Genomic DNA, 43,949 nt, shown 5'->3' with positions numbered 1-43,949 from the left:
ATTCAAAGGTGGAAAATTCCAGTTCGCAATGGCCCGAAAATCGGGGGGAAGGTCAAACAGGAACTAAAGAAGTCTCCAATGGGGTTATTCTTTGCCCACAAATAAAGCGAGCTTGCAGATCAGGCTCCTACGGTCCAAAATAGCACACAGAGAAAGTCTCTGTGTGCCTTTGAGATTACGCATTGTTGCTCAATTGTTGCTCTCAAGTGGGCGTGCATGGTAACCGATTGATCTTTCTATGAAAGAAAGAGAGCCCCCGGGGCACCATTAAATCATTGAAAATAAGAGTAATATTGCGGCGCCCTTGATCCAATCCATTTTTTGCTGAGACGTTGTGGGTGTCGCTTGGGTGCCAAAGAGTACTGCTTGGCTACTCATCTTCGCGATTGCGTGCTTCTCGCTTCACACAGTTTGCCAAGTGTGAACTTTCATCGCGTAAGAAAGCTAGCTTCGACGACCTACGTTCAGAGAACTCGAGGGGCAACTCGCTCATGCCAGTCGAGTTCATGAATTAGATGAAATCCACGGAGTCCGAATTGATGTCAGTGTCACTAAATGATTGGAACTCAGCGAGGAACCACTCTTCAAATTCGTCGCCCTCAAACTCGTACCACTCATCCTTGAACCAAAAACGCGTCATTCCAAACTGCAAGTACTTCTCTGTATCCCTGTGATTCCAGAACGGTTTGACACCGATAACTTCACATTCCGGCAGCCACGTTCTGGCTTGCCGGAGGCGCGCTTCCTTGCTCTTCGACCTTCCAATCTTTAATCGATTGCCAGCACTCAGAACGTAAATATAGCCAGGGTCTACAGGAGCGATCCCAAAAAATGAAAGTGCCCGGCTTGGAACAAACTCGTGCGACACGCTGTGCCCTTTCTTCGAGATGATCGCCTGTCGCCGTTGCACAAGGGAGTTGCGCGTTTGGCTGTCTCGGACTAGCGTCCACAACCATAGCGATTATGGAGTTATAGTTGACCACACTTTCACCTAACATCGAAAATCGAGTTCGAAAGCTGCCAAAGCCGTCCACCCCGGCTCAAGGTTGCTGCCACTATTTGAAGCGGTGAGCAACGCGTTCTTCGCCATTGACGATAGGTCCAAGAAAGAAACTAGACATCGTGGGCAAGTTCGAGTGACGGTTAGTGACCTTTCCAACATGGATAAGATCCAGATCATTGTCAAAGACGATGGGATAGGCCTCGACAAGGCGGCGGGATCGATACGAATTTAGCCGATTATTCCGCCGGCAGCAGAACCGGGCCTACTTTGTCCAATCCAACGGTAACCTCTGTTCCTGCTTCCAGTGGCGCATCGACGTTTTCGCTGATGGCGAAGATCTGCCCGAATGTGGCTTCCAGAGTGTATTCCATCCGGCTGCCGACATAGGTGGCTTTGGCGATTGACATCCCCATTCCCGACGGCGCGCCAATCTTTAGCCGGGTTGGGCGCACCGCCAATAGGGCCGCGCCCGCCCCTAACCCGCGTGCGGGCAGAGTGTGGGTGAAGTCCCCTACACTGATCGACGCGATGTCTTGGCTAACAGAGGTGATTTCACAGGGGATGATGTTCGCCTCGCCGATGAAATCCGCGACGAAACGATCGGCGGGGGCGTCGTACAACTGGCGCGGAGTGCCGATCTGGGCGATGCCCGCGTTCCGCATCACAACGATCTCGTCAGAGACGGCCAGTGCCTCTTCCTGATCGTGGGTCACGTAAACGACTGTAAGGCCAAGGTTTTGCTGGATTTCCCGTATCTCTTCACGGACCTGCCGCCGCAGCTTTGCATCCAGGTTAGAGAGCGGCTCGTCAAACAGCAGCACCTGCGGTTCCAGAACCAGCGCACGCGCGACGGCGACGCGCTGTTGCTGTCCGCCTGACAACTCGGATGGCAGCCGGTCACCAAATCCGCGCAGCCCGACGAGATCCAGCCCCTGCATCGCACGATCCTTGGTCTCGGCCTTGTCGAAGCCCGAGAAACCGAGCCCGTAGGACACGTTCTCCATCACCGTCATGTGCGGAAACAAGGCGTAAGATTGAAACACCATCGACACGTCGCGGTCAGTCGCGGGCAGCAGCGTGACATCCCTGTCGCCGATATGGATCGTCCCCTTGCTGGCCATTTCCAGCCCGGCGATCATGCGTAAAGTCGTGGTCTTGCCGCACCCGGAAGGACCCAGCAGGGTCACAAGCTTTCCTGCGTCGATCTCAAGATTGATATCGTCGACCGCCACCACGTCCTTGCCATAGACCTTGGTGACATTTCGAAAACTGACGGGCGCGGCTTTGGAGTTCAGGCTCATTTTCCGGGCGTCCTCATACGTTGGTGCGCGATTGGGTCATGCGGCGGCCAATCTCGGTCCGACCAACGATAACCTGCATCAGCGCCACTACGCTGAGCATCACGAAGATCAGCGTGGTGGAATAAGCAATGGCAAGACCATAGTCGTTGTTCTCGACCCGCCCGATGATGTAGCTGGTGGCCATGTCATACTCGGCCGAAACCAGGAAGATTACGGCGGAAATCGCGGTCATTGCCCGCACAAAACTATAGACCAACGCGGCCAGGATCGCGGGCCTGAGCAAAGGCAGGATGACACGGCGAAAGGTCTGCCAGGAATTCGCCCCGAGAGTCAGAGAGGATTCGTCCAGCGATTTGTCGAGCTGCGACATCGAGGCGATGCCGGCCCTCACGCCAACGGGCATGTTGCGGAAGATAAAGCTGACAACAAGGATGATGCCGGTACCGGTGATTTCAATCGGCGGAACATTGAAGGCCAGGATATAGCTGACCCCGATCACGGTTCCAGGAATGGCGAAGCTGAGCATCGTGCCGAACTCGAACGCATTCTTGCCCGCAAAGGACTGCCGGGTCAGCAGGTAGGCCGTGATCAGCCCCACGATTGCGGTCAGAGGTGCAGCAATTCCCGCGATCTTGAGCGTTGTCCAGAAGCTGTCCCAGGCGGCGCCGGACCAGCGAATGCCCCCCTCTTCCAGCCGGAAGGAGAAGGCCGTGACATAGTGTTTGAGCGTCAACGTGTTGTTGACGCCCCAAAGCTCGACCACCGATCCGTAGAAGATCATAGCGTAGACGATGGCTGTGAACCCGGCCCAGATCATCGCCAGTGCCAAAACCGGCATGGAAAGCGCGCGCGGCATATGTGGGTGCACCCCGCTGTCCCCTTTTCCGGACACGGTGGTATAGCTCTTTTTTCCCAACCAGAAACGCTGCGCGTAAAAGGCGCCAAGGGTAAAGCAAAGCAGCACCATGGCCAGCACCGCAGCTTTGCCCTGATCGTATTGAGCGCCGACAATGGCAAAGAAAATCTCGGTCGACAGCACATCGAAATTGCCGCCCAGAACAAGCGGGTTGCCGAAATCGGCCATGCTTTCGATGAACCCCAACAGGAACGCGTTTGCCAGGCCCGGGCGCATCAATGGCAAAGATACGGTCTTGAATACCTGCCACTTGCTGGCGCGCAGGGTTTGCGCGGCTTCTTCCATCGAGGGAGAGACCCCCTCGACCACGCCGATCAGCACCAGAAACGCGATGGGGGTAAACGCCAGGGTCTGGGCGATGAGAATACCGGGCAGACCGTAGAGCCATCTGGTGGGCTGCACGCCAAAGACATCCGCAAAGAACACGGTGACCGTGCCTGACAGGCCAAAAAGCAGGATCAGCGCAAGCCCGATCACAAAAGGTGGCGTGATGATCGGAAGAACGGTCAGCGCCCGCAGCGCGCGCTTGTACCGAAAGCCGGATCGCGTGACGACCAATGCAAAGATCAGACCCAGTACGGTGGTGACGACGCCGACAAGAACCGCCAGGAAAAGCGAATTCCAGGCAGCCCCGCAGCGGCTGCCCGACAGGCATCCAAGCCCCCATAACCGGTCATCGAAGAATTTCGAAAGAAAGACGCTGCCAGAATAACCGCCATCATCTGTGATGAACGCGGCGGTGAGCATCTTTGCGATGGGAAAGAACACAAAGGCCGTGACAATGACGATCACGCCTCCAATCGCGCTGACGACAAACACGTCCCCGTTGATGGCCCCACGGGCCGCAATGCCTTGTGTGAACAGGAACAGGAACGCCGAGGCGCAGATCAGCGCGCCGTATCCCATTCCAAACTGGCGGTCGCCGAGGTCGCCGAACAGGGCCTCTGCCCACTCGAAATTCCAGCCGCGGATACCAATCCCAAACCCCTGGAGGATGAGCCACCCAAATCCCCATGCCCCCGCGAGGATCAGCACTTTGGCGTAGATCGGGTCAATCTTGCGTTTGCCCAGCGCCAGCAGCGGCACGAGCAAGGCCAGGACCATCGGTGCCAGCCAGAGCTTTTCGCCTTGCGCAATCAGAAAGCCGGCCGGCGCGTAGTCCTCATCGAACGGGTAGCCGTCAATCAGCCACTCGAACGAAAAAAACTCCTCCACCCCGTACCAGGGGAGGAGGAAGAACCCGACCCATCCGGCAGCAATCCAGAAGATCAGAACCGGATGGGACGTTTTTTCAGATGTCAGTTGACGCATGGGTTATTGAGGCAGGGTGGATACCTCGTCGTCCCATTTCTTCAACAGGCGCTTGCGTTCATCTGACGATCCGTACTTTTTGAAGTCGTAGTCGATCAGCGTGATCTGCGACATATCGGGGGCCGATGGCGAGGTTTCAGCACCCTTGTTTGACGGCACCTGGAACGCATTCACCTGCAGAGCAAGGTTCTGCGCCTCGGCGCTCAACGCCCAATCATAGAACTTCTGAGCTTCTTCCAGATTACGCGCGCCTTCGATAATCGACATCGAGCCGATTTCATACCCGGTGCCCTCGCAGGGCGCGACAACCTTCACCGGAAAACCCGATACGGCCTGTTTGACGGCGTCGTGCATGAAGACAATGCCAACCGTGTTTTCACCGCGCCCCGCCGCTTTGATGGGTGCCGAACCGGACTTGGTGTATTGGTTGATGTTCTTGTGAAGGCCTTTCATGAATTCAAAGCCCTCATCCTCACCGAACAACTGCATCATCGTTGCCAGCGTTGTGTAGGCAGTGCCCGACGAGTTGGGGTTCGCCATCTGCACGTGGCCTTTGTATTCCGGCTTGAGCAGGTCTTTCCAACACGCCGGTTCCGGCAGGTTGTTGGCGGCCAAAAGGTCGGAGTTGTAGCCATATCCAAGCGCGCCGGAGTAAATCCCGATGGTCCTGTTGCCGGCACTCTCGGCCTGCGCAATTGCCCAAGGATGAAGCTGGTCCCGCATGGGCGAGATGTATTCCGCCGTCAGCCCTTCTTCGGCCGCCTGCAGATGCGGATCACCCGTTCCACCCCACCAGACGTCCCCCTTTGGGTTTGAGCTTTCGGCCTTGACCTGCGCAAAGGTCTCCCCCGAAGACTTCCTCGTCATCGCGACGTCAATTCCGGTGGCATCCTGAAAACTGTTCGCCATCAGCTGGCACCAGTCTTCCTGCGCCGAACAGTAAAATGTCAGCTTGTCGGCCTGCGCTGTACCCGCTGCCGCGACGAAGGCCAGTGCTGACGCACCAGCCAGTTTCTTCAACGAAGTCATGTTAATCCTCCCAGAGCAATCTGTTTTGTAACAGTTTTATGACATCAGCCTAGGAAGGGTTCTCGGTTCTGGCAAACAAAATCGGTTTGCGCCGCGAGCGGACTTTTCAAACCGGATACGAAGAACCGCAGAAAAAAGGCTCGGATCTGTCCCAAAATGACTCGATTTAAACGCACGGGTGCAGCGAGATTAACGCGGGAACCCGGCGCGTTCGCGGGATCCCGCAGCATGGGCGCTGGTGGTGGGCGATTAGGACGGCCCGATCATAAAGCAGGTGACATTGCGCGCCGTCAGACGGCGGCAGGCCAGATCAGCCTGCTCGCGGGTCATGCCCTGGAAGGTGGCATCGAACCCGCGCGAGCTTTGGTTGACCTTGCGCAGCGTGCCATCCAGCGTGGTCATCTCGGCCAAGGCGGTTCTCAACAGCACCTTCTCAGCCTGATACCGGGTGGTGAAACGGCCCACATTGATGCCCCAGAGATGCCCGCCCGAAGTGGACAGACGGGTGACCACCTCCTGCTCGGGTTCAGGTTGCTCTGCCGGTGTCGCAGAAGCCAGGACTAGGTTTTCCGGACGCAGCGCCGGGCGTGTGTCGCCGGATGCAACCGGCGCCTGCGGAGTGATCACATCAGCGGCCGCGATGGCCGCGCTGATCCCGGCCTGGATCTTGTCGCCATTCTTCGCTGCAGTTTCTGCCACAGTGCCGGCGATCTGAACGGTGCCAAGCGCTGCCGGTCGCATGACCGGACGCAAGCTGCGCGTGGAAACGCTGGCCACCTTGATAACCTTGCCAGCGCCGGTGCCTTTGTTGCCAGCATAAGCCGGACGGCCCGGCTTGCGGATCGGCGCGCGCGACGGCGCCCGGCGGAACCCAATATCCAGCAACTCGGCCACCCTGGCATTGCGCGATGCGCTCGACTTGCCGCCAAAGACGGTTGCGATGATGCGCTCGTCACCGCGCTTGGCCGACGCCACGAGGTTGAAGCCCGCCGCGCGGGTATAGCCGGTCTTGATCCCGTCCGCGCCCTTGTAGGCGGCCAGCAGGCGGCGGTTGGTGTTGGGCACGGTCTTGATTCCCGCATGGGTCTCGCGCCGCGAGAACAGGTTGTAATATTGCGGATAATCGTAGAGCAGGTGCCGCCCGAGCGTGGTCATGTCGCGCGCCGTAGACAGGTGCCCCGACTCGGTCAGGCCATGGGCGTTCTTGAATGTCGTGCGCGTCATCCCCATCGCCTTGGCGGTCCGGGTCATCCGGCGTGCAAACGCGGCCTCGGATCCGCTGATGGCGATGCCGATGGCCGTTGCGGCGTCATTGGCCGATTTCACCGCAGCCGCCCGGATCAAATAGCGAAAAGCGATTCTTTGCCCGCTGCGCAGGCCCAGCTTGGAGGGCGGCTCGCTTGCCGCGTGCTTGGTGATCTTCACCTTGGTATCCAGGCTGATCTCGCCGTTCCGCACCGCCTCGAACGCGATGTAGAGCGTCATCATCTTGGTCAGAGAGGCCGGATGCAGCCGTGTGTCCGCATTGCGGGAATGCAGCACCTCGCCCGTACGGGCGTCAATCACCATCGCCGCATATGGAGCTGCCGCCAAACTGAGCGGCAACAGCACAAATAGCCACAGAAAAGTAAGGATAATCAGGCCCAAACGGGCCGGCCCTGTCCGCCGTACCTGCACGATACTCGCCTCTGTCTGCCTCAACGCCGCCGGGTTTTCCCGGTCAGCAACACTGCTTGTTATTGACGCAAGGCTAACACAGCGTCTGGCCAAAATAAACCCGAAGCAGACGCCTCGTCGCAATTCCGCGCCCAAAGTTATCCACATGTTGGGAATTGTGTGTGTCAGAGCACTAAACCGGCGAAAAGGGCGGAATTATGTCATGAAAACAACGCAGTTTTCCCGCAGATGACGCCAATCTGCCACAGGCCGGACTGGATCAGGCCAGCGTGTGAACCAGATCGGCCAGCGCCCCGAGATCGGGCAATTCACGAAAACGTGGCGCATCTTCAGGCGCTTCGGCATGCTCATGCTCCCACACCAGCCCGTGCGGCACATGAACGCCCCACCCGCCTGCCTCAATTGCAGGCAGCACGTCGGACTGCAGGGAATTGCCGACCATCATCGCCCGGTCCGCCCCGTCTCCGTGACGGGCAAAAATCGACAGATATACGTCCGGCGTCTTTTCCGACACGATCTTCACCTCGTCGAACAATTCTCCCAAGCCCGACTGCGCCAGCTTGCGCTCCTGATCGATCAGGTCTCCCTTGGTGATCAGAATCACGCGGTGGCTTTCAGCCAGCGCCTCGATCGACTCGCGCGCATGCGGCAGCAGTTCGATGGGATGGGCCAGCATTTCTTGCCCGGCCTCGATCAGTTTCCGGATCACCGAGGCGGGCACCCGGTCGCCGGTTACCTCGATCGCGGTTTCGATCATCGACAGAGTAAACCCCTTCACTCCGTAACCATAGTGCCGGATGTTGCGCCGTTCGGCGACCAGCAGCCGCTCCATCAGGTGGTCCTTTTCGGCGTGATCGGCCAGCAGATCGGCAAAATGCGCCTGCGTCAGTTGAAAGAACCGTTCGTTATGCCACAGCGTATCATCCGCATCGAAACCGACCGTGGTGAGGTTTTGTTGCATTTGTCGCGTTTGCTTTCTCTTTTCCAATGCCGCTCTAAGGTTATATAAGCATTCCACCAAACCGAACCCGGAATCGGATACCGCTGCCCGATGCTGCTAGAGCCCCTGATGATGTCGGACAAAGAGGACGAGGATGAAAGCACCTCGGTCCTTGTTCAGACGCGCGCCAAGACCAAGCGCCCGCCGCTCTACAAGGTGCTGCTGCTGAATGACGATTACACGCCGATGGAGTTCGTGGTCCACGTGCTCGAGCGGTTCTTTAGCATGACCCACGCACAGGCGTTCGAGATCATGCTGACGGTTCACAAGAAAGGTGTCGCAGTGGTCGGAGTATTCAGCCACGAGATCGCCGAAACCAAGGTGGGACAGGTGATGGATTTCGCCCGCCGCCATCAGCACCCGTTGCAGTGCACCATGGAAAAAGAAGACTGAGGCCGTTGGCCTTCGGACTGTGCCGGCCAGAAGCCGGGCACCGCGCCCATTATTCCGGATGATCCAATGTCTGCCCGCCTGACCCTCGCCCTTGATGCCGGCCTGACCCTGTCCGATCCGCTGTCGATCCTGCTGCCCACGCCGGATCATGACCTGTCGGCGCTACCGCGCGGGTCGCAGGTGATGCAGCCGTTCAAACCGTTTCACGACCATTTCGCTACGCAGGGCTTTGCCGCCACGCCTGATGCGGACGATTCCTGCGCCGATGCGGTGCTGTTCCTGCCGCGCGCCAAGGCACAGGCCCGCGCGATGGTGCATCGGGCCTGCACCCGCGCCTCGGGCACCGTGGTGGTGGACGGCGCCAAGACCGATGGCATCGACAGCCTGATGAAGGACATCCGTAGACGGGTGCCGGTCGAGGGGCCGATCTCGAAAGCGCATGGCAAGATCTTCTGGTTTCAAGCCGATGCCGAGACTTTCGCCGACTGGGCTGCGCCCGAGGTGCAGCAGGTGGACGGGTTCCGCACCGCTCCCGGCGTGTTTTCCGCCGATGGCATCGACCCAGCCTCCGAACTATTGCTGGCCGCCCTGCCCGACAAGCCGGGCCGCCACATCGCCGATCTGGGCGCGGGCTGGGGGTTTCTGTCGGCCCGGCTTCTGAACAGCGATGAAATTCGCACGATTCATCTGGTCGAGGCCGACCACACCGCCCTCACCTGCGCCCGCGCCAACGTGCCCGACCCGCGCGCCAGCTTTCACTGGGCCGATGCGCGCCGATGGAAAGCGCCCGAGCCCGTCGACACCGTGGTGATGAACCCGCCCTTTCATACTTCGCGCAGTGCCGACCCCGCGCTGGGGCAGGACTTCATCACAGCCGCTGCCCGCAACCTCACCGGCTCCGGACACCTGTGGATGGTCGCCAACCGCCATCTGCCCTACGAAGCCACGCTGGCCGAGCGTTTCACGACCGTCGAAGAGGTGACCGGCAACAATCGGTTCAAGGTGCTCTACGCCTCTCGCCCCCGCCGCTGATCCCGGCTAACCTGCGCCGCAACTCAGGAGGAAGCGCATGTCCTTTTCCATCGCAGGCAAGACCGCCATCATCACCGGCGCCGCCAATGGTATCGGCCTTGCCATCGGCCGCAAGTTCGCCGAGGCGGGAGCCAATGTCATGTTCGCGGACATGGACGAAAAACGCCTGATCGAAGAGCTGGGCGAACAGGTGGACGAAGGCAATGTGCGCTATTTCGCGGGCGATCTGCGCGAGAAGCTGACCATTGCCAATCTGCTCTCGGCCACGCTCGACGCGTTCGATCAGGTGGATATCCTGGTCAATGGCTCGCGCCAAGTGATCCCGTCCGATCCGCTGGATACCGACGACGACTCGGTCAAGACGCTGCTGAACCAGAACCTGATGCCCGCGCTACGCCTCAGCCAGGTGGTCGCCAAGCGGATGATCAAGCAGGCGGGCGATGACGATGAGGGCCCGGCGGGCGCGATCATCAACCTGTCCTCCATTGCCGCGCGCCGCACCCATCCCGATCTGATGGCCTATTCCGTTTCGACCGCCGCGCTGGATCAGCTGACCCGCTCAATGGCGGTGGCGCTGGCCCCCAACCGCATCCGCGTCAACGCCATCGCGTTGGGCTCAGTGATGAGCGCCTCGCTGCGTTCCACGCTGAAAGAAAACCGCGATTTCCGCGAAGATATCGAAAACCACACGCCGCTGGCACGTATCGCCGCACCGACCGAACTGACCGACACCGCCCAGTTCCTCGCTTCGGACGCCGCCGGGTTCATGACCGGCCAGATTCTGACCATCGATGGCGGCCGCACCCTGCTCGACCCCGTTGCCGCACCCGCACACTGACTTGCCACCCCGCGCTTCCCTCTCCCCCCGGGGGAGAGGGCCAGGGTGAGGGGGACCTCGCCACATGCGCGCCATCAAGGACCCGCCATGACCAACTCGCTCGCCGCCGAAAAAGCCACCGCCGCCGCCTGGTTCCGCCAACTGCGTGACGAGATCACCACCGCGTTCGAAGCGCTTGAGGACAGCCACGATCAGGGACCCTTCGCCGAAGCCGAACCAGGACGGTTCGAGGTGACCGAGACCAAACGCCAATCGGACGACGGATCGGATACGGGCGGCGGACTGATGTCGGTCATGCGCGGGGGCCGCGTGTTCGAGAAGGTCGGCGTCAATGTCTCGACCGTCTACGGCCAGCTCGGTGAACGGGCGCAGCAGGCCATGGCCGCGCGCAAAGGCATTCCCGGCATGAAGGACGATCCCCGCTTCTGGGCCAGCGGCATCTCTCTGGTCGCCCATATGCGCAACCCGCATGTGCCCGCAGTCCACATGAACACGCGCATGTTCTGGACGCCACATGCCTGGTGGTTCGGCGGCGGCTCAGACCTCAATCCCTGCATCGAATATGACGAGGACACGACGCATTTCCATGATCAGCAGAAACGCCATCTCGACCCGCACGGCCCCGGCCATTACCCCCGCCTGAAGGATTGGGCAGACGAGTATTTCTACATCCCCCACCGCAAGCGTGCCCGGGGTGTGGGCGGCATCTTCATGGACGACTATTGCACCGGCGACTGGCAGACGGATTTCGCGCTGACCCAGGACATTGGCCGCGCCTTCCTGCCCGCGTTCCTGCCGCTGGTCGAGAAACGCCGCGTCCAGCCCTTCACCGAGGCCGACAAGGACACTCAGCTTGTCCATCGCGGGCTCTACGCGGAGTACAACCTCGTTTACGACCGGGGCACCAAGTTCGGGCTGGAAACCGGCCATGACCCTGATGCGGTACTGATGAGCCTGCCTCCCTTGGCCAAGTGGGTCTGACCGGGCAGTTTGGGTCCTTGCAGCAGAGGGTTTTACCCCTCCTGGCCGGCAATCCGCCCGCCTACATCTTCTGGCGCGATGGCCACGGTCTTGACGACGGCATAGCATTCCGCCCCCTCAACCAGCCCCAGCGCATCCGCCGAACGGCGGGTGACGCGCGCCAGCACCATGCCCGCGCGGGTACGGACCGAGACAATGGCCCCCGGCCCCTCACCGGCGCGCAGCCCGGCCACGGTGCCTTGCAGGACGTTCAGCGCCGACAGCCCCTCGGGTTTGCGGTTGGACAGGATCACCTCCTGCGCTGCGATCCGAACACGCAGTTCTTCACCCTCCGGATGCGATATGCGCGGCAGGAACAGCCTGTCGCCCCCGGCGTCGAGCTCGGTTAGCCCATCGGCGTGATGCGCCCTGACCCGCGCCTGCAGGATCGCACCAACTGCGCGGACCCCGGCGGGCGCCACGGCGGGATCGGCCAGCACCTCGGCTGCCGGGCCATGGCCGGCCACTTTGCCATCCTGCAACGCCACGACCGAGGTCGCCAGCCGCGCCACTTCGGCGGCGGAGTGGGTGACGTAGAGGATCGGGACGGAGACCTCGTCCCTAAGCCGTTCGAAATAGGGAAGGATCTCGGCCTTGCGCGCCTCGTCCAGCGCCGCCAATGGTTCATCGGCGAGGATCAGGCGCGGGCTGGCCAGCAAGGCGCGGCCAATGGCGACACGCTGTTTCTCGCCGCCCGACAGCATTGCCGGCCTGCGGGTCAGCAGATGGCCGATACCCAGCATCTCGACCACCTTATCCACGCTCTCGCGCTGCGCATTGCGGGGCGCGAACCAGCGACCATAGGCCAGGTTCTGCCGCACCGTTAGATGCGGGAACAGGCGCCCCTCCTGAAAGATGTAACCCAGCCTGCGCCGATGCGGCGGCAGCCACAGCCCCTGGGCGATATCGAACAGAACCCGGTCGTCAATCGCCACCCGCCCCGCCTGCGGCCGCAGCAACCCGGCCACTGCGTTGATGATCGTGGTCTTGCCCGAGCCCGAGCGCCCGAACAGCACCGTCACCCCCGGCGGCGCGTCGAACGCCGTATCGAGGGCGAGCCCGCCGAGGCGGTGGGTCAGGCGCACAGACAGGCTCATGTCCCGGCCACCCTGGCCGCGGCGCGGCGGCCCACATGTTCCGACAGCAAGAGAGCGCCCAGCGCTACGACGATCGAGATCACCACCAGCCGCATCGCCGACCCTTCACCGCCCGGCACCTGCAGGAACGCGTAGACCGCCGAGGGCAGCGTCTGGGTCTGACCGGGGATGTTGGAGACAAAGGTGATCGTGGCCCCGAACTCTCCCATCGCCTTGGCAAAGGCAAGGATGGCCCCCGCGATCACGCCCGGCAGGATCATCGGCAGGGTCACGGTCAGAAACACCCAGCCGCGTGACGCGCCCAGCGTGGCACCCGCCTGTTCCAGTTTGGGGTCAACCGCCTCGATCGACAGCCGGATGGCGCGGACCATGAGCGGAAAGGCCATGACACCGGCAGCCAACGCGGCTCCGGTCCAGCGAAAAGCGAACACGATGCCCATCTGTTCCAGCAACCCGCCTACAGGTCCTTGCGTGCCGAAAGTCAACAGCAGCAGATATCCGGTCACCACCGGCGGCATGATGAGCGGCAGATGCACCAGCCCGTTCAGAATCTGCCGCCCCGGAAACCGCCAGCGGGCCAGCGCATAGGCGGCCAGAACCCCCAGCGGCAGCGAGACCAGAGTGGCCCAGAACGACACCTGCAGCGACAGGGCAAGCGCGCTCCACTCTTGCGGGCTCAGCCAGTCCACGCGCCTACTCACCGGGCAGGGTAAATCCCTGCTCCGCAAATATCCGCTGCACCGTATCGCCTTGCAGATAGGTCAGAAATTCACGCGCCTCCGTGCCGCCACGCTGGGTGACGGCTGCCGGGTAAACGATGGGCGGATGCGCCGTTTCGGGGATATGGGCCACGATCTGAACGCGCTCCTCGGCCAGTGCATCGGTGGCGTAGACTATCCCCAGCGGCGCGGCTCCAGTCGCGACCAGAGCTAGTGCCGCCCTTACATTGTCGGCCTGCGCGACTTTGTCCGAGACGCATTCCCACAGGCCGAGGTGCTGCAAAGCCGCCTTGCCGTAGAGCCCAGCGGGCACCGCATCAACCATGGCCATGGCCAGATAACCACCCTTGAGCCGCCCGATCAGATTGAACTCCGACCCGATCTCAGCCATCTGGCCTGCGTCCTCAGACCCAACCAGCACCAGGCTGTTGCCAAGCAAATCCACACGTGTGGTGGCGTCGATCTGGCCACCGGTTTCCAGCACATCCATCCATTTTGAGTTGGCCGAGACAAACACATCCGCGGGCGCGCCAAGTTGGATCTGCCGCGACAGGATCGGGGAACCGGCGTAGGACAGCGTCACGGATTGACCGGTCTCCGCTTGGTAATCGGCGGCGACCCGGTCCAGGGCGGTCTTGAGACTGGCGGCAGCAAACACCGTCAGTGTCTCGGCCCGGACCAAGGCGGGGGCAAGCAGTATGGCGCCCAGGACAACGGCCATGGCACAAAATCGTTGGGCGCTGGACAGGATCATGACCACATCCATGACTTCCTTGGGTTTCTTCGGGAATATCGGAGCGCAGACAGGACAAGCAAGGTCTAATTTCCTCCATCTGCCTCGCGGCAATTGCCAGTAGGCAGGGACCCGATTCCCGGGACGCCTGTATTGATCGACCAAACCCTCAGGAGACCATCACAACAGACGGCTTTGAATCGGAAGTTTCTGGCCGGAGCGCCAACGGGCCGCAACATCTTGTTCATGACCTCGCCTTCCAGATCCAGCCGACGCTCGATCTTGCCGGTTTTCAGGCTGACCACCGTGATCGGGCATTCGGGCTCAACCTTTTCCTCCCGAAACCACTGGTTCAAAAGTGTGTCGTCATTGCCCTCAAGGACTGCCGTCTGACCGGTCAGTGATCAATCGCCATCTGCGCTTGATCCGCGAACTCTGAGTGCGACCGCCGTGCGACGTGTTTTTTCGGGAATGCTCCCGTCTTCCAGCCAGGTCAGTATGGTCTGTGCAACCCCCTGCCCGAAACCCGCCACGTCACAATGAACCGAAGTCAATGAAGGCCAGGAATGTGAGGCCTCTTCGATGTCATCAAATCCCACAACTCTGAAATCCTTGCCGACGGAGCGCTGCAGTTCGTGGCAACCCGCAAGAAGCCCAAGCGCGACAAGGTCGTTAAAACAAAGCGCGGCATCGCAGTCGGGATATTCCTTGGCGAGCCGGACGGCGGCTTCACGCCCGAAAGAACGGCTGGCTTTACCGGTCAGAAGAAGCGGTTGCATCGACGTGGCGTCAAGCGCTTCGATGTAGCCCGCCATGCGCTCGCGCGTGACATCGCGTCCCTCAAGGCCGCCGACGAATGCAATCTTCTGCGCGCCTTGGTCCAGCAGGTGACGCGTGGCGATGCGGCTGCCCTCAAGATAGTCCGGCGCGGCAAACGGAAAGCGATCGGTTCGCGCATCCACCTTGCGCAAAACCTGCATGGCGGGAATACCGGCACGTTCGATTGTATCGAAGGCGTCGGATACCTCTCCGTAGGCCGGCGAGACGATGAGCCCGGAAACCCCGTGCTCGATCATGGCACCGACAACCTGCGCCTGGATAGCGGGATCCTCGTCGGTGTTGGCAACAACGGTGGCATATCCCCTGCCCGCGAGCGCCATTTGGAGTGACGTCGCGAATTCGGTGAAAAACGGATTTCGTAAATCGTTGATAACCAGACCGATCAGACCGACATTGGCGGTCCGCATCTGAGCCGCCGCGCGATTATAGACGTAGCCAATGCGCGCCATTGCTTCGCGCACCTGCTGTCGGGTCTTTTCCTTAACCAACGGGCTGCGCTGCAGCACGAGGCTGACGGTGGATTTGGACACCCCGGCCTCTTTCGCCACATCCTTTATCGTTGGTCTGCGATCCATGGGCGTGCCCGTATCAGATGCCGTGCAGAGACAGCAACGCCTTCATACGGGTCACCGCGAGATCGGGGTTGGACAGAAGACGTGCCTGATCCGCGAGGCGGAAGACGTTGGCATAGTGGGTGATGTCCCGGCTGGACTGAAAACCTCCGGGCATGACGAAATGGGACTGATACCCGTTGAGCCAGGACAGGAAAGCGATACCCGCCTTGTAGAACCGGGTCGGCGCTTTGAATATTTCCCGGCTCAGGGGCACTGTCGGCGCCAGCAGCGAATGAAACCCGGGCAAGTCGTCCTGCGCCAAGGCCTCCAGCGCCTGTGATGCTGCGGGGGCAATGGCTGCGAAGATACCCAGAAGCGCATGCGAAAAGTGGCTTTCGTCCCCGGCGATCAGATCGGCATAGTTGAAATCGTCGCCCGTGTAGAGCCGAACGCCATCCGGCAGGCGGGCGCGGAAGTCTTCCTCATGAGCCTGATCGAGAAGAGAGATCTTGATCCCGTCCACTTTGGCTGGGTTCTCGGCGATCAGGTCGAGGACGAAGTTGCTGGCATCCGCTACGTCAGAGTGTCCCCAATAGCCGGACAAAGCTGGATCGAACATGTCACCCAGCCAGTGCAGGATGACCGGCTCAGCGGCCTGGTCGATGAGCGCACGATAGACCGCGTGATAGATATCCGGCGCGGCGTTGATGGCCGGAAATGCGCGCGAGGCCATGAGGATCAACTGGCCACCCGCCGTCTCGATCGCCTCGGCTTGGTCCTGATAGGCCGCGCGGATGGCGTCTGCGGACGTAAGCGTCTCAAGTGGCTTGTGATCGGTGCCCGCGCCGCAGGCCACGCGAGGCCGCATGGGGTGGGCCTTGGCCGCGGCCATCGTGCGCTGGATAAGTTCCAGCGCCGTGGCCCAGTCGACACCCATGCCGCGTTGAGCGGTATCCATGGCCTCGGCCAGACCCAGGCCCTGATCCCAGAGGCCATGGCGAAATGCCAGCGTGGCATCCCAGTCCACGGCAGGTCGGGTGTCCCACGGGTTTCGCTCTCTTAACGGGTCCGACACCACATGCGCCGCCGCGAAGGCGGTGCGGGTCAGCGGTACCTTTGGCGCCCTTGGGATCAGCGGATCGCCAACAAGCACATAAGGGGCGATTTGGCCGTCTTCGGTGGGTAGGTTCAGCATGTCTCAGCTCTCACGTTTCGATATCGAGGACCAGAACACCGTCCAGCCCACCTTGTGCATTGGCAACGATCTGACCGCCGAGCGCCTTGTGTTCTTCGTTATCGGCATAGGCCTGCACCGCGTCCCAACCATCAAAGTCGATGGTGAAGCCATGCATATATCCGCGCTCAATCTGTTCTGGGCTTTCCGAGCGTCCGCCAACAAAGTTGCGCGCGCCAGGCAAGGTTTCGGCGACGCGGGCCAGCCCGGAATAGATGTCCGCGATCGTCTGTTCAGAGGTTTCAGTGGCGAACCGGGTCAGGACGATATGGCGGATCATTGGTAAAGCTCCTGATCTTGTTTGATCATGTCGGCAGCCTTCTCACCGATCATGATTGACGGGGCATTCGTGTTCGAAGAGTTGACTGTGGGCATGATCGAGGCATCCGCCACGCGCAGGCCGTCAACCCCGTTGAACCTCAGACGCGGGTCAAGAACCGCACCTTCATCCACCCCCATACGACAGGTTCCCGCGCAGTGGTGCGAGGTTTTCGAGTGCGCGCAGATGAAGTTGAAATAGTCCTCGTCGGTCCGAATGTCCGGCCCGGGAAGCCGTTCAGCCAGAATGTAGGGTTTCAAGGCATCCTGCGCGAGGATGTTCTGGACAAGCTTGAGGCCACGGATTGACATCTCGCGATCATAGGGATCGGCAAGGTAATTCGGATCGATCAGTGGCATGTCGTCCGGATTGGCTGAGCGCAACCGAACTCTGCCCCGTGACCGGGGCCGCAAAAAGCAGGCATTCAGCGTCACCCCACCATTGGGCATCGCGGCAACCCCGGCCTCGATACCCGTGCCCAGACCCAGATGCATCTGGATGTCCGGCGAACGCGCGTCCGGGTCGGCATACCAGAACCCCCCGGTTTCAAAGAGGCTGGACGCCACGGGACCCTTCCGAGTGAACAGGTATTGCAGCCCGGCAATCGCCGACAGATGCGGTTTGGCAAAGCGGTCATAGGTATGGGGGCCGGTCACTTCGCAGATTGCGTAAAGGTCCAGATGATCCTGCAGATTGGCCCCGACGTTCGGCTGATCCAAAACCACGTCTATTCCAAGCCTCCGAAGTTCATCCGCAGGACCGATACCGGAGAGTTGCAGAAGTCGGGGTGAACCTATCGCCCCCGATGAGAGAACGACCTCTCGATCAGCCGAAATACGGGACCCGTCGAGCAGTTCCACGCCGGTTGCCCGCCCACTCTCGACAAGGATGCGGCGCACGTGCGCGTCGGTGCGGACGGTCAGGTTCGGGCGCCCCCTGTTTGGCGCAAGAAACGCCATTGCCGCCGACGAACGCCGCGCGTTCCGCTGGGTGAGTTGATAGAACCCCGCGCCATCCTGCTTTTCACCGTTGCAGTCCTCCATGCGGGGAATGCCGACCTCGTTCGCTGCTTCGATGTAAGCTTCGCAAATCGGCAAGGGGGCGGCGGGTTGGCTGACACCAAGGGGACCGCCTTTGGCGTGGTATTCGTTGTTGAACGTGTCGTTGTCTTCGGATCTGCGGAAATAGGGCAACACATCGGAGTAACTCCAACCTTCGCATCCGAGCTGTCGCCATTCGTCATAGTCCTGAGCGTTGCCACGGGTGTAGATCTGGGCATTGATCGCCGAGCCGCCGCCGATCACCTTGGCCTGCGTGTAGTTGAAGACCTTGTCCTTCATGTGGCGCTGTGGAACCGTCGACCAGCCCCAACTTGCGATGCCCTTCGTCATCTTGGCAAAGCCCGCTGGCAGGTGAAAAAACGGGTGGCGATCACGTCCGCCGGCCTCCAGCAGCAGGACATTGACGTCGCGCACTTCACTAAGCCTCGCGGCCAGCACCGACCCTGCCGAACCGCCGCCAATGATGATGAAATCGTATCCCTTGGTCATGTCGGGTCTCTACAGGCGCGGAATTGACAGCCCGCCGTCGACGGGAATGGCCGCGCCATTGGCAAAGCGCATTTGACCGGTGGCCATGGACACCGCGATTTCACCGATATCCTGTGGCTCTCCCCATCGCATCGCCGGCACCAGCCCACCTTCGATCCGCGAGGTGTATTTGTCGCGCACCCCGGCGGTCATTTCGGTTGAGATGATGCCGGGCCGCAGTTCGAACACCCCGATGTCATGCGGGGCCAGACGCACGGCAAAGAGCTCGGACATCATGGATGCCCCCGCCTTGGACACGCAGTATTCGGCACGCTCGGAGGAGACCATTGTGGCGCTGACCGACGTGACGAAGATGATGGAGCGGTAGCCGTCTGTCGGCTGCGTCAGCATCCGCCGCGCCACGCCCTGGGCCAAAAAGAACGCTCCGCGCAGGTTGATGTTCTGCACGAAATCCCAGTTCTCCGGGAGAAGATCGAGCAAGTCGCCCCGGACCGGCGCCCCGACGCCTGCGTTGTTGACCAGCGTTGTCACCGGTCCCATCTCTGCCTCGATCGCATCCAGCAGGACCGGGATGTGATCAATGTCGGACACATCGTGCCGGAAATAACGTGCGGTGTTCCCCAGATCGCCAAGCGCAGTGCGGACCGCCTCGGTATCCGCTGTCGAACGCGAGGCGACGGCCACGTGAAACCCGGCCTGTGCCAGTTGCCGCGCGATACCCAGGCCGATGCCCTGTTGCCCTCCAGTGACAAGCGCAACCCGTGTCATGCTGCAAACTCCGTTTCGGATATGTGTCGCGCGGCACGCATGGCCAGCGCGGCAATGGTCAGGGCGGGATTGACCGCCGCCGAGGTCGGCAACACCGACGCATCAACGATAAAGAGGTTCGGATGGTCATGTGCCCGGCAATAGGTGTCGACAACGCTGCTGTTTGGGTCGTCCCCCATGCGTGCCGTCCCGCATTGATGCGACGGGGTGCGCCGGTCGAAGGCCTGCGACAGGACAATCGGGAACCCCGCCTTACGCAGGCAGGACTTCAACTTCGACACCAAGGCTTCATGCGCGGCCCAGTTCGAACGTTGCCAGTCCAACGTGATCTGGCCGTTCCTCAGGGTAACCCGGCTCTCGGGATTGGGCAGGTCTTCGGACATGGCGTAGAAATCAAACGACCGGGCGGCGATCAGTCCAGCCAGCCATCGTGGCAATGGCGAGACCGCCGCCAGGATTGGCCCCGAGATTTTGCCCAATAGCTGGATATTGCCCAGCGGTGCGCCTCCCCCACCATCAGAGATGTAGAAATCATTGACCATCAGCGTTTTCTGATAAACCGCCCGGTTCTTGCGCCATGGATGGAGCGCCAGCACGGCAGAACAATTGTGGTTCATGAAATTCCGCCCCACCTGATCCGAGCGATTCGCCAAACCTGTGGGATAGTTGTCATTGGCCGATGCCAGCAGCAGTGCCGCGCTTTGCACAGCACCAGCGGACAGGACGACAATCGGGGCCTGAACCGTTTCCTGCATTCCGTTTCGGGTGTAGCAAACGTTCGTGATGTGCCCGCTGGCATCCGAAGTCAGACTGGTAACATGGCAACCGGTCATAAGCTCAACATTTGCATGTTCGAGGGCTGAATTGATCCCAACGGTTTCCGCATCCATCTTGCCCCCACATGTATCGGGATGACCGTCCCAGGGGTGCTGACCGGCGGCAAGCCAGGTGTCGATATCCACCGCAAGGGGCAGTGAGGCCGGGTTTAACCCGACGCCACGCAAACGCCGGCGCAGATCAATGATATCGGGCTCGTCCGGCACAGGCGGATGGCAGAAATCGCCGGACCGCTTGGGCTCGGTCGGATCCTCCCCGGCCTTTCCCCGCACCTGATAGAGCTGCTCAGCGGCGAGGTAGTCCGGTTCCAACTGCCGATAAGAAATCGGCCAGCCCGGGGTCTTGCCTCCGGCGTGCTGGATCGGTGCAAAATCCTGTTCCCGATACCGGATCATTACGGCGCCATAAAACTTCGAATTGCCGCCGACGTTGTAGAAGTTCCCCGGATTGAACCGCTGACCGACACCGTCAAGCCATTCCTCATCCGGACGAAAGACGCCATCGCCGAATATCGCCTGCGCATTGCGGTCGGCTGCGGACGGCCTCAGGGCTTCTCCGCGCTCCAGGATCAGGATCCTGCGGCCAGACGGGGCCAGCGCGGCGGCGAGCGTCGCGCCGCCCATCCCCGATCCGATTATGACAATGTCGGGCTGCATTACGGTTGGATGCGAGCTTCGGTTTCCGGATCGAACGCGATGGCCTTTTCCATGTTCACCGCAAACTCAAAATCCTGCCCCGCTCGAACATCGGCGTCCGAGCGCATTCGGGCAATCACGTCCTTGCCGCCAAGTTGCATCGACACGAACATGTCTGACCCGGCAGGTTCGGTCACTACAATGCGGTTGCTCAGAGACGCAATATTCCCTGACTTGCGATCGGCGCTGTCATGATCCGTGATCGCTTCAGGCCGAATGCCAAGGAGGATATCCCGTCCATCCCAGGCCGTAAGGTTCGGCTGGCTGAAAGGCAGCCGCGCTTTCGAACCGTCGAACAGAACGATCTCGGCCTGCGGCACGCCACCATCCACGCGCACCACCGCCGGGACGACATTCATTGCCGGAGACCCCATGAACGTCGCCACGAAAATATTCTCGGGTTTGTCGTAAATCTCCTGCGGCGTCCCGAGTTGTTGAACATAGCCGCCGTTCATGACCGCGATCCGGGTGGACAGCGTCAGCGCTTCGATCTGGTCATGGGTGACGTAGACGATGGTGGTGCCAAGACTTTGATGCAGCTTCTTGATCTCGGTACGCATGTCCACGCGCAGCTTGGCATCCAGGTTCGACAGGGGTTCGTCGAACAGGAACACATCCGGATTGCGGACAAGCGCGCGCCCCATGGCGACACGTTGCCTTTGACCACCCGAGAGCTGCCCGGGCTTGCGGTCGAGCAATTGCTCGATCTGCAACAGCCTCGCGACATCTTGCATCGCCTTTTCCCGCTCGGGCTTGGCAACCCCATGCATTTCGAGGCCAAAGGTGATGTTCTGGCCGACGGTCATATTCGGGTAGAGCGCGTAGCTCTGGAAAACCATGGCAATGTTGCGTTTGGACGGGTGCACCCCGTTCATCACATTGTCCTTGATGCGGATCTCGCCGCTGGTGATTTCCTCAAGCCCGGCGATCATGTTGAGGAGTGTCGATTTCCCACAGCCGGAGGGTCCGACAAGAACAAGGAACTCGCCCTCTTCGATGGAAATGTCGACCTTGTGCAGAACTTCGACCGACCCGTAGGATTTGGTGGTGTTGTCGATATCAAGAAACCCCATGGGTCTTATCCTTTCACGGAACCGGCCATCAGGCCGCGGACGAAATAGCGCCCGGCAACGATGTAGACGAGCAGAGTGGGCATGGCGGCAAGGATCGCGCCGGCGAAATGAACGTTGTACTCCTTAACGCCATGCGAGGCTTGCACGAGGTTGTTGAGGGCAACGGTCATCGGCTGGCTGTCCGCACCGGCAAAGGACGCCCCGAACAGGAAATCGTTCCAGATGTTGGTGAACTGCCAGATGACCGACACCACCGCGATGGGCCCCGAGGACGGCAGCAGGATGCGCCAGAAGATCTGGAAGAACCCGGCTCCGTCGATCTGCGCGGCCCGGATCAGCTCGGTCGGGAATACGGCATAGTAGTTGCGAAAATAGAGCGTGGTGAAGCCGATACCGTAGACGACATGCACCAGGGCCAGCCCCCAGGTCGTGCCCGCAAGCCCCATGAGCCCAAGCATCCGTGCCATCGGAATCAGCACGATCTGAAACGGGATGAAGCAGGCGAACAGCATGAGGCCGAAGAGGATGGTGTCATACTTGAACCGCCACTTGGTCAGCACATAGCCGTTGAGCGCGCCGAGAACGGTCGACACCGCGACAGCCGGCACAACCATCTTGATTGAGTTCCAGAAATACGGGGCAAGCCCAGTGGGCTCCACACCGATCTGCGCCGATGACCAGGCCTTGGCCCAGGGTTCAAGCGTGAAGGCCTGCGGTAGGTTCATCATCCCGCCCCCGGTGATTTCCGAGAGCGGCTTAACCGAATTCACCAGCATCACGTAAAGCGGCAGCATGTAAAACAGCGCGAAGAGAACGAGGACCAGATAGATCAGTTTGCGGGTCACACGGCCGGTTCGGATGGCGGTATCCTGAGAAGCAACGGACATCAGCGTTTCTCCCGCAGTTCTGAATAGAGGTATGGGATCATGATCGCCGCGATGGTCATCAACATGATCGTGGCTGACGCCGCGCCAATGCCCATCTGGTTCCGGCTGAACGTGTAGGAATACATGAACGTCGCAGGAAGCTCCGTGGCGCGCCCGGGGCCTCCTCCGGTCAACGCAATGACCAGGTCAAAGGTCTTGATCGCCAAGTGCGACAGGATCACGAAGGCCGACAGGAAGGCGGGCCGCAACTGCGGAATGATGATCCGGCGATAGAGGTTCCAGTTGCTGGCCCCATCCATCTGCGCCGCTTTTAGGATTTCGTTGTCGATCCCTCTCAGACCCGCCAGAAACATGGCCATGACAAACCCGCTGGTCTGCCAGACCGCCGCGATAACGACGGTGTAGATGGCAAAGTCGCGATCCTTGATCCAGTTGAACCTGAAGCTTTCCCAGCCCCAGGTGTGCATCACGTTTTCCAGCCCAATACCTGGGTCCAAAAACCACTTCCACGCGGTGCCAGTGACGATGAAACTCAACGCCATGGGATAGAGGTAAATCGGGCGCAGCAGGCCCTCACCCCGGATTTTCTGATCAAGAAAAATGGCCAGCCCCAGGCCGATCGCCGTACAGATCGAGATGTAGAGGGCGGCGAAGATGCCCATGTTCTTCAGCGAGATTTCCCAGTGGCTGAGGCGCCAGAGTTTCGAGTAGTTCTCGAACCCCACCCAACCGTAACTGGGCAACAGGCGGCTGTCGGTGAAGGACAGATAAACCGAAAACAGGATGAAACCGTAGACAAAGACCAGCATCATGGCCACCGATGGCGAAAGCACCAGTTTCGGGATCCATGCCTGCAGGCGTGTCTTGAAATCCGCGTCGGCTGAATGAGCCATAACGCGCCCTCCTCGTCAGATTACTTCTTCGCAGTGGCCGCCAGAGGTGATGGGGCGACGGAAGCCGCCACCCCATCGGGGAGGATCACTTGGCGATCGAAACCGCGTCGACCAGCTCTTCAACAGCCGTCTGGCTGTCGTACTCGCCGTTGAAATGCGCGGTGACGACATCATAGATCGCGTTCTTCACGGACGCGGGTGCGGCATGTCCATGTGCCATGGAACCAAAGAGGTTGCCCGAGGCCGCAGCGGCCGCAAGATCCTTCATGCCCTGCTTGCCGCACGCATCAAAGTCCGCGTCGCTGACATCGGTCCGCGCAGGCACCGACCCTTTCACGACATTGAATGCCGACTGGAACGATGGGGACAGAATGGCCGAGGCCAGAGCAGCCTGTTCTGTCGATACCGAGCCGCCCTGATCGAACATCATGAACTGGTCCGCGTTGAAAGTGACCTGCTCGGTCGTGCCGGGGAAGCGGAAGCAAAGGAAGTCTTCACCCGGAACCTTCCCTGCGTTCAGGAACTCGCCCTTGGCCCAGTCCCCCATCATCTGGAAGCCGGCTTCGCCATTGATCACCATCGCAGTAGCAAGGTTCCAGTCCCGGCCCGAGAAGTTGTCGTCGACATTGGCGCGGATCACCGCCATGCGGTCAAACGCCTCTTTCATCGCGTCCGAGCCCAGCGTCCCTTCATCAAGGTCGATGAACGCGGCCTTGTATCCGTCCGGCCCCAGAACCGACATGGCAATGGCATCGAAAACGGTGGCTTCCTGCCAGGCCTGCCCGCCATGTGCGATGGGTGTGATACCTGCGGCCTTGAGCGTATCCAGCGCCGCAGTGAACTCTTCCCAGTTCGTCGGCACGCCAATGCCATTGGCATCCAAAACCGCTTTGTTGGCCCAGACCCAGTTGGTGGAATGCACGTTCACCGGGGCCGATACCCACTTGCCGTCAACCTTGGCAAAGGCCTTGAGCGCGTCCGGCACCACTTCGTCCCAGCCTTCCTTTGCGGCAACTTCGTTCAGGTCGGCAAGCGCCCCCTGATTACCCCAATCAAGAATGTCGAAACCCAACCCCTGAACGGCGGTCGGCGCGTTGCCGGCGGTGACGCGCGCACGAAGCACCGTCATCGCCTGCTCGCCTCCGCCCCCTGCAACGGGCATGTCCGTCCAGCCGATACCCTGCCCTTCAAGGTCCTGTTTCAACACGTTGAGCGCGGCCGCCTCACCGCCCGATGTCCACCAATGAAGCACCTCGACATCACCGGCTGACGCCATCGTTGTCGAAGCCATCAGGGCGCCGACAACCGCCGCCTTTGTCTTCAGAATTGCACGCATGTTGGTATCCTCCCTTTTGCGTTCTTATTTGTCCCGCACGTCATGCCACGCGCGATCTTACCCATGAGGGGCGTGTGCGCCCGACGCGCATCACCACCGATTTTACCTCCAGGAATTCATCAAACCCATATCGCCCTATTTCTCGTCCCTGGCCGGATTGCTTTACGCCGCCAAAGGCCAGTTCCGGAAACCCGTCCATCCATGTATTGGTCCACACTGTTCCCGCTTCGGCCCGGCGCGCAAACGCAAGGCAAGTATGAACATTCTCGCTCCAGACCCCCGCAGACAGACCATAACTCGTACCATTTGTTAGCGTTACCGCCTCGTCAAGGGTGTTGAACTCAAGAACGCTGAGTACGGGCCCAAAGACCTCGTGGCCTGCAATCTCCATGTCGGGCGTCACACCGCTGACCACAGTCGGTTGATAGAACTGCCGGCCCAGCCCGGGCACGTCGAGATATCCCCCTCCCAGTTCGATCTTTGCCCCGGCGGCCACCGCGTCCCGAACATGGCCATCGATCTTTGAGTTATGTTCCGGCGTCACGATCGCACCGACTTGCGTGTCAGGGTTCAAAGGATCTCCAAAGACCACATCACGCGACAATGCCACAACACGGGCCACAAAGTCTTGGGCAATGTCTGCGTGAACGATGAGGCGGCTCGATGAATTACAGCACTGGCCAACATTGAAGTAAGCGCCGAACACCACGGCATCCGCGGCATCGTCGAGATTTGCATCGGGAAAGATCACCTGCGCGTTCTTGCCCCCCAACTCCAGCGCGACCTTTTTCAATGTACCGGCAGAGGCTTTGGTGATCGCTTTTCCCACAGCGGTGGAGCCCGTGAAGGTCACCATATCAACCGCATCATGCGTCGACATCAGGCTGCCCACGGGATCACCAAAACCCAGGACGATGTTGCATACCCCCGCAGGGAGGCCCGCTTGTTCCAGCAACTCGCCCATCATCACGGTCGATGATGGCGTCACTTCGGATGGTTTGACCACAACGGTGCAGCCCGCGGCCAGTGCAAAAGGCAGTTTCTGGCTGAGAATCCAAAATGGGAAATTCCACGGGGTTATGATCGACACCACGCCAATCGGCTCTTTCAGCACCACTCCCAACATGTCGTCGCCAAGCGTGTTGTGACTGTCGCCATGAGTGCTGCGGGCAAGCGACGCCGCGTAGCGCCACAAGTCGGCGGCCCCGGACACCTCACCGCGCGCCTGCGTGATAGGCTTGCCGCTTTCCAGAGTTTCCTGGAGCGCGATACGGTCCACATCGGCCTCAATGAGTTCGGCAACCTTGAGCAGGATGGTTGCACGATCCTTCCCTGACGCGCGGCTCCAGACGCCGGAATCGAAGGCCCGGCGCGCCGCCTCGATAGCCGCCTCGGCTTCGGCCACACCGCCTTTTGCCGAGCGGCTGACCACCACAGCATGAGACGGCGAGACGCGTTCGAACGTCTCTCGCCCATCCCGCCATTTCCCGTCTATGAAATGACGGCCCTCAAACACGTCCGGCAAATCTGCTGTCATCGATGGATTGATTGTCAGTTGTTTCATGTCGTCATTGCCCGGAAAACTCTGCTGGCCGCTTATTCAAAAATGCTGCGACGCCTTCGGCCCGATCCTCACTTGCAGCGATGGCCGCGCCTCCCAGCGCTTCGACCATGGCGGCGCGGTCTTCACCCTGAGACGCGTGAATCATCGACTTGGAGACTTCGGTGGCGTGCGGCGACAGACCGGAAAGCTGTGCGGCGATATCCTGGGCCAAAGACAAGGCATCGTCGGCAATTTCGGCGACATAGCCAAACGCGGCAGCGCGGTCTGCCGAAATGCGGCGGCCAAAAAGTGCCATCTCTTTGACCACCGGTTCCGGCAACAGCCGTAGAAGGCGTTGCGTGCCCGACCAGCCCGGCACTACTCCGACGCGTGCCTCGGGCAAGGCAAGAGTAGCCGTGGGCGCCACAACCCGGATATCGCATGCGCTGGCCAGCTCAAGCCCGCCCCCGAACGCATGGCCGTTCAGTGCGGCAATCGTCGGCAGATGCAGGCGCGCCAAACGATCAAACACCCGGTGGCCCCGGCGGACCCAGTGTCGCGCAAACTCGGAAGGCGTGAGCGGCCCCCATTCCGCGATGTCGGCACCGCAGCAAAACGCCTTTGCACCAGCGCCCGTCAGGATCACGCCACGAACATCCGTGCGTATCTCGAGCGCGTCGAGATGATTGCCGAGCGTGTCGAGCATCCCCATCGTCAACGCATTGAGCTTGGACGGGTTGTCCAGCGTCAGGACGGCAACGCCCGCTTCGACATGCAGGGTTACATCACTCATAGCGCAAGCCCCACGGGCCCTTCTGAAAGAAGGGTCTTAGGCATGAGCGTCGCGTTTTCGGCTATGGTCACCCGCCCGTCCGAGGCGGCGACGATGTCGGCCTGCGCATCGATGCCGGGCATGATCTCGGTCGCAACCAGCCCATTCTCGGTCAAGCGGATCACGCATCGTTCAGTTATGTACAAAACGTTCTGGCCCTGCTCACGGGCACGCCGACCCGCAAAGGTCACATGCTCAACCGTCTCAACCATTTTTGTGAAACGACCGCGCTCAAGCACCTTTACACCGTCATTGCTCAGATCAATCCGGGCCCCGGCCTCGAACAGGCCCGAAAAGACGATGTGGCGGGCCTGCGCAGTGATATCGACAAACCCGCCACAGCCTGCGGTGAGATACGGTTTCTTGCCAAGTTTTGAGACATTTACGTTGCCCTCCACGTCGACCTCGAGGAACGACAGAAACGACATGTCGAAACCTGCGCCTTGGAAATAGATGAATTGCTGCGGCGAAGGGACAAACGCATCGGCGTTGGATGCGCAGCCAAAGGCGAAACCGGTCAGAGGCACTCCGCCAACGGCACCCTGTTCGATGGCCCATGTCACCGCTTCGGGATGCCCCTCCTCCAGAAGGATGCGCGGCACCATGGCACTTATGCCAAAGCCAAGATTGGCGGTCATACCGACCCGCAATTCTTGTGCGGCCCGGCGGGCAATCACCTTTTCAACGCTGTGCTCAGTGAGGGCAAAGCTGTCCCAGGGCCGCATGACCTGCCCCGAGATCGCCGGATCGTAAGGAGTTTCACAGGTTTGCTTCTGGTCGGGGTCAACCACGACCAGATCAACGAGATGGCCCGGCACACGCACGTCATGGGGGCGTAAGCTACCCGCAGCAGTTACCCGTTCGACCTGAGCGATAACCAGACCACCGTGATTGCGCACGCAAATCGCCTGCTCCAGACCGCCCAAATAGGCCCCTTCATGCTCATAGGTCAGATTCCCGCGTTCATCTGCGGTGGTTGCCCTCAAGATGCAGACATTTGGCACCACGTTCGGAAAGTGAAGCCAGGTATCGCCCGCAAACTCGACGCGAGACACAATGGGCGCCGCCGCGCCTTGATCGTTCATCGCGCAGCCTTCGCGGATAGGATCAACGAAGGTCTCGAGCCCGATCTTTGTAAGCACGCCCGGGCGACGTGCCGCGGCTTCGCGGTGCATATCAAACAGGATGCCCGACGGCACATTGTATGCGGCGACCCGATCCTCAACGATCATCTTCCAGATCTCGGGCATCTCAAAACTGGACGGGCCCGAGGGATAGGACCCGGCCAGAACCCGGGCCAGAAGACCGTCCTTGGCAAGGTGATCCATTCCCTTGACGCCATACATGTCACCGGCCGCGATGGGGTGAAGTGAGGTTATGTTGCGCGGATGCGCCTCTGCATCGAAACGCTCGCCAATGGCTCTGAGTACAAGATCAGGGCACCCCAGGGATGAGGATGACGAGACGGTCAGAACTGCATCATCGGGAATTCGCGCGGCGGAATCGGCAGCAGAGACGACTTTGCTCATGCTAAAAGCCCCCGTAGTCGATTGTCACACGCGTTCCGGATTGGGCGGCTTCCCGGACGGCATGCGCGACGGCCAGCGACTTGATCCCATCAATTCCATCGGCAGCGGGTCGGCCTTGCCCAGCGACTGCATCGACGAAATCTGCCACCCCCTGCTCGTACAACGGGTGGGAAGAGTACAAAACAGGCTCGCGTCCCTCGGCGGTCACAATCTCGATTTCCCCGAGGGGTTCCTGCGTCATGACACCGCGCGCGAAGATTGAACCCTCGCTGCCGTGCACTTCCAGCCCGCTGCCCGCAAAAGGATGGGTGAAACTCTCATGCGACATGACCATGGCGCCCGAAGGCATCATCCAAGCCGACATCGCCGAGTCCTCGACGCCATCCCCCATGCCCGACGTCGCCATCTGCGCAACGACGTCCACCGGGTCCTCCCCCAGCAGAAAGCGGGCGACGTCCGCATCGTGAACCGTGATGTCCGGGATCACGCCACCGCCAGCGGAGGCATCGTTGATCCGCCATCCCTGTAAATGTTGCGGAAGGTGAACGGCGTGAAAAATCCTCAACGACAGGACCTGACCGATCCGACCTTGAGCAATCAGTTCACGTATCTTGCGATGCGACCCCGAGCACCGCAGATGGTGATTGGTGGCAAAAACAACGCCTGCATTGCGAGCGGCGCCGGTCATTTCGATAGCGTCTCTGAGGCTCATCGCCAGAGGTTTTTCACACAGGACGTGTTTGCCCGCCTCGATCGCGGCCATTGCCTGCGCATGGTGTTTTTCATTGGTGGAGGAGATGTAAACGGCTGATGCGTCGTTATCTGCCAAAGCCTTGGCCAAATCTGTCGTGGCGTCAGGAATCTCATGGGACTTTGCCCATTCTCCGACGCGTGCCTCAGAGCCGCTGACTATCCAGGAGACATCGTGTCCCGCCTGCGACCTGACTGCCCCAATCATGTATTGCGCCGCGATGGTGCTGGCACCAACAAAAACCCATCTCATGAGTCGCCCTCAAATTTAGATCGTTCCAAACGATTACTGGATCGTTCCAAATTGTGCAAGAAAAAATACGTGAGCACAGATTTAGCACTGGAAGCTGAAGGGCCTTCGGAGGACCGGGCGATTGCCGGCTACGTTCTTGCCACCTCAGGCCTGATACTGTGATGGCTCTGCGCAAAGAGCTTTGTGCCAGACCGCCCACACTCGCAGCGAGTCGATCGAATTAGTTGTCGAGGGAACAACGGTTTCGAAGCTCAGAGCGCAGCCCTGCGCTTCATTGACCACTGCCGTCAATGCAACCGGTTTGATGCTTTTATTGCCTCGGCTTTCCCAGCCGACATCCCAACGCCTCACCTATGGAGCTTGCGCAAGGCGCCCTCAAGGTCCTTGAGCAGCAAGGGAAACGGCCGCTCGGCTGTCTCGGCCTTTCTGCCGATCAGCACATAATCCCAGCCATCACGTCCCTGTTGGGGCAGAACCGCCCGGGCGGCCTCGCGCAGGCGGCGTTTGGCACGATTACGAGAGACGGCGTTGCCAACCTTCTTGGAACAGGTGAAACCAACGCGGATACCCTCGGCCTCGTCCGGTGCACGCCTGCGGGCCTGCACCATCATCGAGGCGGTTCCCTGACGCCGGGCCCGCGCGGCTTTCAGAAAATCCGCACGCTTTTGCAGCACCGTCAAAGAGACAGGCGCGCAAACGGACGCCGCCGGGGGCGTTTCCCCGGGCTGGTTGGTACCATCCTCAGGGGCCTCCGGCGGCGTCATGTTCGTCAGACCTGGGTCGGTGAGGCGGCTTACGCGCTCAGCGACTTGCGGCCGCGGGCGCGGCGGGCGTTCAGGATCTTGCGGCCGGCCTTGGTGGCCATGCGCGCGCGGAAACCGTGGCGGCGTTTGCGAACCAGGTTCGAAGGCTGATAGGTGCGTTTCATCGCTCCGTCTCCAATCTTTGGCGGTCGGGGTGCGGCGCGGATTCGCCTGCCCGTGTGTTCGAAGCCCGTCCTCTACTGGCAAGTGCGGGGTAAGTCAAACCCCTCAAACAAGGTTTCGGGGTGGTTTTGCAACAAAATATGCCCCCACCCGGGACAAAGGTTACAGAATCCCGCCGTGTCACCGAAATGGCTCACGTTTTTCCGGCCAGACTTCAAGGCGCCGTGAGGTCCCTGTTGCTTGGGCGTACCCCGGCGCATGTTGGAGGGCAAGATGACCCGAAATACACAGAACAAGCCGATGAGCGACACGACACATATGCCCCGGCGCGGTTTGGCGCGCCATATTCCCCTGATGGTGATCCTCGCCGTTGCGATGATCGGCTATTTCACCCTGCGTGATTACCTGAGCTTTGAGACCCTGCGCGATAACCGCGAGGCCCTGCTGGCTTGGCGCGATGCCAATTACTGGGCGATGGCGGGGGCGTTCGTCGCGCTCTACATCGTGATCGTTGCCTTTTCCCTGCCCGGAGCGGCAGTGGCGTCGATGACCGGCGGGTTCCTGTTCGGGCTGTTCGCGGGCACCGTGTTCAACGTCACGGCGGCCACCATCGGCGCCTCGGCGATCTTTCTGGCGGCGCGCTGGGGGCTGGGTCAGGCGCTGACGGCGCGGCTGGAGGCGTCAGAGGGGACGGTCAAGAAACTCAAGGACGGGTTGCGCGAGAACGAGATTTCCGTGCTGTTCCTGCTGCGGCTGGTGCCTGCGGTGCCGTTCTTCGTGGCCAATCTGGTGCCGGCGCTGGTGGGGGTAAAGTTCCGCAACTTCCTGCTGACTACGGCGCTGGGCATCATTCCCGGGGCCATCGTCTATACCTGGATCGGCGTTGGTCTGGGCGGCGTGTTTGACCGGGGCGAAACTCCCGACGTCTCGCTGTTGTGGGAGCCCTTCGTAATCGGACCCATCATCGGCCTCTGCGTATTGGCCGCGTTGCCCATCGTCATCAAGGCCGTGCGCGGCCGCAAAGGGGTCTGACCCATGCAGAAGATCAAGACCGACATCCTGGTCATCGGGGCCGGGTCCGGCGGCTTATCTGTTGCTGCGGGCGCCAGCCAGATGGGGGCCGATGTAACCCTGCTGGAAGGCCACAAGATGGGCGGCGACTGCCTGAACTTCGGCTGCGTGCCCTCCAAGGCGCTGATCGCCAGTGGCAAGGCGGCCCATGGTCAGGCCGATGCTGCACCCTTCGGCGTGGCGGACGTTGAACCTCAGATCGACTACGCGGCGGCCAAGGATCACGTGCGCGAAGTGATCGCGCAGATCGAACCGATGGACAGTCAGGAGCGGTTCGAGGGCTTCGGCGTCCGGGTCATCCGCGAATACGGAACCTTCTTGTCGCCGACCGAGGTGCAGGCGGGCGAGCACGTGATCTCGGCCCGCCGGGTGGTGATCGCCACCGGCTCCTCTCCGCTGGTTCCGCCCATTCCGGGACTGGATCAGGTTCCGTACGAAACGAACGAAACCATATTCGACCTGCGGTACAAACCGGAACATCTGCTGATTATTGGCGGTGGTCCCATCGGGATGGAGATGGCACAGGCGCATGTGCGTCTGGGCTGCAAGGTCACCGTGATCGAGGGGCTGAAAGCGCTGGGCAAGGACGATCCCGAAGCCGCCGCGGTGGTGCTGGACGGGCTCCGCGCCGAAGGGGTTGAGATCGCCGAGGACGCAATGGTGTCGCGCATCGGAGGACGGGCCGGGGAAATCGAGGTCGAGACGCAGGATGGCCGAACCTTCACCGGCACCCACCTGCTCATGGCGGTGGGGCGCAAGGCCAATATCGACCGCTTGAACCTCGAAGCCGCGGGCATCGAGACCACGCGGGCGGGTATCAAAGTGGACGAGTCTCTCCGCACCACCAATCGACGCGTCTATGCCATTGGCGACGTCGCGGGTGGGCTGCAATTCACTCATGTGGCTGGATATCACGCCGGGATCGTCATCCGCTCTGCCCTGTTCGGGCTGCCATCCAAGGCAAAGACCTCGCATATCCCCTGGGCCACCTATACTGATCCCGAACTGGCGCAGGTGGGCCTGACCGAGGCCGATGCGCGCAAGCAGCATGGCGAAACTCTGGAAATCGCAAGGTTCGACTATCACCACAACGACCGCGCCATTGCCGAGCGCAGAACCACGGGCTTCATCAAAGCAATGGTGGTCAAAGGGCGCCCCGTTGGCGCCACAATCGTCGGCCATCAGGCCGGCGAACTGATCAACTTGTGGTCGCTGGCGCTGGCCAATAACCTGAAGATGAGCCAGATTGCCGCGATGGTATCACCCTATCCGACGATCGGAGAGCTTAACAAACGGGTGGCGGGCGCCTATTTCTCGCCCAGGCTGTTTGAGAATCAAATGGTTAAACGAGTGGTCAGGTTCGTCCAGCGCTGGATTCCCTGACCGGAAGAGGAGCGTATGCTGAACTCGCTGTCAGGCCGCTTTCTGATCCTGACCACGGTCTTCGTGATGTTGGCCGAAGTGCTGATCTTCGTGCCGTCCATTGCCCGGTTCCGCGAGGATTTCCTGCTGAACCGGCTGGAACGCGCACAGATCGCCTCGCTGGCGTTGTTGGCCGACGACATGCTTGCCGATGATCTCGAGGCTGAGCTGCTGTCGAATGCGGGCGTCTATAACGTGGTGCTGCGCCGCGACGAGGTGCGCCAGTTGATGCTGTCCTCTCCTATCCCGGATCAGGTCACGCATACCTACGATCTGCGCATGGCCTCAGCATGGATGCTGATCCGGCACGCGCTAAAACGGTTCTTCACGCCCGAGAACGAGATCATCCGGGTAATCGGACAGCCGGTGCGCGATGCAGGGTTGCTGATCGAGGTCACCATGGACAGCAACCCGCTGCGCATGGCGATGATCGACTACGGGCTGCGGATTCTGCTGCTGTCTCTGGTCATCTCGATAATCACCGCGTTCTTTCTGTTTCTGGCCGTACGCGCTTTCCTCGTGCGTCCGATCAAAGGCGTTGTGGGCTACATGCAGCGCTATGCCCGAGCACCTGAGGACGCGCGTGGCATCATCCAGCCGCAAGCGGGTGTGACAGAGCTTCGGGAGGCCGAGGAAGCCTTGCAGATGCTTCAGACCCAACTGACGCAGGCGCTAAAGCAACGCGAAAGGCTCGCGCAACTCGGCGGGGCCGTGGCAAAGGTGAGCCATGATCTGCGCAACATCCTGACGTCGGCACAGCTTTTCACCGACCGCATCGAAGCCAGCGAGGATCCTCTGGTCAGCCGCATGGCCCCGAAACTGGTGAATTCCATCACCCGCGCGGTATCCCTCTGCGAAAGCACTCTGGCGTTTGGCCGGGCGGAAGAGCCTGCGCCCACACTGACCCTGGTGCGGTTGCGCGATGTTGCGGCGGATGTGGTGGCCAGCGAGCAACTGGCGATCGCCGATGCCTGTGTCGAAATTGTCAACGATGTCCCCGAAGACATGATCGTGCGCGCCGACCCCGAGCAGATTTTCCGGGTGATCATGAACCTCGTCCGCAATGCAAGGCAGGCCTTGGTGGCAGCCAACAGACCCGGCTCGATCAGCGTCGGCGCCTGCGAACATGAGACGGAGTGGTGCATCGAAATCCACGACACAGGTCCGGGGTTGCCGCCCAAAGCGCAGGAGAATCTCTTTACGCCATTCCAGGGCGGTGTGCGCAAAGGCGGCTCCGGCCTGGGACTGGCGATTTCCTCGGAATTGGTCAAGGGGCACGGCGGAGAACTGCTGCTGAAAAGCACGGGACCCGAGGGAACCACCTTTGAAATAAGGCTTCCGCGGGGCGACGGGACTTTTTGAGAGAATTTTGAAGATTCGGGTTGCGCCCCCCCGGTGCTGGGTCTAAATAGCCCCTCACCAAGTGGACCGATAGCTCAGCTGGATAGAGTACTTGACTACGAATCAAGGGGTCGGGGGTTCGAATCCTCCTCGGTCCGCCACTTTTACCGTTGTGGGATGACAGATAGTTCTGTGTCGCGAGACACATAGGTCTGATTTGTGTTCCGAAATGTAGCAACTTGGCTGCGTCAGAGCAGTGAACATCCCCAGACTACTGAGCGCGGAAAATGCAGTAGATTAAGTTGAGCGGGAAACGGCCCTTGCCGCCTTATTCTGACGCAGCCAGTGTTTCTGCAAATACCTCGCATGGGTGGTGAGCTTTGTGCTGCAATGCAGCTCGGGTCGCTGAAGCAGCCATTTAAGACCGCCATTGGACGCCGTCTCCAGAGCATCCCTTCGCTGCGGCTGCGCTAATGGCGGCTTGGGATGAAGGGCTGCGTCAGAAACGTATGAGTTTTGGCACAGTCGGCGTTGTTGAAATGGTCCGAAACGATTCCAAAACCGCCCCCCAACCACGGCGAAGTTCGGGGCCGCAAAGCTCAGTCTCCGATTTGACGTGGTCGTATTGGCACCATTGCCAACAACTGATCGCCCGCCAAACCGTGCCGAGCTTCTATCAGGCAGCAAGGCTACGGATACTGAATCTCGGGATTGCTGATGATATAATTTTGACTGACGTTGTTCTGGATAAAGGTCTGTTGCAGGACATTGACATTAACGTTGTAAGTATGGCTCGCCTGATGCGCCGCGCTCTGATGGTAGTTTTGCTGCGCTTTCAGGCCGTTCAATGTGCCCGCAAGGCCAGATACCGTGCCCGCCAGTTTGTTGATTTCTGAAAGAAAGCTAACCTTGGCCGCCCGTTTCATGGCTGATTGTTGCGCGCTCACAGCCTTCTCGAAATCAGCCTGCGCCTGCTCCATCCTCGCGTGAATCTGAGACAGTTGTAGCCTTGTTTGCGTGTCTGCCAGCTGATCCCGGAAACGCGTTTCCAACCGGCGGAAAACCTCCGCCTGCTCAATCATCTTTTTGACGCCCACTTGCTCGCCAGCATATTGTGCATTCAGCTCCAGTGAGAGTTTTTCCCGCAGAGCTAGGTCTTCGAGAGGTCCACCTTTGACCTTTGCAAGGGAAACTCCGCCCTCTGCGTCTTTGGTTACCCAAAAATACTGCGTGCCGCTCGCTGTCAGATCTTCCCGGTTTAGGGTTTGTCGAAGCTCTTCTCCAAACGTTTTCAAAGAGGCGCGGGAATCGTAGACATCCATCCATGGTTCTTGCGGCGCATTGCCGGTACCGAGTAAAACTGGACCGTGCGGCAGCTCATTGCCATTGATTTCATTGAAATAGAAATACTGAACCAGCGCGCCTTGCCCCGGTGGTAGCGCCGAGATGTGATCGTAAAGACTCTGTTTGATTTCCGCCCGCTCGTGCCGATCTGAGAAAACCGACACTTCAGACAGATAATCAGTCACTTTATTCGCGACGACGCCAGTGAAGACAACGCCAACAAATTTCGTGAATGCGGGGTGGGCTAAAATATTGATCATGTCGCATAAACCTCTTTTATCCGATCGATGCGTTGACCCATGACGGTGGTGAAATGACGGCAGGAATGTAGGGTGAGGTTGACGTTGTAGTACCGCGCAACAAGCGCGTTGTACTCGTCCTCGATCTTCGTCAGTTTCTTGACGATGGTCATCTTATCTCGGCCGCCAAGCTCCCAGAGCGTGTCGTCATTCTCTTCAGCACTAATGGCTGTCATCTTCGAATCGTTTAGCAGTTCAAGAGGTTTGAGGCCGTATGATCCAGCGTCGAGCGCTGGTGCCACGCCGTCGATCTCCAGCAAGTTGTAGCTGTAACTCGAACTCCCCTGAATTTTCCCATCCGTGCCAATGACTGGCTCATAAGCGTTGTCTTGGGGGTTCCAGTACACCTCGGGATAAAACTTGTGATTTGGCACATTGGCCTTCCTTTGAGCGATCAGCGAATTCACGACGAGCGGTACTGAGTCTGCTTCAAGCCTGCGGGTAAACCACGCGTAAGGCAGCTGATACGTTGTGGCATTTTCTTCTGCTACGACGGCCAGCTTCGCCAAGCCAATGCGTGAATCTTCTATCGCGTCTGTGACCGTGTCGACAGAATATTGCAGCGTGTTAACCATTCGGCCCACTGGGATCGCGATTCCATTCGACATAGCCTCAAAACCCATCAGAATGAGGTATGCACGGTAGAGCGCATCTGTAGCGAGAATTACGTGTGTAATCCCGTCGAACTTGTTATCGCGGCAGACTTCTATGTAGTCTTCGACCGCCGTTTCCAGCTTCGACGTGGCAGCGAAAAGGTCTTCGAACAAACCCTTCTGGTTGCCGAAATAGGCGTCCTTGTCTTCCATGATCCGCGCGATCTTCTTTGCGCGGGATCGCAGAGTCAGGCCGAACTCGATTTCGACTGTCTTCAGGGGTACCGCTTCGAGCTCAGCCCGGAGATTTTGAATATCCGCGTGGAGTAGCTCGATGCGGTCATAGATCGCATCCAGCTTCATATTTGCCGCCGAGAGCATCGAGCCCACGGACAAAATCAAATCAACGGTTGGATTGTAGTTTTTGCTTAGTAGTCCCGTTGTGATACTCACAAGCTGAGCTGCTGATGCTATTTGCCCTAGACTCACCCATCCCTCCGGTACAATTTTCTTTGAGGACCAATATTTTAAAGAAATTAGCCTTCCGGGTGGCATTACAACCAGATGGGTGTGAGGTTGTAAAGTTCACTTCCCTCTCAAAGCATCGCATAGCGCATTGGGCTATCGTTCACCTACGTCGTACAGCATCATGCCGAAGGACCACAGGTCCAAGATGCACTGGCAGTCAGGCCGGACTGTCCATTGTGGCACGACACATAGAATGTCGGCCGTGTCTCATCCATCAGATACAAACTCCTTGCCAGAACCTAACTTATTAGGCAAAAACGGTTCTCTGATTGCGGCTTTGTCAAGCGGGTGAGCGTGTGAACCGTCCGGGGTCATGGTTCTCTGCGAGGTCGCGGGACTCGCGCCTCATGATGGTGTTCGGTGGTGGATCGTCTCCAATGTCGTTTGCGGGGTGAGCAGGCGCGCGCCGGCGTCCCAACCGTTTTTACGAGATCGATCAACCTCCGTCCCGTCGGGACTTCGCTCCCCGCCGCCGGGCGGGAATTCAGATCAGGCGGTGGCCTTCTTTGTCCATTGATAGTCGGTTTCGTTTTTCCAAAGGATCAGCATCAGCACGGCGATCTTGCGGGCAGTGGCCACAGCGGCCTTGCGGAACCCTCGTCGACCAGCGAGACGCACCGCCCAACTTTTTTCAACGGGGAGAAGCGTTTGACCTGGCGGATGACGCAGGACGCGGCCTCGAACAACAGGCCGCGCATGGCTTTGTCGCCGCATTTTGAAACATTGCCGGACCAGTCCACCTCTCCGGACTGATGCCGCTTTGGCGTCAACCCGAGAAAAGCGCCGACATCTGCGCTACGGCTGAACCTGTTGGGGTCTTCGACCAAAGCGATGAAGCTGAGCGCGTTGACCGGTCCGACACCGGGGATCGTCATCAAGCGGCGTGCAATGGGGTGTACTTTGGCCTTGCGTTTCACGGTCTTGTCCAGATCATCCACCGCCTGGCACAGCGTGGCATGGGCGGCAATGAAGCCATCGGCAATGGCGCGCAGCACCGGGTCGGTTTCGCCCGCAGCCGCCAGTTGGTCGCGAAAAGCTTGACGCAGACGGCCCTGACCAATGCCGCTTATGCGATGCCGAAGGTTTTCAATACACCTCGAATATGTCCCTCGAGATCCTTGCGAAGACGGATCAGCCGTTCGCGGGCTCCGACAAGGCTACGCAGCCGGTCGGCTTCTTCGCTGCGGACGTGGACCGGCGTGAACCAGCCGGTGCGGGCGAGCTGTGCCAACCCTTCTGCGTCAGCCATATCAGACTTATTCAGCCGCGCGGACAGAGCTTTGTGCGCTTTGCGCGCATCGATACACGTGGCGGGCAAATCCAAACGCACCAGCCCCCGCTGTAGCCAGATCGAGAGCTGGCCACTCTCATGCACGATCCGACTTGGACTCAGCGACCTGTTGCTGAACCAATCTGCCACGCCTTCGGGATCGGCCAACCCCGTACGCGGAAGTCGGACAAAAACCCCTTGCCAAAAATCATGCGGCAAAAACGTTAGTTTTTGGCGCAGGCGTCGATGTCGTCGATATTGTTGAAAAATTTTGTGCCACAAACCCTTGACAAAACTGCCTTTGATTTTGTCACGTTTTTGGCCGCTGTTCAAAAGCAGTCGTCGGTGCAGACCCCTGCATTGGATAAAGTGGGCTCGCAGCCCCGTTTCGCGGCATCTGGCACGAACGTCCGCCGCCGAGGCACGATTTTCTGTGGATCGCTGAAGACATAGGAAACTCAAAGCCATGGCTAGTCTGGCGAACGGCAGGTTGTGTTCGGCCCGAAACCCAGGGCATGCTGCCTTGGCATTGGGCGGCTCAGAGCCCAACTTGTTCCTTGAGATTTTGTGCTGCACGCGCTCGCAGCGCGACTTTTTCCGCACTTGCGTGAAATTTCATATCGTAGCGCGGCGGAGAATTCTGCTGTTCGTGCCTGTTGCAGCACGGAAACATCGGTCAAGGATCAAGACGCGGACTTAGTGGTCATCGGATCTGCGATTGCCGACGGTCTCTAACTGCGCCCTATTCGAGCTCCGCGTTGTTTTCGCCTGTGCAGTCAGGAGATGTGGGCCGCGGTCGGTCCGTCGCTGCCTTTGACTGCCTCCTGTATCGCCGTACCGCGGATTTCGCCTTTCTGCTGGGCAGGCCCCTGCCTAGTCGAACCAAACCCGTGAATTGAACCCCCACAAAGCCCATCTAGAAACAAGAAATCGATCGAGCGCCAGTGTTCCCCTTTTCTCGTGGCAGTTCCTTGAGTCAAAGGCTAACCTCAACAGCAGAGTCTACGCAAAGGGGACAAATTGCGAATGGCATTGATCGAAGAAGTACAAAAGGCTCGGCAAGAAGTCGTTACTGATGGCTACGAGATGTCATTGGGAGAGGTCATAAATCTTTACAAAGATGAAGAACTGGTCATTGACCCCGTATTCCAGCGCCTGTTTCGGTGGGATGACCAGCGTAAGACACGTTTTGTCGAGTCGCTTCTTCTTGGCATCCCGGTGCCCCCAATATTCGTTTTTCAAGGTGAAGATGGAGTCTGGGAGCTGATCGATGGTCTTCAGCGGATTTCTACGGTCCTCCAGCTTACTGGCGATCTTACAGGAGAGCGCGCTAAAGAGCTTGGTCCTTTGGTGCTGAACGGAACCCGCTTCCTGCCAAGTCTTGATGGCAAGCGATGGAATTCATCAGGAGAGGACACTGAGGATGGCTTGGGTAGTAAACTTCAAATCGAAATCAAGCGCGCACGGATGAGGGTTGAAATACTCAAGTCAGAGAGCGCTGAGTCTGCCAAGTACGAGTTATTTCAAAGACTGAATACCGGTGGGGCGAGCCTGTCCGAGCAAGAAGTAAGGAACAGCATCGCTGTGTCTCTAAACAAGGAATTTTATGATTGGTTGAATGGTCTGTCGAAACACGCGAGTTTCCTCAACACAACACGTCAAACTGAAGCCGCTTTGGAACGAGAAGCGGGCACTGAGCTAGCTTTGCGCTTCCTCGCCTTCCGCCTAGTTCCTTATCAGAGCGGGTTGGACGTACACGAGTATCTTGATGATGCATTGTTCCAACTTGCCACCGCGGGCGGCGTGGATATGGATGTAGAAGGAGAAATCTTCACTAAGACGTTCGACTATCTCGAAACCGCGCTGGGTGCCGCGGCTTTCCAACGATGGAATGGAAATGCCTTCACTGGAAAGTTCTTGATGTCGGTGTTTGAGGTCGTTTCGACAGGTGTGTCAAAGAACTTGGTCGCGCTGGACGCAATGACACCGCAACAAAGAAAGGATTGCCTGATTGCCAAGGCGAAGACGTTACAGGATGACCAGACATATTCGAAATATTCCGGCGCGGGAGTGCGCGGAACGACGCGACTTTCCAACCTCTTGCCAATTGCCGAAGACCTCATGAAGCCGTGAGGCCGTGCTGTGAGTAAGGTCAGAACACTCAGTGAGATGCAGGCTGCGCTAGACCAAGAGATGGCTTGGCGCATAAAGGAAATCGGTGTTTTTAAAGTGGGTGCGGGCAAAAACGGGCCTCAGCGTAAGCCGTACATACGAGCGGGGATCGCGCTGCTTTACGCTCACTGGGAGGGCTTTATAAAGACCTCATCCGAAATTTATCTCAGCTACGTGGAAAGCAGAGCCCTGCGGTATCGCGACCTCAAATCTTGCTTTGTAGTTTTTGGTTTAAAGGGAAAAATCAACACTCTCGTCGAAAGTCGAAAGTCACTTCCCAACATTGAAGCCATGGAGTTTATCTTCTCGAAGTTGGATGAAACAGCAACGCTTCAAATAGGTTCGGCAGTAAATACCGAGTCCAATCTGACTTCAAAGGTTTTTAATAACATCGCTGGATCATTAGACATAGACACTTCTCCATACGAAACAAAGTTCCACCTTATTGACTCCAGTTTGGTCGACCGACGAAATAAGGTCGCACACGGTGAATTCCTTGACATTCAGGGGCGCGAGTTCTCCAGCTTGGTCGATGACATCCTCAGTATTATGCGACTGTACAAAACAGACATAGAGAATGCGGCTTCGCTCGAGAGCTACAAGAGAGCGGCTTAATTGCTAAACTCCGGCGTTCCTATGGGCTGCGTCGCGAACAACTGGTCCGCTGCGGTCCGAACCATGGGCCGTACCGCATCAGCATTGGGCCGCCGAGAGCTGATGCCGCGCGGTACGCTATGGGCTGGAACCTCTCCAAGCATGGCGCTCATAGGTCGATGGACGTGTCCGGACGAGACCCCAAAGTGCAGAATGCTGCATCGTGCATGAAGGTCCGGTTTTTTCCGGCGACTATTCGGAGATACATCAGCCTGGCGCTTTAGTGCTCTTCAAAGTCACCGTTGGAATAGTAAGTTCCAACTATCTTGCACACCATTCTGTTCTGGTTGTCATCAACAACCGCTTCCGAAGCAACCAAAGGAGACGAAGCGCTACTTCCTCTTTTTCCATCACAGTTTCGGACTATGAAAGACGATAGCATGCCATTTTCATCGGTTTGGCAGTTAGAGAGATCATCTTGACCACAACTATTGCTTTGCGGCCCGAACACGGACAGCGTTCCGGAGATCAAGGGTATCTTTCCTGATCCGGCTTTCAATCCAAGAGAGGAGTCGTAAGCCACTTCGTAATGCGTTGGAAATCGTGGGGCCGGGGGGAGTGCAGACACGAAAACATTGTCATTGTCACTAGCGATGTTCGCAACAATGCGAACGTCTTGGTCTGCTTCCCGAGTAACGACAAACCCAAATGTTTGGTTGTTCTCCAGTCTAGATGGAAATGTAAAGTTGGTCGATCCTCCCACGACTTGTACTTCGACGTCGCTTGTCTCTGTTTCGCCGGTTACTGGTGATAACCAATGGATGGTGACCGTCATCTCAGTTGGTTTTGCATCGTAGACCGAAATTCTAGGTCCTGAGCGGTGTGCGCCATCAATGCAGGCCCGATATGCTTCTGACCTTCCCCCGCGATCAGGGCCGGTTTGATCTGGAATCTTCCGGTTGGGTGTCAGTGTCGAGCGGCAGCGTGGAGACCGCAAGAGTCTCAAGCGCTGGCGCGGTAGTTTTCATCAGGAACTCCGTTGGTGATAGATACGCATTCTTGGAAGACATCTTTCGCAAACGATACTTTCTCGGTTGGGATGGAGACCAATAGATCATTAGCCCCGTAGTCGCATTGACAAGACACCCTTTCGGCGGTGTTCGTCGAGTAATCTTGGCGCCCAATCGCCAGCCCGGTCAGTTCTCTGAGCGAAGTCGCTCCACCATCTCGGTAAACCCGCGCATTTCGGCGTGCCGAAGCGGTGAAATACCCTCGCGGTCTGCCAGTGTTCTGTCAGCCCCGGCGTCCAGCAGCGCGTCGAGAACCGCCTGGTGGTTTGGCCCACCATCACCAAGCACAATCGCCTCCATCACGGCGGTCCAGTGTAGATTGTTAATATGATTGAGCGGTGCACCGGCGTCGATCAGGCGCCGCACAACTTCGACATGGCCGAGATGAGCGGCCGCGATCAATGCTGTCCCGTCATAGGGGCTTGTCGTCAGACCGGGACTGTTCCCCAATTCGATGGCCAACGACATCAATTCGGGATCGTCGGCGACGGCGGCGATTGTCACAACGTCGTAAGCGCGCCCTTCCAATGCGTTCATGTCGGCCCCGGCCTCGGCAAGGGCACTCAACGCGTCGTCCTCCGAGGCGAACGCAGCGACATGGATCGGTGTACGGTTCTTGGAATCGCGCGCATTTACATCCGCACCATCGGCGATCAGCGAACGTATCGCGAGAACATCGCCTAGGTGTGCCGCGCGGAACAACCCCTTATAGGCAGCCACCTCGCGCGCCGTCGGAGCCGTTTGGGCGGTGACCGTGGTGGCCAGGCCGACCAATGCGGCCATGATGGCAAAGCGGGTCATTGCGATCTCCTCTTTAACTCCGAATTTAGTTCTGCGGCCCGCGTGCCTCAAATTGAGGGCCGCGATTGTGAGTCACCCAGCTCCGATCACGCCAAGCCCGGCACAAGCGCAACCCTCATCCAGTTGACCTTCGGGAGTGCCTCTGACGCCTATACCGCCGACCAGCGCACTACCAATCCGGATTGTCAGACCTCCGCCCTGGAGTACCTTCCGCGAATCCATGTAGCTCGGACCGTCGAGCTGCGGGTTCTCTCCAATGAACTGAGTAACGCTGGCGATGTCACGGCCCATCGCCGAGGCCCGTCGCGCTCCGGCCGCAGGTGAGAGTTTCAGATGTAATGCGGCCGCGGGCCCGTTTAACCATTCCTCAATAAATTTCTGAAACCGTGCTAGCAGGGCTTCCGGCAAAGGTGCTGACATGACCCATCCTCCCAAAAAGGGTGAACCACAAAATCAGCCACGTGGGAACCTCAACGATTCAGGTTTTAGGCAGGATCCTTTAGGCGGTGTTTCCCACTTTAGCGGGTCATTAACCGACCCGCTGTAGCCCACCAGC

The 43,949-nt window shown here is 59.3% G+C and carries 41 protein-coding genes and 1 tRNA gene; 10 read left to right on the top strand and 32 right to left on the bottom strand.

Annotated elements, in window-relative coordinates; genetic code table 11:
* Window positions 1-511 precede the first annotated feature (511 nt).
* From GOX53_RS23610 to GOX53_RS23585, 6 genes are all read right to left on the bottom strand, one after another.
* The gene (locus tag GOX53_RS23610; RefSeq protein WP_171180773.1) at window positions 512-868 is read right to left on the bottom strand and encodes a GIY-YIG nuclease family protein; all 357 of its coding nucleotides are present in this window, start codon (window positions 866-868) and stop codon (window positions 512-514) included.
* 371 nt (window positions 869-1,239) lie between these two features.
* The gene (locus tag GOX53_RS23605) at window positions 1,240-2,304 is read right to left on the bottom strand and encodes an ABC transporter ATP-binding protein (RefSeq protein ID WP_171180772.1); all 1,065 of its coding nucleotides are present in this window, start codon (window positions 2,302-2,304) and stop codon (window positions 1,240-1,242) included.
* Between the two features lie 13 nt (window positions 2,305-2,317).
* The gene (locus tag GOX53_RS23600; RefSeq protein WP_171180770.1) at window positions 2,318-4,531 is read right to left on the bottom strand and encodes an iron ABC transporter permease; all 2,214 of its coding nucleotides are present in this window, start codon (window positions 4,529-4,531) and stop codon (window positions 2,318-2,320) included.
* 3 nt (window positions 4,532-4,534) lie between these two features.
* Window positions 4,535-5,560, bottom strand: a complete 1,026-nt coding sequence (locus tag GOX53_RS23595) for an ABC transporter substrate-binding protein (protein WP_171180768.1) — start codon at window positions 5,558-5,560, stop codon at window positions 4,535-4,537.
* A 249-nt stretch (window positions 5,561-5,809) separates the two neighbouring features.
* Window positions 5,810-7,237, bottom strand: coding sequence for a D-alanyl-D-alanine carboxypeptidase family protein (locus tag GOX53_RS23590; RefSeq protein ID WP_371810422.1), 1,428 nt, complete (start codon window positions 7,235-7,237; stop codon window positions 5,810-5,812).
* A 259-nt stretch (window positions 7,238-7,496) separates the two neighbouring features.
* Complete coding sequence (locus GOX53_RS23585; protein ID WP_171180763.1) at window positions 7,497-8,198, bottom strand: HAD family hydrolase; 702 nt, start codon at window positions 8,196-8,198, stop codon at window positions 7,497-7,499.
* Between the two features lie 90 nt (window positions 8,199-8,288).
* Here GOX53_RS23585 and clpS point away from each other — a divergent pair, with 90 nt between their 5' ends.
* The 4 genes from clpS to hemF all read left to right on the top strand — a co-directional run bounded on the left by clpS (window position 8,289) and on the right by hemF (window position 11,481).
* Window positions 8,289-8,630, top strand: a complete 342-nt coding sequence (gene clpS / locus GOX53_RS23580; RefSeq protein WP_171180761.1) for an ATP-dependent Clp protease adapter ClpS — start codon at window positions 8,289-8,291, stop codon at window positions 8,628-8,630.
* A gap of 66 nt (window positions 8,631-8,696) precedes the next feature.
* On the top strand, window positions 8,697-9,662 hold the full coding sequence (locus GOX53_RS23575; RefSeq protein ID WP_171180759.1) for a class I SAM-dependent methyltransferase: 966 nt from the start codon (window positions 8,697-8,699) through the stop codon (window positions 9,660-9,662).
* Window positions 9,663-9,699: 37 nt separating this feature from the next.
* Complete coding sequence (locus GOX53_RS23570) at window positions 9,700-10,500, top strand: SDR family NAD(P)-dependent oxidoreductase (RefSeq protein WP_171180757.1); 801 nt, start codon at window positions 9,700-9,702, stop codon at window positions 10,498-10,500.
* An 87-nt stretch (window positions 10,501-10,587) separates the two neighbouring features.
* Window positions 10,588-11,481: an oxygen-dependent coproporphyrinogen oxidase gene (hemF, locus tag GOX53_RS23565; protein WP_171180755.1), complete on the top strand. Its 894-nt coding sequence runs from the start codon at window positions 10,588-10,590 to the stop codon at window positions 11,479-11,481.
* Window positions 11,482-11,513: 32 nt separating this feature from the next.
* Here the strand turns inward: hemF and modC are convergent, their stop codons facing one another.
* From modC to rpmH, 19 genes are all read right to left on the bottom strand, one after another.
* Entirely contained in the window at window positions 11,514-12,617 is a 1,104-nt protein-coding gene (gene modC, locus GOX53_RS23560; RefSeq protein WP_171180753.1) for a molybdenum ABC transporter ATP-binding protein, read from the bottom strand.
* Window positions 12,614-13,306, bottom strand: a complete 693-nt coding sequence (gene modB, locus GOX53_RS23555; RefSeq protein ID WP_171180751.1) for a molybdate ABC transporter permease subunit — start codon at window positions 13,304-13,306, stop codon at window positions 12,614-12,616. The genes modC and modB overlap by 4 nt, the downstream gene beginning before the upstream one ends.
* A gap of 4 nt (window positions 13,307-13,310) precedes the next feature.
* Window positions 13,311-14,090: a molybdate ABC transporter substrate-binding protein gene (modA, locus tag GOX53_RS23550; RefSeq protein ID WP_254446726.1), complete on the bottom strand. Its 780-nt coding sequence runs from the start codon at window positions 14,088-14,090 to the stop codon at window positions 13,311-13,313.
* A gap of 383 nt (window positions 14,091-14,473) precedes the next feature.
* A complete protein-coding gene (locus GOX53_RS23545; protein WP_171180749.1) occupies window positions 14,474-15,484 on the bottom strand; it encodes a LacI family DNA-binding transcriptional regulator in 1,011 nt (336 codons plus the stop codon).
* 13 nt (window positions 15,485-15,497) lie between these two features.
* A complete protein-coding gene (locus GOX53_RS23540) occupies window positions 15,498-16,658 on the bottom strand; it encodes a dihydrodipicolinate synthase family protein (protein WP_171180747.1) in 1,161 nt (386 codons plus the stop codon).
* 10 nt (window positions 16,659-16,668) lie between these two features.
* Window positions 16,669-16,977 carry a Dabb family protein gene (locus tag GOX53_RS23535; protein WP_171180745.1) on the bottom strand — a complete coding sequence of 103 codons (309 nt, stop codon included), beginning with the start codon at window positions 16,975-16,977 and terminating at the stop codon, window positions 16,669-16,671.
* Complete coding sequence (locus GOX53_RS23530; protein WP_171180742.1) at window positions 16,974-18,566, bottom strand: GMC family oxidoreductase; 1,593 nt, start codon at window positions 18,564-18,566, stop codon at window positions 16,974-16,976. Before GOX53_RS23530 ends, GOX53_RS23535 begins: the two co-directional genes overlap by 4 nt.
* Window positions 18,567-18,575: 9 nt before the next feature.
* The gene (locus tag GOX53_RS23525; protein WP_171180740.1) at window positions 18,576-19,334 is read right to left on the bottom strand and encodes a 3-ketoacyl-ACP reductase; all 759 of its coding nucleotides are present in this window, start codon (window positions 19,332-19,334) and stop codon (window positions 18,576-18,578) included.
* Complete coding sequence (locus tag GOX53_RS23520; RefSeq protein WP_171180738.1) at window positions 19,331-20,827, bottom strand: GMC oxidoreductase; 1,497 nt, start codon at window positions 20,825-20,827, stop codon at window positions 19,331-19,333. The genes GOX53_RS23525 and GOX53_RS23520 overlap by 4 nt, the downstream gene beginning before the upstream one ends.
* Entirely contained in the window at window positions 20,827-21,939 is a 1,113-nt protein-coding gene (locus GOX53_RS23515) for an ABC transporter ATP-binding protein (protein WP_171180736.1), read from the bottom strand. The genes GOX53_RS23520 and GOX53_RS23515 overlap by 1 nt, the downstream gene beginning before the upstream one ends.
* 5 nt (window positions 21,940-21,944) lie before the next feature.
* Window positions 21,945-22,826, bottom strand: a complete 882-nt coding sequence (locus GOX53_RS23510; RefSeq protein WP_171180734.1) for a carbohydrate ABC transporter permease — start codon at window positions 22,824-22,826, stop codon at window positions 21,945-21,947.
* Window positions 22,826-23,719, bottom strand: a complete 894-nt coding sequence (locus GOX53_RS23505) for a carbohydrate ABC transporter permease (RefSeq protein ID WP_171180732.1) — start codon at window positions 23,717-23,719, stop codon at window positions 22,826-22,828. The genes GOX53_RS23510 and GOX53_RS23505 overlap by 1 nt, the downstream gene beginning before the upstream one ends.
* 85 nt (window positions 23,720-23,804) lie before the next feature.
* Entirely contained in the window at window positions 23,805-25,055 is a 1,251-nt protein-coding gene (locus GOX53_RS23500) for an ABC transporter substrate-binding protein (RefSeq protein WP_171180730.1), read from the bottom strand.
* A gap of 40 nt (window positions 25,056-25,095) precedes the next feature.
* Entirely contained in the window at window positions 25,096-26,592 is a 1,497-nt protein-coding gene (locus GOX53_RS23495; RefSeq protein ID WP_254446732.1) for an aldehyde dehydrogenase family protein, read from the bottom strand.
* A 31-nt stretch (window positions 26,593-26,623) separates the two neighbouring features.
* Window positions 26,624-27,391: an enoyl-CoA hydratase/isomerase family protein gene (locus tag GOX53_RS23490; RefSeq protein WP_171180727.1), complete on the bottom strand. Its 768-nt coding sequence runs from the start codon at window positions 27,389-27,391 to the stop codon at window positions 26,624-26,626.
* Window positions 27,388-28,959 carry an acyl CoA:acetate/3-ketoacid CoA transferase gene (locus GOX53_RS23485; RefSeq protein ID WP_171180725.1) on the bottom strand — a complete coding sequence of 524 codons (1,572 nt, stop codon included), beginning with the start codon at window positions 28,957-28,959 and terminating at the stop codon, window positions 27,388-27,390. Before GOX53_RS23485 ends, GOX53_RS23490 begins: the two co-directional genes overlap by 4 nt.
* Window position 28,960: 1 nt before the next feature.
* A complete protein-coding gene (locus tag GOX53_RS23480) occupies window positions 28,961-29,962 on the bottom strand; it encodes a Gfo/Idh/MocA family protein (RefSeq protein WP_171180723.1) in 1,002 nt (333 codons plus the stop codon).
* Between the two features lie 347 nt (window positions 29,963-30,309).
* On the bottom strand, window positions 30,310-30,726 hold the full coding sequence (gene rnpA / locus GOX53_RS23475) for a ribonuclease P protein component (RefSeq protein ID WP_171180721.1): 417 nt from the start codon (window positions 30,724-30,726) through the stop codon (window positions 30,310-30,312).
* A gap of 29 nt (window positions 30,727-30,755) precedes the next feature.
* Window positions 30,756-30,890 carry a 50S ribosomal protein L34 gene (rpmH, locus tag GOX53_RS23470; RefSeq protein WP_005980833.1) on the bottom strand — a complete coding sequence of 45 codons (135 nt, stop codon included), beginning with the start codon at window positions 30,888-30,890 and terminating at the stop codon, window positions 30,756-30,758.
* Between the two features lie 271 nt (window positions 30,891-31,161).
* Here rpmH and GOX53_RS23465 point away from each other — a divergent pair, with 271 nt between their 5' ends.
* The 4 genes from GOX53_RS23465 (at window position 31,162) to GOX53_RS23450 (ending at window position 34,883) form a co-directional block, all read left to right on the top strand.
* Complete coding sequence (locus tag GOX53_RS23465; protein WP_371810421.1) at window positions 31,162-31,920, top strand: TVP38/TMEM64 family protein; 759 nt, start codon at window positions 31,162-31,164, stop codon at window positions 31,918-31,920.
* 3 nt (window positions 31,921-31,923) lie between these two features.
* Window positions 31,924-33,342, top strand: coding sequence for an NAD(P)/FAD-dependent oxidoreductase (locus tag GOX53_RS23460; RefSeq protein WP_171180720.1), 1,419 nt, complete (start codon window positions 31,924-31,926; stop codon window positions 33,340-33,342).
* Between the two features lie 15 nt (window positions 33,343-33,357).
* A complete protein-coding gene (locus GOX53_RS23455) occupies window positions 33,358-34,743 on the top strand; it encodes a sensor histidine kinase (protein WP_171180718.1) in 1,386 nt (461 codons plus the stop codon).
* 63 nt (window positions 34,744-34,806) lie between these two features.
* Window positions 34,807-34,883: transfer RNA gene (locus tag GOX53_RS23450), tRNA-Arg, on the top strand.
* 528 nt (window positions 34,884-35,411) lie between these two features.
* On the opposite strand, the gene GOX53_RS23445 is transcribed toward GOX53_RS23450, so the two are convergent.
* The 4 genes from GOX53_RS23445 to GOX53_RS29915 form a co-directional block, all read right to left on the bottom strand.
* Entirely contained in the window at window positions 35,412-36,326 is a 915-nt protein-coding gene (locus tag GOX53_RS23445) for a hypothetical protein (RefSeq protein ID WP_171180716.1), read from the bottom strand.
* Window positions 36,323-37,411, bottom strand: a complete 1,089-nt coding sequence (locus tag GOX53_RS23440) for a hypothetical protein (protein WP_171180714.1) — start codon at window positions 37,409-37,411, stop codon at window positions 36,323-36,325. The genes GOX53_RS23445 and GOX53_RS23440 overlap by 4 nt, the downstream gene beginning before the upstream one ends.
* A 623-nt stretch (window positions 37,412-38,034) precedes the next feature.
* Window positions 38,035-38,481 carry a transposase gene (locus GOX53_RS29920; protein ID WP_371810420.1) on the bottom strand — a complete coding sequence of 149 codons (447 nt, stop codon included), beginning with the start codon at window positions 38,479-38,481 and terminating at the stop codon, window positions 38,035-38,037.
* Window positions 38,482-38,552: 71 nt separating this feature from the next.
* Window positions 38,553-39,089: a transposase gene (locus GOX53_RS29915; protein ID WP_254446723.1), complete on the bottom strand. Its 537-nt coding sequence runs from the start codon at window positions 39,087-39,089 to the stop codon at window positions 38,553-38,555.
* A 693-nt stretch (window positions 39,090-39,782) separates the two neighbouring features.
* Between GOX53_RS29915 and GOX53_RS23430 the strand changes: the two genes are divergently transcribed.
* The gene (locus tag GOX53_RS23430; protein ID WP_171180712.1) at window positions 39,783-40,889 is read left to right on the top strand and encodes a DUF262 domain-containing protein; all 1,107 of its coding nucleotides are present in this window, start codon (window positions 39,783-39,785) and stop codon (window positions 40,887-40,889) included.
* A gap of 9 nt (window positions 40,890-40,898) precedes the next feature.
* Window positions 40,899-41,543, top strand: a complete 645-nt coding sequence (locus GOX53_RS23425; RefSeq protein ID WP_371810419.1) for an MAE_28990/MAE_18760 family HEPN-like nuclease — start codon at window positions 40,899-40,901, stop codon at window positions 41,541-41,543.
* 259 nt (window positions 41,544-41,802) lie between these two features.
* On the opposite strand, the gene GOX53_RS23420 is transcribed toward GOX53_RS23425, so the two are convergent.
* The 3 genes from GOX53_RS23420 to GOX53_RS23410 form a co-directional block, all read right to left on the bottom strand.
* Window positions 41,803-42,357, bottom strand: a complete 555-nt coding sequence (locus GOX53_RS23420) for a hypothetical protein (protein ID WP_171180710.1) — start codon at window positions 42,355-42,357, stop codon at window positions 41,803-41,805.
* Window positions 42,358-42,718: 361 nt separating this feature from the next.
* The gene (locus GOX53_RS23415) at window positions 42,719-43,393 is read right to left on the bottom strand and encodes an ankyrin repeat domain-containing protein (protein ID WP_171180708.1); all 675 of its coding nucleotides are present in this window, start codon (window positions 43,391-43,393) and stop codon (window positions 42,719-42,721) included.
* Window positions 43,394-43,465: 72 nt separating this feature from the next.
* Window positions 43,466-43,813: a heme-binding protein gene (locus GOX53_RS23410; protein WP_171180706.1), complete on the bottom strand. Its 348-nt coding sequence runs from the start codon at window positions 43,811-43,813 to the stop codon at window positions 43,466-43,468.
* Window positions 43,814-43,949 lie beyond the last annotated feature (136 nt).

It is taken from the genome of Ruegeria sp. HKCCD8929 (assembly GCF_013031405.1).
Taxonomy (GTDB): Bacteria; Pseudomonadota; Alphaproteobacteria; order Rhodobacterales; family Rhodobacteraceae; genus Ruegeria.
The sequence above is the reverse complement of the archived record's forward strand: the minus strand, read 5'-3'. Positions and strand labels throughout refer to the sequence as shown.

What these genes read in the sequence shown, in the direction of transcription:
- GOX53_RS23605 (WP_171180772.1), bottom strand. Translation starts at nt 2,304, where the DNA reads ATGAGCCTGAACTCCAAAGCCGCGCCCGTCAGTTTTCGAAATGTCACC.
- GOX53_RS23600 (WP_171180770.1), bottom strand. Translation starts at nt 4,531, where the DNA reads ATGCGTCAACTGACATCTGAAAAAACGTCCCATCCGGTTCTGATCTTC.
- GOX53_RS23595 (WP_171180768.1), bottom strand. Translation starts at nt 5,560, where the DNA reads ATGACTTCGTTGAAGAAACTGGCTGGTGCGTCAGCACTGGCCTTCGTC.
- GOX53_RS23585 (WP_171180763.1), bottom strand. Translation starts at nt 8,198, where the DNA reads ATGCAACAAAACCTCACCACGGTCGGTTTCGATGCGGATGATACGCTG.
- clpS (WP_171180761.1), top strand. Translation starts at nt 8,289, where the DNA reads ATGCTGCTAGAGCCCCTGATGATGTCGGACAAAGAGGACGAGGATGAA.
- GOX53_RS23575 (WP_171180759.1), top strand. Translation starts at nt 8,697, where the DNA reads ATGTCTGCCCGCCTGACCCTCGCCCTTGATGCCGGCCTGACCCTGTCC.
- GOX53_RS23570 (WP_171180757.1), top strand. Translation starts at nt 9,700, where the DNA reads ATGTCCTTTTCCATCGCAGGCAAGACCGCCATCATCACCGGCGCCGCC.
- hemF (WP_171180755.1), top strand. Translation starts at nt 10,588, where the DNA reads ATGACCAACTCGCTCGCCGCCGAAAAAGCCACCGCCGCCGCCTGGTTC.
- modC (WP_171180753.1), bottom strand. Translation starts at nt 12,617, where the DNA reads ATGAGCCTGTCTGTGCGCCTGACCCACCGCCTCGGCGGGCTCGCCCTC.
- modA (WP_254446726.1), bottom strand. Translation starts at nt 14,090, where the DNA reads ATGATCCTGTCCAGCGCCCAACGATTTTGTGCCATGGCCGTTGTCCTG.
- GOX53_RS23545 (WP_171180749.1), bottom strand. Translation starts at nt 15,484, where the DNA reads ATGGATCGCAGACCAACGATAAAGGATGTGGCGAAAGAGGCCGGGGTG.
- GOX53_RS23540 (WP_171180747.1), bottom strand. Translation starts at nt 16,658, where the DNA reads ATGCTGAACCTACCCACCGAAGACGGCCAAATCGCCCCTTATGTGCTT.
- GOX53_RS23535 (WP_171180745.1), bottom strand. Translation starts at nt 16,977, where the DNA reads ATGATCCGCCATATCGTCCTGACCCGGTTCGCCACTGAAACCTCTGAA.
- GOX53_RS23530 (WP_171180742.1), bottom strand. Translation starts at nt 18,566, where the DNA reads ATGACCAAGGGATACGATTTCATCATCATTGGCGGCGGTTCGGCAGGG.
- GOX53_RS23525 (WP_171180740.1), bottom strand. Translation starts at nt 19,334, where the DNA reads ATGACACGGGTTGCGCTTGTCACTGGAGGGCAACAGGGCATCGGCCTG.
- GOX53_RS23520 (WP_171180738.1), bottom strand. Translation starts at nt 20,827, where the DNA reads ATGCAGCCCGACATTGTCATAATCGGATCGGGGATGGGCGGCGCGACG.
- GOX53_RS23515 (WP_171180736.1), bottom strand. Translation starts at nt 21,939, where the DNA reads ATGGGGTTTCTTGATATCGACAACACCACCAAATCCTACGGGTCGGTC.
- GOX53_RS23510 (WP_171180734.1), bottom strand. Translation starts at nt 22,826, where the DNA reads ATGTCCGTTGCTTCTCAGGATACCGCCATCCGAACCGGCCGTGTGACC.
- GOX53_RS23505 (WP_171180732.1), bottom strand. Translation starts at nt 23,719, where the DNA reads ATGGCTCATTCAGCCGACGCGGATTTCAAGACACGCCTGCAGGCATGG.
- GOX53_RS23500 (WP_171180730.1), bottom strand. Translation starts at nt 25,055, where the DNA reads ATGCGTGCAATTCTGAAGACAAAGGCGGCGGTTGTCGGCGCCCTGATG.
- GOX53_RS23495 (WP_254446732.1), bottom strand. Translation starts at nt 26,592, where the DNA reads ATGACAGCAGATTTGCCGGACGTGTTTGAGGGCCGTCATTTCATAGAC.
- GOX53_RS23490 (WP_171180727.1), bottom strand. Translation starts at nt 27,391, where the DNA reads ATGAGTGATGTAACCCTGCATGTCGAAGCGGGCGTTGCCGTCCTGACG.
- GOX53_RS23485 (WP_171180725.1), bottom strand. Translation starts at nt 28,959, where the DNA reads ATGAGCAAAGTCGTCTCTGCTGCCGATTCCGCCGCGCGAATTCCCGAT.
- GOX53_RS23480 (WP_171180723.1), bottom strand. Translation starts at nt 29,962, where the DNA reads ATGAGATGGGTTTTTGTTGGTGCCAGCACCATCGCGGCGCAATACATG.
- rnpA (WP_171180721.1), bottom strand. Translation starts at nt 30,726, where the DNA reads ATGACGCCGCCGGAGGCCCCTGAGGATGGTACCAACCAGCCCGGGGAA.
- rpmH (WP_005980833.1), bottom strand. Translation starts at nt 30,890, where the DNA reads ATGAAACGCACCTATCAGCCTTCGAACCTGGTTCGCAAACGCCGCCAC.
- GOX53_RS23465 (WP_371810421.1), top strand. Translation starts at nt 31,162, where the DNA reads ATGACCCGAAATACACAGAACAAGCCGATGAGCGACACGACACATATG.
- GOX53_RS23460 (WP_171180720.1), top strand. Translation starts at nt 31,924, where the DNA reads ATGCAGAAGATCAAGACCGACATCCTGGTCATCGGGGCCGGGTCCGGC.
- GOX53_RS23455 (WP_171180718.1), top strand. Translation starts at nt 33,358, where the DNA reads ATGCTGAACTCGCTGTCAGGCCGCTTTCTGATCCTGACCACGGTCTTC.
- GOX53_RS23445 (WP_171180716.1), bottom strand. Translation starts at nt 36,326, where the DNA reads ATGATCAATATTTTAGCCCACCCCGCATTCACGAAATTTGTTGGCGTT.
- GOX53_RS23430 (WP_171180712.1), top strand. Translation starts at nt 39,783, where the DNA reads ATGGCATTGATCGAAGAAGTACAAAAGGCTCGGCAAGAAGTCGTTACT.
- GOX53_RS23420 (WP_171180710.1), bottom strand. Translation starts at nt 42,357, where the DNA reads ATGACGGTCACCATCCATTGGTTATCACCAGTAACCGGCGAAACAGAG.
- GOX53_RS23415 (WP_171180708.1), bottom strand. Translation starts at nt 43,393, where the DNA reads ATGACCCGCTTTGCCATCATGGCCGCATTGGTCGGCCTGGCCACCACG.
- GOX53_RS23410 (WP_171180706.1), bottom strand. Translation starts at nt 43,813, where the DNA reads ATGTCAGCACCTTTGCCGGAAGCCCTGCTAGCACGGTTTCAGAAATTT.